This is a genomic window from Mycobacterium sp., from assembly GCF_965230835.1.
In the GTDB taxonomy this organism is placed as follows: domain Bacteria; phylum Actinomycetota; class Actinomycetes; order Mycobacteriales; family Mycobacteriaceae; genus Mycobacterium.
Genome location: NZ_CBDDLW010000002.1, coordinates 230,687 through 288,357 on the forward strand (window position 1 = coordinate 230,687; position 57,671 = coordinate 288,357).

The 57,671-nt window shown below is 62.5% G+C and carries 49 protein-coding genes, 2 pseudogenes and 1 riboswitch (2 of these 52 running past the window's edge); of the genes and pseudogenes, 13 read left to right on the plus strand and 38 right to left on the minus strand.

All coding sequences use genetic code 11. The features are described from left to right. Positions 1-918: the 5' portion of a type I glyceraldehyde-3-phosphate dehydrogenase gene (gene gap / locus ACO07W_RS01560; RefSeq protein WP_421840231.1), read on the minus strand. It extends 102 nt beyond the left edge of the window; the window shows 918 of its 1,020 coding nt (coding positions 1-918); its start codon is at positions 916-918; its stop codon lies off the left edge, out of view. 408 nt (positions 919-1,326) lie between these two features. Here gap and ACO07W_RS01565 point away from each other — a divergent pair, with 408 nt between their 5' ends. After that, positions 1,327-1,926, plus strand: coding sequence for a hypothetical protein (locus ACO07W_RS01565; RefSeq protein WP_421845753.1), 600 nt, complete (start codon positions 1,327-1,329; stop codon positions 1,924-1,926). 337 nt (positions 1,927-2,263) lie between these two features. Here the strand turns inward: ACO07W_RS01565 and ACO07W_RS01570 are convergent, their stop codons facing one another. The 7 genes and pseudogenes from ACO07W_RS01570 to ACO07W_RS01600 form a co-directional block, all read right to left on the minus strand. After that, positions 2,264-3,073: a L,D-transpeptidase gene (locus tag ACO07W_RS01570; protein WP_421845754.1), complete on the minus strand. Its 810-nt coding sequence runs from the start codon at positions 3,071-3,073 to the stop codon at positions 2,264-2,266. Positions 3,074-3,295: 222 nt separating this feature from the next. Then, positions 3,296-4,717: a phytoene desaturase family protein gene (locus tag ACO07W_RS01575; protein ID WP_421840232.1), complete on the minus strand. Its 1,422-nt coding sequence runs from the start codon at positions 4,715-4,717 to the stop codon at positions 3,296-3,298. Continuing rightward, the gene (locus tag ACO07W_RS01580) at positions 4,714-6,477 is read right to left on the minus strand and encodes a DUF3556 domain-containing protein (RefSeq protein ID WP_421840233.1); all 1,764 of its coding nucleotides are present in this window, start codon (positions 6,475-6,477) and stop codon (positions 4,714-4,716) included. The genes ACO07W_RS01575 and ACO07W_RS01580 overlap by 4 nt, the downstream gene beginning before the upstream one ends. Before the next feature lie 231 nt (positions 6,478-6,708). Then, positions 6,709-6,999, minus strand: a complete 291-nt coding sequence (locus ACO07W_RS01585; protein ID WP_421840234.1) for a WXG100 family type VII secretion target — start codon at positions 6,997-6,999, stop codon at positions 6,709-6,711. Positions 7,000-7,031: 32 nt separating this feature from the next. Further along, a pseudogene (esxG, locus tag ACO07W_RS01590) lies at positions 7,032-7,323 on the minus strand (type VII secretion system protein EsxG). Positions 7,324-7,473: 150 nt separating this feature from the next. After that, on the minus strand, positions 7,474-7,782 hold the full coding sequence (locus ACO07W_RS01595; RefSeq protein WP_421840235.1) for a PE family protein: 309 nt from the start codon (positions 7,780-7,782) through the stop codon (positions 7,474-7,476). Then, positions 7,779-9,563 (minus strand): PPE family protein, encoded by a 1,785-nt coding sequence (locus ACO07W_RS01600; protein WP_421840236.1) that lies wholly within the window; start codon positions 9,561-9,563, stop codon positions 7,779-7,781. The genes ACO07W_RS01595 and ACO07W_RS01600 overlap by 4 nt, the downstream gene beginning before the upstream one ends. Before the next feature lie 222 nt (positions 9,564-9,785). Next, positions 9,786-10,007: riboswitch (cobalamin riboswitch) on the minus strand. 348 nt (positions 10,008-10,355) lie between these two features. On the opposite strand from ACO07W_RS01600, the gene ACO07W_RS01605 reads away from it, so the two are divergent. Further along, positions 10,356-11,828 carry a cobyric acid synthase gene (locus ACO07W_RS01605; protein ID WP_421840237.1) on the plus strand — a complete coding sequence of 491 codons (1,473 nt, stop codon included), beginning with the start codon at positions 10,356-10,358 and terminating at the stop codon, positions 11,826-11,828. A 208-nt stretch (positions 11,829-12,036) separates the two neighbouring features. Here the strand turns inward: ACO07W_RS01605 and ACO07W_RS01610 are convergent, their stop codons facing one another. The 4 genes from ACO07W_RS01610 to ACO07W_RS01625 all read right to left on the minus strand — a co-directional run bounded on the left by ACO07W_RS01610 (position 12,037) and on the right by ACO07W_RS01625 (position 15,486). Continuing rightward, positions 12,037-12,825 carry an ABC transporter ATP-binding protein gene (locus ACO07W_RS01610; protein WP_421840238.1) on the minus strand — a complete coding sequence of 263 codons (789 nt, stop codon included), beginning with the start codon at positions 12,823-12,825 and terminating at the stop codon, positions 12,037-12,039. Continuing rightward, positions 12,822-13,796, minus strand: coding sequence for an ABC transporter substrate-binding protein (locus ACO07W_RS01615; protein WP_421840239.1), 975 nt, complete (start codon positions 13,794-13,796; stop codon positions 12,822-12,824). The genes ACO07W_RS01610 and ACO07W_RS01615 overlap by 4 nt, the downstream gene beginning before the upstream one ends. A gap of 83 nt (positions 13,797-13,879) precedes the next feature. Beyond that, complete coding sequence (locus ACO07W_RS01620) at positions 13,880-14,710, minus strand: ABC transporter permease (RefSeq protein WP_421840240.1); 831 nt, start codon at positions 14,708-14,710, stop codon at positions 13,880-13,882. Continuing rightward, positions 14,707-15,486 carry an SDR family NAD(P)-dependent oxidoreductase gene (locus tag ACO07W_RS01625; RefSeq protein WP_421840241.1) on the minus strand — a complete coding sequence of 260 codons (780 nt, stop codon included), beginning with the start codon at positions 15,484-15,486 and terminating at the stop codon, positions 14,707-14,709. The genes ACO07W_RS01620 and ACO07W_RS01625 overlap by 4 nt, the downstream gene beginning before the upstream one ends. 221 nt (positions 15,487-15,707) lie before the next feature. Here ACO07W_RS01625 and ACO07W_RS01630 point away from each other — a divergent pair, with 221 nt between their 5' ends. Then, positions 15,708-17,036 (plus strand): aspartate aminotransferase family protein, encoded by a 1,329-nt coding sequence (locus tag ACO07W_RS01630; protein ID WP_421840242.1) that lies wholly within the window; start codon positions 15,708-15,710, stop codon positions 17,034-17,036. Between the two features lie 29 nt (positions 17,037-17,065). On the opposite strand, the gene ACO07W_RS01635 is transcribed toward ACO07W_RS01630, so the two are convergent. From ACO07W_RS01635 to ACO07W_RS01645, 3 genes are all read right to left on the minus strand, one after another. Beyond that, positions 17,066-18,565, minus strand: a complete 1,500-nt coding sequence (locus ACO07W_RS01635) for a PLP-dependent aminotransferase family protein (protein WP_421840243.1) — start codon at positions 18,563-18,565, stop codon at positions 17,066-17,068. Positions 18,566-18,755: 190 nt separating this feature from the next. Continuing rightward, positions 18,756-19,610 (minus strand): sulfite exporter TauE/SafE family protein, encoded by an 855-nt coding sequence (locus ACO07W_RS01640; RefSeq protein WP_421840244.1) that lies wholly within the window; start codon positions 19,608-19,610, stop codon positions 18,756-18,758. A gap of 119 nt (positions 19,611-19,729) precedes the next feature. Further along, positions 19,730-20,863, minus strand: coding sequence for a PPE family protein (locus tag ACO07W_RS01645; protein ID WP_421845755.1), 1,134 nt, complete (start codon positions 20,861-20,863; stop codon positions 19,730-19,732). A 554-nt stretch (positions 20,864-21,417) separates the two neighbouring features. Between ACO07W_RS01645 and ACO07W_RS01650 the strand changes: the two genes are divergently transcribed. Next, positions 21,418-21,918 carry a YkgB family protein gene (locus ACO07W_RS01650; protein WP_421845756.1) on the plus strand — a complete coding sequence of 167 codons (501 nt, stop codon included), beginning with the start codon at positions 21,418-21,420 and terminating at the stop codon, positions 21,916-21,918. A 79-nt stretch (positions 21,919-21,997) separates the two neighbouring features. Here the strand turns inward: ACO07W_RS01650 and ACO07W_RS01655 are convergent, their stop codons facing one another. Further along, positions 21,998-23,380, minus strand: coding sequence for an NAD(P)-binding protein (locus tag ACO07W_RS01655; protein WP_421840245.1), 1,383 nt, complete (start codon positions 23,378-23,380; stop codon positions 21,998-22,000). An 843-nt stretch (positions 23,381-24,223) separates the two neighbouring features. Next, positions 24,224-25,489, minus strand: coding sequence for a PucR family transcriptional regulator (locus ACO07W_RS01660; protein WP_421840246.1), 1,266 nt, complete (start codon positions 25,487-25,489; stop codon positions 24,224-24,226). A gap of 267 nt (positions 25,490-25,756) precedes the next feature. Between ACO07W_RS01660 and ACO07W_RS01665 the strand changes: the two genes are divergently transcribed. From ACO07W_RS01665 to ACO07W_RS01675, 3 genes are read left to right on the plus strand one after another with little or no spacing between them, the layout of a single operon-like run. After that, on the plus strand, positions 25,757-26,497 hold the full coding sequence (locus ACO07W_RS01665; RefSeq protein WP_421845757.1) for a lysophospholipid acyltransferase family protein: 741 nt from the start codon (positions 25,757-25,759) through the stop codon (positions 26,495-26,497). A 3-nt stretch (positions 26,498-26,500) separates the two neighbouring features. Then, positions 26,501-28,141 (plus strand): acyl-CoA ligase FadD12, encoded by a 1,641-nt coding sequence (fadD12, locus tag ACO07W_RS01670; RefSeq protein WP_421840247.1) that lies wholly within the window; start codon positions 26,501-26,503, stop codon positions 28,139-28,141. Further along, entirely contained in the window at positions 28,138-29,451 is a 1,314-nt protein-coding gene (locus tag ACO07W_RS01675) for an alpha/beta hydrolase (RefSeq protein ID WP_421840248.1), read from the plus strand. Before fadD12 ends, ACO07W_RS01675 begins: the two co-directional genes overlap by 4 nt. A 6-nt stretch (positions 29,452-29,457) precedes the next feature. Here ACO07W_RS01675 and ACO07W_RS01680 read toward each other — a convergent pair whose 3' ends face one another. The 11 genes from ACO07W_RS01680 to ACO07W_RS01730 all read right to left on the minus strand — a co-directional run bounded on the left by ACO07W_RS01680 (position 29,458) and on the right by ACO07W_RS01730 (position 40,775). After that, on the minus strand, positions 29,458-30,843 hold the full coding sequence (locus tag ACO07W_RS01680; RefSeq protein WP_421840249.1) for a WS/DGAT/MGAT family O-acyltransferase: 1,386 nt from the start codon (positions 30,841-30,843) through the stop codon (positions 29,458-29,460). Positions 30,844-30,990: 147 nt separating this feature from the next. Continuing rightward, positions 30,991-31,968: a DNA-binding protein WhiA gene (gene whiA / locus ACO07W_RS01685; protein WP_421845758.1), complete on the minus strand. Its 978-nt coding sequence runs from the start codon at positions 31,966-31,968 to the stop codon at positions 30,991-30,993. Beyond that, on the minus strand, positions 31,965-33,035 hold the full coding sequence (gene yvcK / locus ACO07W_RS01690) for a uridine diphosphate-N-acetylglucosamine-binding protein YvcK (RefSeq protein ID WP_421840250.1): 1,071 nt from the start codon (positions 33,033-33,035) through the stop codon (positions 31,965-31,967). The genes whiA and yvcK overlap by 4 nt, the downstream gene beginning before the upstream one ends. Beyond that, entirely contained in the window at positions 33,032-33,979 is a 948-nt protein-coding gene (rapZ, locus tag ACO07W_RS01695; protein ID WP_421840251.1) for an RNase adapter RapZ, read from the minus strand. The genes yvcK and rapZ overlap by 4 nt, the downstream gene beginning before the upstream one ends. After that, the gene (gene uvrC, locus ACO07W_RS01700; protein ID WP_421840252.1) at positions 33,976-35,931 is read right to left on the minus strand and encodes an excinuclease ABC subunit UvrC; all 1,956 of its coding nucleotides are present in this window, start codon (positions 35,929-35,931) and stop codon (positions 33,976-33,978) included. Before uvrC ends, rapZ begins: the two co-directional genes overlap by 4 nt. Before the next feature lie 107 nt (positions 35,932-36,038). Further along, positions 36,039-36,692: a TetR/AcrR family transcriptional regulator gene (locus ACO07W_RS01705; RefSeq protein ID WP_421840253.1), complete on the minus strand. Its 654-nt coding sequence runs from the start codon at positions 36,690-36,692 to the stop codon at positions 36,039-36,041. Beyond that, positions 36,689-37,498, minus strand: coding sequence for a Coq4 family protein (locus tag ACO07W_RS01710; RefSeq protein ID WP_421840254.1), 810 nt, complete (start codon positions 37,496-37,498; stop codon positions 36,689-36,691). The genes ACO07W_RS01705 and ACO07W_RS01710 overlap by 4 nt, the downstream gene beginning before the upstream one ends. Positions 37,499-37,538: 40 nt before the next feature. Further along, positions 37,539-38,018: a PH domain-containing protein gene (locus tag ACO07W_RS01715; RefSeq protein ID WP_421840255.1), complete on the minus strand. Its 480-nt coding sequence runs from the start codon at positions 38,016-38,018 to the stop codon at positions 37,539-37,541. Beyond that, the gene (ribH, locus tag ACO07W_RS01720) at positions 38,015-38,497 is read right to left on the minus strand and encodes a 6,7-dimethyl-8-ribityllumazine synthase (protein ID WP_421840256.1); all 483 of its coding nucleotides are present in this window, start codon (positions 38,495-38,497) and stop codon (positions 38,015-38,017) included. Before ribH ends, ACO07W_RS01715 begins: the two co-directional genes overlap by 4 nt. Next, on the minus strand, positions 38,494-39,780 hold the full coding sequence (locus tag ACO07W_RS01725; protein ID WP_421840257.1) for a bifunctional 3,4-dihydroxy-2-butanone-4-phosphate synthase/GTP cyclohydrolase II: 1,287 nt from the start codon (positions 39,778-39,780) through the stop codon (positions 38,494-38,496). Before ACO07W_RS01725 ends, ribH begins: the two co-directional genes overlap by 4 nt. Positions 39,781-40,145: 365 nt before the next feature. Beyond that, positions 40,146-40,775, minus strand: coding sequence for a riboflavin synthase (locus tag ACO07W_RS01730; RefSeq protein ID WP_421840258.1), 630 nt, complete (start codon positions 40,773-40,775; stop codon positions 40,146-40,148). A 75-nt stretch (positions 40,776-40,850) separates the two neighbouring features. On the opposite strand from ACO07W_RS01730, the gene ACO07W_RS01735 reads away from it, so the two are divergent. Next, positions 40,851-41,564: an LppX_LprAFG lipoprotein gene (locus ACO07W_RS01735; RefSeq protein ID WP_421840259.1), complete on the plus strand. Its 714-nt coding sequence runs from the start codon at positions 40,851-40,853 to the stop codon at positions 41,562-41,564. A 2-nt stretch (positions 41,565-41,566) separates the two neighbouring features. Continuing rightward, entirely contained in the window at positions 41,567-43,111 is a 1,545-nt protein-coding gene (locus ACO07W_RS01740) for an MFS transporter (RefSeq protein ID WP_421845759.1), read from the plus strand. A 4-nt stretch (positions 43,112-43,115) separates the two neighbouring features. Here the strand turns inward: ACO07W_RS01740 and ribD are convergent, their stop codons facing one another. Genes ribD through fmt form a run of 4 tightly spaced genes read right to left on the minus strand, consistent with a single transcriptional unit; the run spans position 43,116 to position 47,229 of the window. Beyond that, positions 43,116-44,135 carry a bifunctional diaminohydroxyphosphoribosylaminopyrimidine deaminase/5-amino-6-(5-phosphoribosylamino)uracil reductase RibD gene (gene ribD / locus ACO07W_RS01745; RefSeq protein WP_421840260.1) on the minus strand — a complete coding sequence of 340 codons (1,020 nt, stop codon included), beginning with the start codon at positions 44,133-44,135 and terminating at the stop codon, positions 43,116-43,118. Further along, positions 44,132-44,830: a ribulose-phosphate 3-epimerase gene (rpe, locus tag ACO07W_RS01750; protein WP_421845760.1), complete on the minus strand. Its 699-nt coding sequence runs from the start codon at positions 44,828-44,830 to the stop codon at positions 44,132-44,134. The genes ribD and rpe overlap by 4 nt, the downstream gene beginning before the upstream one ends. A gap of 36 nt (positions 44,831-44,866) precedes the next feature. Further along, positions 44,867-46,291 carry an RsmB/NOP family class I SAM-dependent RNA methyltransferase gene (locus tag ACO07W_RS01755; RefSeq protein WP_421840261.1) on the minus strand — a complete coding sequence of 475 codons (1,425 nt, stop codon included), beginning with the start codon at positions 46,289-46,291 and terminating at the stop codon, positions 44,867-44,869. Beyond that, positions 46,288-47,229, minus strand: a complete 942-nt coding sequence (gene fmt / locus ACO07W_RS01760) for a methionyl-tRNA formyltransferase (protein WP_421840262.1) — start codon at positions 47,227-47,229, stop codon at positions 46,288-46,290. The genes ACO07W_RS01755 and fmt overlap by 4 nt, the downstream gene beginning before the upstream one ends. 199 nt (positions 47,230-47,428) lie before the next feature. Between fmt and ACO07W_RS01765 the strand changes: the two genes are divergently transcribed. Then, complete coding sequence (locus tag ACO07W_RS01765) at positions 47,429-48,253, plus strand: class I SAM-dependent methyltransferase (RefSeq protein ID WP_421840263.1); 825 nt, start codon at positions 47,429-47,431, stop codon at positions 48,251-48,253. 86 nt (positions 48,254-48,339) lie between these two features. Here the strand turns inward: ACO07W_RS01765 and ACO07W_RS01770 are convergent, their stop codons facing one another. Continuing rightward, positions 48,340-48,819: a MarR family winged helix-turn-helix transcriptional regulator gene (locus ACO07W_RS01770; RefSeq protein WP_421845761.1), complete on the minus strand. Its 480-nt coding sequence runs from the start codon at positions 48,817-48,819 to the stop codon at positions 48,340-48,342. Between the two features lie 243 nt (positions 48,820-49,062). Here ACO07W_RS01770 and ACO07W_RS01775 point away from each other — a divergent pair, with 243 nt between their 5' ends. Further along, complete coding sequence (locus ACO07W_RS01775; RefSeq protein ID WP_421840264.1) at positions 49,063-49,890, plus strand: class I SAM-dependent methyltransferase; 828 nt, start codon at positions 49,063-49,065, stop codon at positions 49,888-49,890. 21 nt (positions 49,891-49,911) lie between these two features. Here ACO07W_RS01775 and ACO07W_RS01780 read toward each other — a convergent pair whose 3' ends face one another. Both ACO07W_RS01780 and ACO07W_RS01785 read right to left on the minus strand, forming a co-directional pair. Further along, positions 49,912-51,882, minus strand: coding sequence for a primosomal protein N' (locus ACO07W_RS01780; RefSeq protein ID WP_421845762.1), 1,971 nt, complete (start codon positions 51,880-51,882; stop codon positions 49,912-49,914). 178 nt (positions 51,883-52,060) lie between these two features. Next, entirely contained in the window at positions 52,061-52,816 is a 756-nt protein-coding gene (locus ACO07W_RS01785) for a lysoplasmalogenase (protein WP_421845763.1), read from the minus strand. On the opposite strand from ACO07W_RS01785, the pseudogene ACO07W_RS01790 reads away from it, so the two are divergent. Then, a pseudogene (locus tag ACO07W_RS01790) lies at positions 52,815-53,011 on the plus strand (alpha/beta hydrolase); the annotation flags it as partial. The gene ACO07W_RS01785 and the pseudogene ACO07W_RS01790 overlap by 2 nt on opposite strands. Positions 53,012-53,066: 55 nt before the next feature. Here the strand turns inward: ACO07W_RS01790 and ACO07W_RS01795 are convergent. Further along, positions 53,067-54,104 carry an AraC family transcriptional regulator ligand-binding domain-containing protein gene (locus tag ACO07W_RS01795; RefSeq protein WP_421840265.1) on the minus strand — a complete coding sequence of 346 codons (1,038 nt, stop codon included), beginning with the start codon at positions 54,102-54,104 and terminating at the stop codon, positions 53,067-53,069. A 485-nt stretch (positions 54,105-54,589) separates the two neighbouring features. Between ACO07W_RS01795 and ACO07W_RS01800 the strand changes: the two genes are divergently transcribed. Continuing rightward, positions 54,590-56,098, plus strand: coding sequence for a flavin-containing monooxygenase (locus tag ACO07W_RS01800; protein ID WP_421840266.1), 1,509 nt, complete (start codon positions 54,590-54,592; stop codon positions 56,096-56,098). An 84-nt stretch (positions 56,099-56,182) separates the two neighbouring features. On the opposite strand, the gene metK is transcribed toward ACO07W_RS01800, so the two are convergent. Then, complete coding sequence (gene metK, locus ACO07W_RS01805) at positions 56,183-57,394, minus strand: methionine adenosyltransferase (protein WP_421840267.1); 1,212 nt, start codon at positions 57,392-57,394, stop codon at positions 56,183-56,185. Positions 57,395-57,528: 134 nt separating this feature from the next. Then, positions 57,529-57,671: the 3' end of a bifunctional phosphopantothenoylcysteine decarboxylase/phosphopantothenate--cysteine ligase CoaBC gene (coaBC, locus tag ACO07W_RS01810; RefSeq protein WP_421845764.1), read on the minus strand. Its footprint extends 1,108 nt past the window's final position; 143 of the gene's 1,251 nt are visible here — the last part of the coding sequence; its start codon lies off the right edge, out of view; its stop codon occupies positions 57,529-57,531.

Here is a 57,671-nt window from a genome sequence, read left to right on the forward strand (position 1 = left end):
TTTGGTCAAGCCGGAGTCGAAGAGTGAACTGTGCGGATCGGTGACGATGTCGCTCGAAACGATCGGCGCGTCGTAGTACTTCAGAATTCCTTTGAGCCTGCCTTCGGCAGCGGCCTTGAAAGCCGCATTGATCTCATCGGCGCTGGCAGTTCGGGACAAGTCCACCGTCAAGTCGGTGACCGAGCCGGTGGGGATGGGCACGCGCAGCGCGTAGCCGTCCAGCTTCCCCTTCAGTTCGGGCATGACCAGACCAATGGCCTTGGCTGCGCCGGTCGACGTTGGCACGATGTTGAGTGCGGCAGCGCGGGCGCGACGCAGGTCCTGGTGTGGTCCGTCCTGCAGGTTTTGATCCTGCGTGTAGGCATGCACGGTGGTCATCAAGCCCTTGACGATTCCGAAATCGTCGTGGAGCACTTTGGCCAGCGGCGCAAGGCAGTTCGTCGTGCATGACGCGTTCGAGATGATGTTCTGGCTGCCGTCGTACTTGTCGTCGTTGACCCCTAGAACAATGGTGAGGTCGGGATCGGTGGCAGGCGCCGAGATGATCACCTTTTTGGCACCGGCGTCCAGATGGCCTTTGGCCTTGGCAGCGTTGGTGAAGATTCCGGTGGATTCGACGACGACATCGACCCCGAGGTCACCCCACGGCAATGCTGCCGGGCCTTCTCGGACAGCGAGCGCCTTGATCTTGGCGTTGCCGACGACAATCGTGTCCTCACCTTCGAGATTGACGTCATGCGCCAACCTGCCCAGGATCGAGTCGAATTTCAGCAAGTGCGCGAGCGCGCTGTTGTCGGTGATGTCGTTGACGGCGACCACTTCCAGGTTGGGAGCGCCCACCGCCTGCTGAGCCAACAAGGCCCGGTAGAAGTTGCGTCCGATTCGACCGAAGCCGTTGATGCCTACCCGAACCGTCACGTGCCTCTCCCTGCCTTTCCACGTTCGCTCATAAGCGCTTTTCCGTAGCCTAGATCAGGAGCATGCAGGACCTAACCGCCGGTAAGACTGCTAAACGTCCGGCCCTGCGATATTTCGCCGCTTCCGCGCAGCAACACCACTCCACCGAAACGCATCCGTGCAGGTCAGCGCCGCTCCACCGATGTCGCGGTGATCTGCGGCACTCCGGTACCCGAACCCGTTTTGTGGGATCAGCGCCGGCTGAACGTCACCATTTGGAAACGGCACGGTGCGGCGCGGCTGTTGTTGCAGGTCGGCTGTTAACAATTGTGTCGGTCGGCTAGACGCCACGTGCGGTATGGCTGTGCGTTTCTGCTGCACCATTTGATTGCGGAAGTACTGAGCACCAACAAAGAGGAGTCGACGTTGATGACAGTCTTTGGTCGGTTCACCATCAAAGTAGTTGCCAGCGCTGGATTATGCGGGGCCGCGATAGCGTTGAGCCCGGGTGCCGAGGCCTCCCCGCTGAAAACCGGCGGGGCCGCATGCCTCCAGGGCATGTCGGACGAGGTCGCCGCCCCAGCGGCTGCCGCACCAGCAGCAGCTGGGGGTGTATGCGCGGCGGGCGCTCCGGTCACTGACATGGCCGGTGTTCCCTTGGTTGCACCTGGCGCACTTCCGGTGGTGCCAGCCGGAGCTCCGCTGATTGCGTTTGGGCCACCAGTCCCACCGATTCCGGTCGCCCCACCAGTCGTCCCGCCGATCCCGGTCACCCCGCCAGTACCACCGATTCCGGTCGCCCCACCAATACCACCACCGGTGCCCATCCCGCCCGGTGCGCCGTTAATCGCGCTTGGACCGGTCGCGGCTGGTGCGCCAGTGGCCGCGCCGGCACCGGTAGGGGCACCAATCGTTGGCTTAGCTGGGACCTTTGGCGGTAAGGGCGACCCAATTAGCCCGCCTCCAGAGGGCGGCCCCACGCCCGCGCAGCCGACTATGCCTGGTCCTTCGGCAACCGACGGGGGCTGAATCCGATCCCGTTTCCGAGTTGTTTGCGCGGCCCCGCTGGGTTACTACCGGCGGGGCCGCTCTTCTGCTCGGCGACCACCTGTCGCGGGCCCTTCACCTAACATATTTTTGCTGAGCAACGGCTTGATCACCGTCGACCCATCCCTCCGGAATGCCCATGCCGGTAGTTGATAGGGATAGCGAAAAGGTGTCACATCGCGCCGCTAGCCCGGCACTAAACAAGCACAACTGCGGCAAGCCCACAGCCACAGCCACAGCCACAACCACGCAAAAGCGCACTTCGAGCGCGGAGCACGCGCAATGAGACCAACCAAAAACAGCGGGTTAATCGCCGTGACTATTCCTGGACAATCACCGGGTCGCCAACGTTGACCGCGTTGTAATACCACTCGGCGTCTTCTTTACTCAGGCCGATACAGCCATGGCTCGTGTTCTCCAACCCCATCACGTTGACGGCCCACGGAGCCGAATGCACGAAGAGGCCCCGCCTGGTGATACGCACGGCGTAATCCACCGGAAGCCGGTACCCGTCGGGCCCGTCGATCGGAACACCGACACTGCTGGAATCCATTATCACCGAGCGTTCCTTGGCGAGAACGGAATACGTACCCGGAGGCGTCGGATACTCCGGCCGCCCCATCGAAGCGGGCATTACGCCATCCTCGCCCCAGTGCGGCCGGTGGTGCGGCGCCGGCAGTGGCGTTGGCGGCGGTCCTGCCTCAACCCCGTCGATACTCACCGTAAAGGTGTGATCCGAGATATCGGCGACACCGATGACGGCAGCACCGGTCTTGAAGTCCGTGGACAAACCATCCACCGAAAGCGCGACCGTGCTGTGCGCGGGCCAGAAGCGGTCGGGAGCCCACTGCAGGACATCGTCGTCAAGCCACTCGAAGCGACCGGTCATCGCGGGCTCCGATTTGATGTCGACAGCACGTTCAGCTGCCTGTCGATCAACGACTGGCGCGCTAAAGGTCACCAGCACGGGGTGCGCCACACCCACCACCTCGCCACGCGTTGGCAGAACTGAGGCGATAACCAGCCCAGACGACTGGTTCACTGCTGCCTGGCTTGTGCCGGCCGACCCTGCAACCACGCTCGCAGCGATCACGATAACGGTAAGAACACACCGAACAGCCGCCCGCATAACTCCGATTCCCTTTTGATTGCCCTTGATTGACACGATTGCAATAGTGATGGTAGATGCGCGGCGAAAAGTGGAAGCGTAAGCGCGCGTGCGCAATTCGATCAAGTATCTGTCACGCTTTGGCCACAACAAATCAATCCGGCAACGTCCTAGCGCGCCGGGTTGAAACACCCATAGTCAGGTACCCGTCGACGATCACCCTCACCACGAGCTGCGGTGATGTCAGGGCCGATTACGCAACCCACGAAGCGCAGATTCAGCGGCATGGTAGCCGCATAGTCCATGGATTCCGGCTCCTGGCGGCGCCGACTGCGAACAGATGTAGACCCCTGGCACTCCAATCGCATATGGGTCGACGGCCAACCGCGGTCTGAGAATGACCTGTAGCCGGTCGTTTGCCCCGCCAAGGATGTCGCCACCGATGAAGTTAGGGTTGTAGGCCTGCAGTTCGGCAGTGGTCTTGCTGACAGTTGCGGTGATGCGGTCGCGGAATCCCGGGGCGAATCGCTCTATCTGGTCAACCACCGCTCCGGTGGCGTCCCCGGTATAGCCGAAAGGCACGTGCGCGTAGGCCCAGATCGGGTTGATATTCCCCGCGCAACGCGATGGGTCGGCCTGATATTGCTGCCCGACCAGCACGAATGGTCTTTGCACCATCTTGCCTTGTGCGCGTTGGCGTTCAGTATCGGCGACTTCGGCGAATGTTCCGCCCAAATGCACGGTCCCAGCGCGTCCGCAATCGGGGTTGGTCCATGGAATATCGCCCTCAACAGCGAAATCCACCTTGAACGCCGACGCCCCTTGGCGATAGCGCTGATAGGAACGCTTGATCCGGCCGGGCATGACATCGCCATACAGCGCCAAAATAGCGGCCGGGCTGAGGTCAAGCATGACGATGTCCGCATCAGGTATGTCGCGGCGACTCTTGACCATCACACCGGTACTGACGCTGCCGCCGTGCGATTCCAACGCGGCTCCCAGCGCCTTGGTGATCGCCCCAGACCCGCCTTGCGCAACCGGCCAACCGTAGCGATGGCCGCTGGCTAAAATCATCAGCCCCAGCGACGCTGTCAACGGCCGGTCCAGCCGAGCGAAGATGTGCGCGGCCGCGCCACCGAAGAGTGCGCGGGCCTGCTCAGTGCGAAACCAACGCGCGACAGCCGTTGCAGACAGCGCCGCACGTGGACCGAACAAAGCGAGCCGAATCGGATGACGCGGAACGTTGAGCACTGGGCGAAGCAGATCGTGAGCCAGCTCATCGAATCCGTCTGCCAGGTCACCAACAGCGAGGCGCCACCGCTTTCCGTCCGAGCCCAACCGGGCCGCGGTCTCGTCGATCGACTGGTACAGCAGCCCTGCGGTGCCGTCGTCGAGCGGGTGGGCGCAGTCGATCTCCGGCCACTTCCACCGAAGTCCATAGCTCTGAAGGTCGATCTCCTTCCAGAACGGCGAACCGACGCCCAGCGGATGGAACGCCGAGCAGTGATCGTGCACGACCCCGGGCACCGTCAGCTCACTCGACCGCGCTCCCCCGCCGATCGTGTCACGCGCCTCTAGCACCTGGACGTCGATGCCACGCCGGGCCAGTTGAACCGCCGCACCCAAGCCGTTGGGTCCGGCGCCGACGACGACCGCGCTGGTCATGGCGTGCCGGCAGACGTCTGGACCGTCACGTGGACGGGGAACTCGTCACCTGGTTGCGGCCAAGGCTGGCGGGTCAGCATGTCTTCGACCATGACATACCCGGCCTCCAACAGGCCCGACTTCGCATCGACGATCCGATACCACTGCCGCTGAGTGTAGATCGGTTGCCCTTCCAAGACGATCACACGCAGGTCACCTTCTTCAAAGTTGCAGCGGCGCTGCACCGCCGCGACAAGCTGCTCATTGTGCAAGTGGCCTTCGCCGAAGTTCCATCCAACGAGCGGTCCGGCAACAATTTCGCCCTCGCGTACACGGTAATCGGCCTCGTTGGCCTCGCTCCCCAACACGTGAGCCAGCAGTCCATTGAGCGCCCTACCGTGGGTGTGCATAGCCCGGAACGCTGCTGTCTTGTCTGCCATGATTTCGGCCGTTGCCGTGTCATAGAGCTTGGCCAGCTGGTTGACGACGAGCGCGGAACTCTTGATGATGTTGGCTTCAATCGCCTCTTCCGCGCCGGCACGGAAGCACCAGATGCTGGTAGCCCAGTTGCCTGCGTAGTAGCGCATCGCCGGCAAGAACGAAATCTTTTCGGGGAAAAGGTTTCCCACGATCACAATCGCGAATGCGACGATCAGAACAGCCAGCAGAGCCGGCGACCGAAGATCGACGGCCTGAATTGAGCCGTAATGCCCGAATAGATAGAACAAGGAGAACACGAAAAATACGTTCCATTCCAGCGGGACGCCCATCGGGAGGTTGGAGAGGATGTTGAGGTGGAACAGCACCATGAAACCGATGAGCAGCCAGCGCCAGGATTGACCCCCTGCGACGAACACCAGAATTCCAGGAACCAGGAATTCCGCTGTAGTTCCGCCGACGTGCGCCATGACTTTCGGTAGCCACGAGGGGCGCAAGTCACTCACCGGATCCAGGTAGAGCATGCGCTTCAGCCGCCCGAAGAGACTGCTCCGCAACAGCGCGTTGTTGCTGGTCATCACCGATACGACATAAGGGAAGTGGTGGTTCAGCTTGGAGGTTGCTGCGCCCCACCACAATCCGAGCATGATGATCTTGAAGGCCGCAATCTGATCGATGAAGGGGAAGAAAAACACGAAGAGCTTCAGCCAATAGTGTTCACCGCGGGCGGCCAAGAAGATGGTCTTGTCACGCAGACCCAGCAGCGCCAGGCCGACGATCGTCGGCACTATCCGGATTGGCTCGATCAAACCGACGTCGTCCGCTGCGGTGACCGGGCCACCATGGCCGGGCGCCGCGAGTGCCCACACACCGCCTGCCAAGACGACAGCATAAAGACCAACGTCGACGATCGTCCGGCTATCTCCCCGGGTCAACGGTACCTTTTCCGGCCAGGCCGGCAGTCGAATTGTCTTGGGGCGCAACCAGTAGAGGAATCCCCCGACCGGTGGCCAGAACCGTCCGGTGAGCGGTCCTGATCCGCAACCAAATCCCAAGACCTCAAACAACAGGGTAAATATTATGAACTTCTGGTACACGATGGGCTGGGTCCACCAGTCGCCGATGCGGCTCAACCCTGCCAGGCCCGGTGTAAGCGAGATGATCGCGGCGGGGACGGCAACATAGACCACGATCTTGATCAGGTACAGCAGATAGACCGCATACGGTGTTCCAAACCCATGTTCCACCCAGTGCCGGGTGACTACCTGTAATCGCGTCGCCCGCGGCAGGTCTTGCCAAGTTTCGCGCTCGACGTCCGGAAGGTCCGGCGACATAAATCCCATAGCGGCCCCATTCCCGATCGGTGCGAAACCAGGTTGGAGACTCCAATCTATCGGCAACACTTCGCCAACGCGCAGCTCTTGCGGACCGGGGCGCGAGCAATGGCTAACGCCAATAACAAACTTCCCGCGCCGCTGTATTGCGCGATGGTTTCGGATTACCGACCTTCAGGTCGACCGTGTTGGTTCCCTAACCAATTTATTGGGGGCCAGCTAGGGCGCGGTCCGGCGAGGCTAGCCGCCCCACTTAGCAGCTTCGGCCTGGTCACGGGCCATCATGGACATGGTGTTGGCTTCGTGAGTACCGGCCATCGACTGGTATGCCCGGACCAGATCCTCCATCGCCTGGTTCCATTGCGCCTGCCAAGCCTGGTAGGTCAACCCGGTGTCGCCCTGCCACGCGTTCTGCAGGGCCGCCTGCTCCGCTGAGATGTCAGCGCCCAAAGCGCGCATCGTGCCGGCATAGCTTGACATCTCTCCAGCGTGCGAAAGCATAGCCGGGTAGTTGTACATGATCTGTGACATCACACATCCCTTTCGTTTCAGTTGTGATCAGGTCAGAACCCGGTGTAGGTGGATGCGGCGGCCGCGTCGGCTGCCACATAGGTGCCAGCAGCGTCGCCTAGGTTTGCCTGAGCGATGTCTAGCAAGGTGTTGACCCTGGCCGCTACCTCGACAAAACGAGCGTGAGCAGCCTGGAACGCAGCTGAAGACTCACCCTGATGGAAGGCCTGCGCAGACATCGCCGCCTGCTCAGCCTGACCAATGGTGTGCCGCATCAGCCCCGCCTTGGCCGAACGCCGCCTGCGAAGCAACCAACTGCGGAATATGGGCATCCAGCAGACTCATGACTTTTCTCCTTCCGGCCCTGTTGGGCCCACTCGATACAGCATTTGCGCACTGACCGTCCTGGGTAAACCATCTGGCAACACTTCGAGCCCACCTTCCTTGGGTTCTATGCCACGTCCGACGTCGCTACCGAGACTTTGTTGCTCGCTATCAGCCAGCGAAGGCCCCATAGGTGGAGGCAGCCGCCGCATCTCCGGCCAGATAGTTGGCGCCGGACAAGCCAACGCCGACACCTGCGCGCCCAAGCTCGGCAACACCTTGGGCCGCGACAACGGCGTGTTCCTCCCCCTGCGCGCTGAATCCCGCGGCGGTTCCCACCGACACCGGGTCCGCCGCCGGCGGCACCACAGCGGCAATCAGTGGCGCAGCCTCGGCCTGCGCGGCTGCCAACCGTGCCGCCAAAGCCTCCACGGCAGCGCTAGCGCCAGCTAACCCCTCAGGGACCACTCGTAACGTCATGACACACTCCTTTGCTGCGTTCGCCAATCGTTACCGGAATCAGTTTCTTCTTGTGCCCGATCGCTCGGCTTGTCCGAAAGATCGCCGGATACCGCGGGACCGACTCCCCAGGTGCTCGGAATCATCGGCGTACGTGGTCCGACGTCGAATACATCGCCGGCAAGTGCGGTCAGCCCGGCAGCTGACCCGGCACCGACCTTGTGGTTCATACCAACAAACCCAAGCTGTCCTGCACTCTCGTCGGAGGCGATCATTGAGGCACGACGTTGGTTGCCGGCAACCGGGTTCGGCACCGCATCCGACCGCGGATCCGCGTATTCGTAGCCGCGACCGAGCCGGTGTGCTTTCGCCCGCTTGCGGGAGTGGTATCGGGGTTGCGGCGGCGCTAGCCCAGCCTTGGGCGTCTTGGCGCCGTCGGGTTGCGGCGCCTTTTTGCGGGCGCCATTGTCTGCCACCCGCTTGGCCGTGGAGCTCAGATCACCCACCAGGTATCCGAAAGCATCCATGTGCGTGCCAACGCTCGCACAAGTCACAGACGGCGGCGCACTAGTCGGCGGCGGGGATGGCGTAGCCGTAGGTGTCGTGACGGTGGTCTGGACGGGCGTCGGCGCCGGTGCCGGCGCCGACGTTGGAACGCTCGGGGCAAGCGTTGCCAGCGGAGGTGTCGCAGGCGTTCCGGGCGGTGGTGGTGGCGGCACGCTAGCCACCGCGGCCAAGCCCGTGACGCCGATCGGAGCCAACACGGCACCGGACGCCACCAACGGAGAGGTCAATAAGGGCGCCAGAAGTGGCAGCAACGCCAGGGTCTGCTCGAGCAATGTCTTCAGCAAAGCGATGGTGTCGGTGATGATCGTGCCGATGGCTTCCACGCTGGTGAACAAAATGGTGAAACCGATAGTGACAGGGTTTCCCGTGGCGAAAGCCGCCGCGAGGTCGGAAGCGATAAACGCAAAGGTCTGGGACAACAGCGTGACGTATGTACCGATATCCATCGGCATACCCAGCATGAATGCGATATTCGCCGGACTGAGATAAGTAAGCGGATTACCCAGGATGAGGAGATAGGGGTCAATACCGGAAAGAATCGCATGTAAAAAAGGAATGTTAGCCACCCAATCGACAAATGGTTGTAGAAAATTGTTGTAGAAGTCGGTGTAGATTCGCAGCAGCCATTGCTCAAACGGATTTAGGTGTTCAGGAGGTGGAGTTGCTGCTTGAGCGGCAGCGACCTGCGACCCGTTGGCTTTCAGGATCGTCGGGGCCGGCGGAGTCTGCGGGGAAGAAACCAAAGCCGCCGTAGAAACCACGTGATAGGTGTCCATAACGGTGGCGGCCTGAATCCACATCCGCACATAATCGGCTTCGTTGAGTGCGATCGGAATGGTGTTGATGCCGAAGAAATTCGTAGCCGTCAGCACTCCGTGAGCGGCGTGGTTGCTGGCCAGCTCCGCCAACGTCGGCATCGCGGCCAGGGCAGTTGTGTAGGCAGCGGCCGCGGCTTCCTTCTGGGCGGCGTTCGCGGCGCTGTCGGCGCTGGCCTGCATCAGCCACGACAGATACGGCACGTGGGCGACCACATAGGCGACCGAACTCGCCCCACCCCAGGCACCGGCCGCTACTTGCGTTAGCAGGCCGGACAACTCCGCGGCCGCTGCCGCGTAGCTGCCACTGAGCAAATTCCACTCACCGGCCGATGCCAGCAATGGACCCGGCCCCGGACCGCTGTTCAAAAGGGCCGAATGCAGCTCGGGCGGCGACGCCAACCAAATGGGTGCCGTCATCGGAGACCACCTGGACGAAGACACCGGCCGGCGCCGCGCTTGTCACGAATACTCGCGACACAGGCTCCAACTACCATCACACGTCCTTCGATACGACGGGATGCCCGCCGCCCAATAGGACGTATAGCCGCGAGAGCCGACCAGTGGCGCGCCCGAACAGCGCCGCCCTGTTTCTAGCTTTGGCCATCCGCCCAGTCCACGAGGCGACGCGCGCCGGACACAGTGCGCCCGGCGCAGCTGGCAGGTTTTCGGACTCACAGGCACACACCGAAAATGGTGTTCCTACTGACCGTCGCTTCCCAGCCCAGGGCAATGGGCCAGTGCTGATGACGGCGTTCGTTCCTGCATACCGCTGCGGGTCAGTCCCGGATTCACACCGGGTTCCCTTCCACGACGAACCGACATAAGTGATCGACGCGAGATACCGACGACACTCCAGTACGTGACGTCAGCAAACCAGCTGCGCGATCAGATTACGTGACACAACGCGTGTTCACCCAACCAGCACAGGTGATTCACAGCAACCGCTCAGAGGAGCCATTCCGGATTTCGGCATTGCGTTCGGTCAACCAAATCCACGGTGCTGGATTCGCCGTGGCATGACCTTCAGCGAAATACCGCACGCGCCAGCTCGATTTGGCGCGACCACGATCAAACGCGATGCGGGCTGTGGGATCATAGCCAGCGATTACCACAACCGAGCTGTCAGTGAGGGCCCGTGCCGCGAATACTGGGGCTTGTGCCCACCGGAGGCGATCACTTGCTCACCGACCGGCTATCGAAGCACCACTGATGCCGGGTCTGCTGGTAGCCGGTACCACCAGTGACGCCGGTAAGAGCACCGTGACCGCCGGGTTGTGCCGCGCACTAGCCCGACGTGGGGTGCGGGTGGCGCCCTTCAAAGCGCAGAACATGTCCAACAACTCGATGGTCTGCCAAAGCGTGGAAGGCGCTGGCGTGGAGATCGGCCGGGCACAATGGATCCAAGCACTCGCGGCGGGTGCGAGCCCGGAAGCTTCGATGAATCCCGTCTTACTCAAACCTGACGGCGATCAACGCAGCCATGTGGTGTTGATGGGTAGGCCCTGGGGCAAACTGGTGTCTGCGAACTGGCTTGAGGCACGCCAGGCTCTGGCCGAGGCGGCGCACCGCGCTTTCGATGATCTCGCCACCCGTTATGACGTCGTTGTCGCCGAGGGCGCGGGCAGCCCGACCGAAATCAATCTGCGCACCGGCGACTACGTCAACATGGGCCTTGCCCGGCATGCTGGACTGCCGACCGTCGTCGTCGGTGACATCGACCGCGGCGGGGTATTCGCGGCGTTCCTGGGCACCGTCGCGCTGCTGTCGGCCGAGGACCAAGCGCTGGTCGCGGGGTTCGTGGTCAACAAGTTCCGCGGCAACCTCGACTTGCTGACGCCCGGTTTGCGTGATCTGCAAAGAGTGACTGGGCGCGAGGTTTATGGCACTCTGCCGTGGCACCCTGATCTGTGGCTGGATTCAGAGGACGCCCTTGACTTGGATGGCCGACGCACGGCAGGTGCTGGGGTCCGCCGAGTTGCCGTCGTGCGGCTACCACGAATCAGCAACTTCACCGATGTCGATGCGCTGGGTCTCGAGCCCGATGTGGATCTCGTGTTCGCATCCGACCCCCGTGCGCTAGGCGATGCCGATCTGATTGTGCTACCCGGCACTCGTGCAACGATCGCTGACCTGGCCTGGCTGAGAGCTAGAGGCATAGACCGTGCGGTACTGGCGCATGTGGCAGCGGGTAAGCCATTGCTCGGTATTTGCGGAGGTTTCCAGATGCTGGGCCGGGTGATCCGCGATCCGGAGGGGGTTGAAGGACCCCTGGCCGAAGTCGATGGCTTGGGTTTGCTTGACGCAGAAACCACATTCGGCCCTGAGAAAGTGTTGCGACTTACCGCAGGCCGGGGCTTCGGAGCCGCGGCCTCGGGGTATGAGATCCACCACGGCCGCATCACCTGTGGCGCCGCCGAGGAGTTTCTTGGCGGCCTGCACAGTGGAAAGGTATTCGGAACGATGTGGCACGGCTCGTTGGAAGGTGACGAGTTCCGCGAGGCATTCCTGTACGAAACACTCGGCCTCGCGCCGGCAGGCGTGCGCTTCCGGGCCGCACGCGAGCGGCGCCTCGACCTGCTCGGCGACCTGGTCGAACGACACCTTGATGTCGACACACTGCTCGACCTGGCGCAGCACGGTTGCCCAGCAGAGCTGCCGTTCCTCGCGCCGGGAGCGCCGTGATACCAGCGCTGTGACAACTACCGGCGCGCGCCCAAGCGAACGCGCAGCACACCTTTGCCGGCTCGGCGACCCACATAAGTCAGTCATCGTTGGCGGATTGCGCTGTTGACCAGGCGATTTCGCCCGCGGCCGCAGCCCGCTCGGCCTTTCCTGCGGGCGCCTCGATACGGACCTGCCCGTCGTCGCTGAACCGGATCGAACCTATCGATTAGTCGTGCGCCGCATAGATCGCCTCGGCAAGTTCTATTTTGAGCTGCTGGAACTCCTGGGTTGCCATGACGGAGGGAGTTCGTACCGAATCGCCGCAGTCCCCCGGCAACTCGATTCGGCGATCCACGATCACGCGCCCGGGCCGCGCACTCATCACCAGCACCCGCGTCGACAGGAACACAGCTTCTTCCACCGAGTGAGTCACGAAAACCACGGTCTTGTGCTCCCGACGCCACAAGGACAGCAGCTCCACCTGCAGCCGTTCTCGGGTCAAAGGATCCAACGCGCCAAACGGCTCGTCCATCAGAATGATGCGCGGATCATTGACGAGAACACGAGCGATCTGCGCGCGCTGCTGCATTCCACCGGAGAGCTCATAGGGCCGACGATCACCGCACCCGGAGAGGCCGACCAAATCTAGCGTCGCATCAGCCCGCGCCCGACGCTTCGCCTTGCTGATCCCCCGCATTCGTAAGCCAAATTCAACGTTGCCTCGCACCGTCAGCCACGGGTAGAGCATCGGTGACTGGAAAACTACGCCTCGGTCTGGTGAAGGGCGGCTGACATGCCTTCGACCAAGCATGATGGTGCCTGAGGTCGGCTCCAGAAACCCCGCGATCATCTGCAGAAGTGTCGTTTTTCCGCAGCCGGACGGTCCAACCAGCGAAATGAACTCACCCGGATCGATCGACAGGCTGGTCGGTTGTACCGCGACCACCTGGTCGCCACCGGATCCGTAGGTTTGGCCAACCTCGGTCAAAGTCAATCGTGAACTGAAATCGGTCATTTCCCCGCCACTTCTCGGACCGCATCCGGATACAGCGCGTCGATGTAGGCGGCAGGCGGGTTGACACCGTGGACCCCGTTGCGAGTTTTGAGGAACAGCGCGGTATTGCGGATGTCGATAGCCAAACCGCCACCGAGGTACTTTTGCCCAGCCTGAGTGGCGGCACCGAGGTATCTGTAGCCGTCCAGTTGAGTGCGCACCTGCTCGGGATGCACCCCCAACTGGCCGGCAAGTCGGGCGATCGCAGCCGCACGGTTCTCACGGATCAATGTGACGGCCCAGTCCTGTGCCACCGTCCACATTTTCATCACCGCGGGATTGTCGGCGACAAATTGTCCACGGGCACCCTCTACGTCGAAGGCGGGGTAGCCGGCTTTGGCCGCGTCTTCGGACGTCATCACGATATGACCATCCTTGGCGAGCTCGGAGAGCGTCGGATCCCAGATCCACGCCGCATCGATCTGGCCGCCCGCCCATGCACCGAGAATCGCGCTGGGCTCAAGGTTGATCACCGTGACGCTTTCGGACATCCCGGCTCTATCCAATGCCGATGACAAACTCAGATGTGACGTCGAGCCGAACGGGACCCCAATCTTCTTACCGCGTAGACCCGCGATGTCCTTGACCGCTGGATCGCGAACAACCAACGACTCCGAACCACCGATGACGTCCTGCACCCAAACAACACGAATGCCGAGATCCAATGGTGGCGAAAGAGATTTGGCGACAACCGCCGAACCCATTATGCCCAGATCCAACGACTTGGACCCAAACGCCCGCAAAACGTCTGCGCCCGATGAGAACGGGGTCCAACTGATCTTGGCGTTGGGCATACACGCAGCCAGCAGATTGGCGTCTTTGACAATCAGGTCTCCGTTGGGAATGTGCTGGTAGCCAATCCGAATCTCTGCGCCAACTGAGCTATCGGGTTCAACCGGGCACCCGACCGCAGCGATCATCGACCGACTCATCTCGCCGCGACCGGACTTCACTATGCATCCCGGTAAAGCCATGCAAACGATGAGCAGCACACCCGCTAGTGCCATCTGGGTTCTCAGAATTGCCCCTCCCAGGGAGCGGCTAGCCGGCCGATCAGTCTTATCATCGAGTCCAGCAACAACGCTGTGATGCCGATGACAATGATGCAGGCGATGACCAGTGGAGTGCGCAGCTGGGTGCCCGCAACATAGGCCAGCCCTCCGATGCCGGGTATGCCGTTATTGAGTTCGGCGGCGACGACAGTGGTCCAGGCGAAGCCGACAGCGAGTCTGATGCCGTTGACAATGTCAGGCACCGAAGCTGGCAATATCACTCGACTAATGACCTGGGAGCGACTCGCACCCAACGATCGTGCGGCGTTGACGTAGCCGCGTTTGACACCGGCAACGCCCGCCAGAGTCGCAACCGTGACCGCTGGAAAAGCAGCCAGGAACAGCAGCCAGACCTTCGAGGTATCGCCGATACCGAACCATACGATCAGCAGGCTGAAATATCCCAGTGGAGGGAGTGCGCGAAGGAAGTTCAGATAGGGGTCGACGATAGTGGCTCCCCACTTCGAGGATCCCATCGCGAAGCCGAGCAGGACACCGACGACAATCGCGGCGGTGACGCCAACAAAGATGCGTTGCAAGCTGGCAACGAGATGTTCCCACAAGAAATAGTTCTGTTCACCTAGCACCTCGCGCGGGACGCCAGGTGCCACCTGGTGCCAGGTATTGGCACGAACGAACGCATGCCACACGGCACCGGGGCCGGGCAGGTACAGAGGTTTGACCAGACCGACGCTGGTATTTACCCACCAGGTGAGCAGGAACGCGGATAGGGCGCCGCCCCGGATTGCCCAATGCCGAATAGTCGATGCGGACACCGATACGCGCAATGTCATACGCCTCTCCGATACACCCGTTGGGCGCTGGTCTGGTCACGTGCGAGCAACAACATCGAGTCGACGTTGACTCGCGCCGGACGCGACACCACCCAGGAGACTGCTTCGGCGACGTCGTCGGCAGTAAGCGGATCAACACCGGCGTAGACCGCTGCGGCCCGTTCTGCATCGCCGCCGAACCGGTTGATGGAGAACTCAGTCTCGACCATGCCGGGGTCTATCTCACACACTCGGACCGGCTCGCCCAGCAACTCGAGGCGCAGAACCCGCGTCAGTGCGCGAACTGCGTGCTTAGCGGCGTTGTAGCCGCCACCACCTTGATAGGGTTCGACAGCGGCGACGGACCCAATAGTCACGATCGTCGCCGACGCCGAGGCTCGCAACTTGGGAAGTAATCCCCGCGTTACCCTGAGCACTCCCATAACGTTGACGTCGAACATCGACTGCCAGTCGGCGTCAACAGAACTGGCGATCGAATCCACGCCAAGCGCGCCGCCGGCGTTGTTCACCAAGACGTCAACGTGATCGAGATCACTACAGAAGGCGGCCACGCCGTCGGAATCGGTGACATCGAGCACATCTACCCTTACCGCGCATTCGGGGCGCTCAGCGGTGATCTTTGCGGCCACTTCATTGAGCCGGTCGATGCGTCGCGCGGCCAGCACCAGGTCATGGCTCACGGACAAGTGCTTTGCGGTCGCGGCTCCGATACCGCTACTGGCGCCGGTGATCACAGCGACCGGTCTACGGGTGTCGCGAAGAACTGCTCCTGGCATGACCCCAGCCTTTTACACATCTGGCCCGCGTAACAGGTCCACAATCGCAGAGTATGGCGAAGCCAGATGTTACAGAGCCAGACGATCGTTGACACCGTGGGGCCAACTTCGGCAGACGCGGGCAACTGGCCTCATCAGACAAGCGCGATCTGCCCCTTCATTGGCGACCATTGTGCTGACAACGTTTAACTCACAACGACGACAAAGACAGGAGAGCGGCCATGCCGGCGCCCGCACACCCCGACGCCCAACGGGTCTACGATCTCGACCGCACCCGGGTATTTCACTCTTGGTCGGCTCAGGGCACCCTCGACCCGCTGGTGATCACCGGCGCGGACGGCAGCTACATCATCGACGGAGACGGGAATCGACTGCTGGACTTCTCGTCGCAGCTGGTATTCACCAACGTCGGCCATCAGCACCCCAAGGTCGTTGCCGCCATCACCCGGCAGGCCGCGCAACTGTGCACCATAGCGCCGCAACACGCCAACGAGGCCCGCGCCCGAGCAGCCGAACTCATCACCGACATTGCGCCAGCTGGGTTCAATCGGGTCTTCTTCACAAACGGGGGCGCCGAAGCTGTCGAACACGCCGTCCGAATGGCCCGCCTTGCCACTGGACGCTACAAGACGCTCTCCGCCTATCGCGGCTACCATGGCGCCACTCAACAGGCCATCAATCTGACCGGCGACCCGCGCCGCTGGCCCAGCGACTATGGCTCCGCCGGCGCCGTCCACTTCTTTGGCCCGTTCTTGTATCGCAGCCAGTTCGGTGCGCAGTCGGAGGACGAGGAGAGCGAGAAGGCCTTGGCTCACCTTCGTTCGATAATTCAGTTCGAGGGCCCAGAGTCGTTCGCCGCGCTGATTCTTGAGTCGATACCCGGCACCGCGGGCATCATGGTGCCCCCACCCGGTTACCTAGCCGGAGTGCGTGAGTTGTGCACCCAGTTCGGCATCGTCTTGATCCTCGACGAGGTAATGGCCGGATTCGGCCGCACCGGAAAGTGGTTGGCGTTAGAACACTTCGGCGTCGTTCCCGATCTCATCACGTTTGCCAAAGGTGTCAATTCGGGATACGTGCCGCTCGGCGGCGTGATCGTCAGCGACCCCATCACGCAGCGGTTCGCTGAAAAACCCTACCCCGGAGGGCTAACCTACTCCGGCCACCCGCTCGCGTGCGCTGCCGCGGTGGCCGCGATTGAAACGATGCGAGACGAGGCCATGGTCGAGAACGCCGCAACAATCGGCACCGAAGTGCTAGGTCCCGGACTGCTCGACCTCGCCGGGCGACATCAAGTTATCGGTGACGTGCGCGGGCTAGGTGTCTTCTGGGCTATCGAACTCGTCGCCGACCGCACGACCAAAGAACCGCTGGCGCCCTATGGCGGAACGTCACCGGAGATGGCGGCGATCGCTGACCGGGCCCAGGCCAACGGCTTGCTGATGTTCCGCAACCACAACCGTTTTCACTTGGTGCCGCCGTGCAATGTCAGTCCGGAAGACACCAAGCAAGCGCTGGCGATGCTCGATGACGCGCTGTGCGCCGTCTGAGAGCACGGTAATTGATAGCCGCAATACCCTCACACCCGCAGTGCCGCGGCCAAAGCTCGGATCCCTGGCTCGATCAGTTCAGTAGAAATCGAGCCGAAACCGATCCGCAGATGATTGTTGCGCCACGTGCCAGGAAAAAAGTAGCGGGATCCATCGGCTACCAGCACACCCTGTTCTCGGGCCCGCAACGCCCAGCGTTTGCAGTCGATTTCACTGGGCGCGGTATACCACAGACTGACACCGCCGGGCGGAAATGCATCCGCTCCCGCGGCGACAGGCAAGTGGTGCCGCACTGCCGCTGTGAGCGTTTCCCAACTGGCCCGTAATCGACGCCGCTGGGTTCGCAAGGCGCGATGGTATTCGCCAGAAGAGATGAAGATCGCTAGCGCCCGCTGCACGTGGCCAGGAAGGTGCTTGCACCGGTGGTACCGCTCAGCGCGCAGTTCGGCGATAACGTCACGATGCGCGACAACAAACCCCAAACGTAGCCCAGCCGACAAGAACTTAGAGAACGAGCCGAGGTACAGCACCCGGCCAGAGGTGTCCATGGACTTCAGCGAGGGCGTCGGCTGCCCACGGAAACGGAACTCACTGTCGTAGTCGTCTTCGATCGCGAATGCGTCGCGCTGCTTCAGCAGATCCATGAGCAGTCGCCGCCGCGGCAGACTCAACGTCACGTTCGTGGGATGGTGATGGCTCGGTGTCAGATAGATCGCATCGAATCGCGGAGCGTCATCAACCTCGGCGCCCCAGTGGTCGGTGGGCACCGGAACCACCGATGCACCGACCCGCGAACAAATGCGCCACATGTCGACATACCCGGGATTCTCTACGGCAACAACCGATTTTGACGACAGAAGGACATCACTGATCAGGGACAGTCCCTGTTGCGCTCCGGAAGTCACCAGCACTTCGTCAGGTTGGGCGCTCACACCACGAGGCGGCAGAATCTCATTGCACAGGGTCTCGACGAGCAACGGATCATCGAAGTCGCCGGCATCGCGCACACTGTAGGGCAGGTGCAGCGTCTGCAGCGCCTCGACAGAGGCTCGCTGCCAACCGCGCACGGGGAAGCTCCGCAGCTCGGGCTGGGCGCTGATGAACGGATATCGATAGTCGCGCCAGTTTGGAAATGTTGGCGCGCGCGTTACCGGTAGGTGCTTGTGAAGCTCACGCTGTGCGGCGAGCCGTGCGCTCCAATCGACATCGCAGCCCGTCACCGGCCTGGCAACGCTGCGCGGTGTCCGGTCCCCAGGGGACATTGTCACCGGATAAAGCCCAGAACGCGGCCTACTCTCCACCAGACCTGAACTCGTCAATTCTTGATACGCCAACGCAACGGTGTTTCGCGATACCCCCAGCGCCTGTGACAAGTAGCGGGTGGACGGCAGCGGCCGATTGGCCGTGAAGATCCCGCGAGCGAGTTGGTCCTCCAGCAGCGCGCGTACTTGGCGGTACAGCGGGAGGCTGGACTCAGGGTCAACGACGAACTGCTTCGGGTCTGCGCCCTCAAGGCCCCGCGGTGTCACCCACCGAGTTTAACTGGCCCCGTCACCTGCCGCAGATCGAGAAATTCTCGCAGGACAGTAGCGTGCGCGATTGCTGCAAGCGCTAGAGATCAAAACCTCTCCCAGAACAGCTCCACAAGCGAGCATTTGGCCGCACGTAACGTCGCCCTGCAGGCGCTAATCCGACCTGCGCCGCGTCGATGCTATTTCGTCACGCGAGCACGGCGGTGAGCGCTCCGACGAGGATGACCAGACCGAGAACGGCAGTCCGAAAGGTGTGGGCTGGAAGACGCTGCGCGATGCGATGCCCGAGACCATTGCCGATAACGGCAATGGTCACCAACACCGGAAGAGTCGGCCACAAGACGTCGGTTGGCACTTCGCCCCAGCCGGCCAAGATCACCAGGGATAGCGCGTTCGTGACCGTGAAATAGACCGCCAGATCGGCGATAAACGACAACGGGCGCGCGGCCGCGCGTGTCAACAACAGAGCGACCGGCGGACCATTCAACGACGTCGTCGTACTCAAAAATCCGCTGAGTGCACCAGCGAAAACTTGGGTGGGGACAGAGGGTATGTACGGTCGGCTCAGACGAGCCGACGCCATGCCGATGCCACATAGGACAACACCGACCCCGACTGCCCGTTTGAGTTGTTGCTCAGGTAGCAACGGCAGCATTAGCGCACCGGCGAACGCCCCTGGGACGCTGCCCAGCACCAGCAACATCACCCGACGCCAGTCAATCTTGTCTCGCAGACGAAACGCAGCGGTAAATCGGCTGACGCCGGTGGTCACCAGACAGATGACAACCACTTGTGGAACGTTGTAGCCAGCGAGCAACATGAACGGTGCCGCGATCAGGGAGGCACCGAAGCCCGTGGCGCCCCCCACAACAGCGGACCCGCCGATACAAACAGCTCCCCAGACGAGCAACATCTTTCTCCTTAGCGGGACAAGCTTCTTGTGATCCAGCGTCAGCGCGAGACCAAACCTCAACGGTGACCAGGGCGCCGTGGTCACCGCGTTCACCAACGAGTCGATCATCAAATGAACACGCGGACGCATCAGCCTCGACGGTCGACGTCGACGAATCACCGGTGACGGGGCAACGACGTCCCGGCGAGTATTCGCAGGATAGTCCGGGGCACCACGAGGGTGGCGCGGGTTGAGGTGTTGGTGGGGTGTTACCCGGCCGCCGGTGGGCGCGACATGACGGTGAGTCGGGTTCCGTATCGGGGCACGACGCCGTTGGCGCCTCGGGTGGCCACCGCGGGCATGCCGGGTATTCCTGGTGTGCCTGCCTCGATCGGATCACCACCGGAAAGCGTGGTTAAGCCACTGCCCGACAACGCATTAACCGGACCGCTAGCCGGCGCCGCCCAACTCGGCGGCACCGATAATTGACCGATCGAATTCGCCTGTTGCCACCCAGCCAACACCACCCCACCCACACTCGGCGTCTCAATCGTTGTCGCTAGCGCCGGAGCGAGCCCCGCAGCGATCCCCGACCCCACCGCATCAACGGCGGCCGCCGGAGCAGAACCCTGAATGGTGCCCACCAACGCGGTAGCAGCCGAGATCGGCGTACCCAAAACCGTACTGCTCGAATCGAGTGCGGCGATGATGTCGAGAAGGTCCTGGGGAAGGTGCCCGTCCTGAAAGGAGAAATTCGGCAACTGGAAATCCGACAGCGCTTCGGGAACTTTGGCAAGCAGCTGCGCCGTCGCCGACTGTGCGGCCTGCGCGCTTGCCCCCGACTCAACCGCGGCGGCCTGGCCAGCCTCGGCACCAGCATTGGCCGTCTCAGGAGGCTCGGCAAACGGCGTCAACGCCGCGGCCACCGCCGAGGCGCCGGCATAGTCATACATCGCAGCCGCATCTTGGGCCCACATCTCGGTATAGGCGGTCTCGGTGGCCGCGATCGCCGGGGTGTTCTGGCCAAAAAAATTCGACGCGATCAACGCTTTCAACGTCGCACGATTGCCCACGACCAACGCCGGAGGCACCGTCATCGTGTACGCGCGCTCAAAGGCCGCCGCCGCAGCTCTGGCCTTGCCCGCGGTCTGCTTAGTCTGCGCGGCAGTCGCATACAACCAATCCACAAAAGGCAACGACTTCGCCAGCATCGCCGCCGCCGCCGGACCACGCCACGAAATACTGGCCAACGTCGAAATCGACGAACTATAGCTATCGGCCACCGAAGCCAACTCCGCAGCCAACGAATCCCAGTTTCCCGCAGCAGTCAGAAAAGAACCCGGCCCCGGACCGCTGTACATTCGCGCAGAGTTGATCTCCGGAGGCAAGAACGCATAGTCCATATACTCCACTACCCTCTGCATTTACCGTGCTAACAACACGTGGATGCGCGAAGAGTCGACGTTGGCTCTCGTGGTAACGACAAAAGCTTCCATGACCGGCGCCATTTCACATACCGGGCAACCAAACCACCAGCGTCATGGGACGTTCACATATATCGATATCACGACCCCAGCCTGTCGGACAACTGGACCATACGGAAGGTCCACTATCAAAGCACCCAACGTGTCCAGATGTAACACTGCGTCCACAATTGTGAGCGCCCAGGGAACATAGATTTTGCAAACCACGCACAATGACCGGCATCTAGGGAATCCAAGCGTTACAAATGCGAAGCGAAGTGTTACCACCGTCACGATGAACAGGGTGGCAACGTGTTTCAGATCGCGGCTGCAATCGCCGGGTGTTCTGCACGAAAGCGCTCGACGGTATAGACGACTTCAGCGCAACACGATTGGCAACAACGTTAGGCAAACGCCAAGCAAGCGATAATCACCGTTGCCACCAGGCTGGGCCGGTCCGCGGCGAAGCACCTGAGGTGCGATAATTGACCGCTATGACCGCATCTGAGCGCGTCGAGACTTCGACGCATAGCGCCATCCGACTAGTCGAAACAACGGCTGCACTCTGCTCCCGGTACGGCTTGGTCGTTGTGATCAGCTGGATAGGTGCGATGAAGTTTGCCGACTATGAGGCACAGGCAATCCAGCCGCTGATCGCCAACAGTCCCCTAATGAGTTGGCTCTACGATATCTTTTCCGTTTCTACACTGTCGGCGATGCTGGGCGTGTTTGAGATTTTCACCGCACTACTGCTAGCGGTTAAGCCGTTGGCTCCGAAAATTTCTGCCGTGGGAAGCGTGTTCGCGGTCGGACTTTTCCTAGCAACCATTAGTTTTCTGTTCACCACGCCGGGCGTAAGCGAAGCCGCGGCCGGAGGTTTCCCGCTTCTGTCATCAACTGGGACGTTCCTCCTGAAAGACGTGGCGCTGTTAGGTATTTCACTGTGGACGTTGGCCGATGCGCTGCGGTCGGCCAGTCGGCTGAAAGCGGGCTGATAGCCTCAGCCAACCCGGCGTAACGCGTCGGCTGCGCCAGCGAGGATAGTGGCTCATCCGTGCAATCGGACGCGGGCTACTAAGCTACACCGCTTAACTCGGCCAACCGACCAATGCCCGCGTCTACATGTGCCTGAAACTGATTAACGATGTTGAGTAAGCGGGTTTCCGTAGCCCGCTCGGGCGGTATCCGAGCCGGGTTGAGTATGGTTTGGTCGGCCCACTCTTTGATGTCGGGCCGAGCCGACAGTGCCACAGATGCCGCGTTTGCAAGAACCTGTGTTCTCGCCCAATCCGTCGGCGTGTTCGGATAGGGACACGGTGGACACAGTCGGTTTTTCTCTTCATCGCTGTCACAGACCGCCTCGACGTAGCCGGTGAGTGCGGCGCCGAAACACGTAAAAGTATTCTGCACCGACTGAAGCCGGATCGCGTCGCGACCCCACACCGGAACTAGCGGTGGATACTGCAAACCTGATGCAGCGCAATGCACCACAACCGCGTCTTTCGCGATCGCCACCTCACCGGTGGCGAGGCTGACACTCCCGGGCGCAACCGACTGGATATGTCCAAGGCGCACCACATTCTCAATTGAGCGCAGTTCGTCGAGCTCCCACTGGGCAAGAGTGGGCGTCTTGGCCATTGTCGGGTTCACCCGGGGGTCGATCCGCAACATGATTCCGGCTTCTTCCAGACGGAAAAACAGATCATCGGCCGTGGACGCGGCGGCGGCCAATTCCATTGCTTCCGCGAGCATCCCGATGAAGACGACTGGGTCAGGCTGCACTTTGGCGCGATTGAGCATCCACGGGTCGCGCGGACGTACCCAACAGATCTTGTCGGGATCGACTCCGTTGGCCAACAGCCATACGCAGGCGTCAGTCGCCGTTTTTCCGGAACCGGCAATCACGAACTGGCTAGGGGCTTCATGTAGCCGAACAAGTTCGTTGACTGAGATAACCCGCGCACCGTCGGATATCCCAAACGGCGCGGGCGTGTGTAGGGGTATGTCGGGAGAAAGATAGCTGGCATCGACTATGCGGGCGCCGTTGGACATCTCATATAGCTCACCGGACACCAACGAAGCAAATCGCCCGTCGCCAAGGTACTCGCAGTTCGGATAGAAACGCACTTGGCCCGAGTCATTCAGACGCGCCAAAGCTCGGACGTAGTAAGCGCAGACTTCCGAACTGAAAGCCCTTTCGTACCAACCCGCTTCAGGCCCACTTTTCTGGATTCGCCCGTCTCCGAGCAACATCGATGCAACACCGTAAAACGGCGAAGCTTGGTGTAGCTGCACAAACGGGTAGGCATCGAGCCAGTGACCGCCCGCGCCGTGACGGCGGTCGATGATTGCCACGTTGACGTCAGCGTTATCGATCAGGGCGTCCGCGAAAGCCATACCCGCGGCCCCCGCGCCGACTACAAGGTAGTCCACGTTCAGCCGTTTACACTCTGGCACAGCTCGCGATTATAGAAGTCGACTAGGAACGGTTCCGGAAAGGGGCCCGCACCGCCCACATCGATGCCCCCTATAGCGGCGGCCGACTCCCGACTCACGGATGTGGTTCATGGTTTTGATGTGCGGCAGTATTCATCTTGTTCGGTGCTGATGAGCGTAGCGATCCCGCTGGCCTGCACAGTCATTCGCAGCGGCTGCGGTCAGTATTTTTGAATGATCTACCCGGTACCGACACCGAAGCGAGCCTATCTCTGGCTATGTTGCGCGACGATTGAATTTGCGCGCTATACCGACAACCGTTGACCGTACAGCTAGGAGGCACATGACATTGCGGGCCGGCCACACGCCCAGGAATGTCGATGTTGAACGACAGGCAATCAAGCGCGAATTCGCGCGGCAACCACAGCCTGAGCGGTGCTCGATAGCTGCAAGCGTTGTACCGAACACCGCCGGCCGGGTCCGCCCCCCTCTAACGGACCCGGCGACGCTGTTGCTCGGTCGGGCGCGGTTCGTCATCCTGCGATTTGGCTACCAAAAGCTCCGTCCGCCCGACCCCTCGTCGCGCACGGACCGACCCGCGGTGCTGCCTCAGGAGATTCTTACGGCCTTACTCGACCACAAGCCGCGCCCTCCGAGAGCTCATGAAAACCGCGCCAAAGACACCAGAAGGGATAGCCGCCGTGGGTGATCGATCGCGGCAAGCCGATTCATTTCCATCTCCCTGAGCTCGGCGTGATTTTGATGCAGCAAACACTAACGCGCCGATTCCGGCTAACACCATATGCGGTCACACTGAAGTCCAGGATCACTGTTGTGCACGCAGCACAACCAGGAGCGCCGCAACTACCTGCGTCGATGCCGTTTGGCGTGGAGCACTCCCGGCGCCATCCATCGGCAGACCTCCAGCGCCGTCTGCACCTTGAACACGAAATCGGGGTCATCGAAGCTCTGGCCGCAAAGCTCCATGGCCTGAGCCACCCGGTACTGAATAGTGTTGCGATGAAGGATCATCGCTTCGGCTGCCGCCACGTAACTACGGTTGCGGGCCAGAAACTCCCGCAGGGTCTCGCGTAGCCACTCATTGCGCTCGTCGTCAATAGCGAGTTCGTTCAGTACCTCAGCGACGAAGTGGCGCAGCTCATCCACATCCGTGGCCATCAGCACCACTGGCGCGACATCCTCGTAGCCGACGACGCGGACACCAGGGCCGCCGTTGCCGGCAAGAGCCACCTCCTTTACCAGTTCGGCCTGCTGGAGCGAACTGCGGAAGCCGCTCAGCCCGTCCCCTGTCCGTCCGTACGCGAGATGGGCTCGGATTCCCGCCGAGTCGAACTCCGCGCGAACTCTGGACAAATCGGGCGTCCGCGCGGACTCAACTGAAAACCACAACCGGGCCTCGCGCTCATCGGTCGGGACCATCAACGAGTGCTCCCCTGCACCCAGCTCCGTTGCTAACAGCGAGCGCACCTGATCGAAGATTGCCACCGCATCGCGGGTAGCTAGTGCGGTATCCACCCACAGCACCACCGCGAGATGGGTGCCGTCCAACGCATAACTCAGCACCTTCTCAGCCCGCCGAACATCAACCGGGCCACCGGCAAGCACATCGCCGACCCAATGCTGTAGCAGGCCGCTGCGTCGGCTTAGCCAACGGTCGTGTTCCCGTTCGTAGGCCACAATTACCTGATCACCAACCAAGTCCATAAAGACCGACAAGCGATTTACCAATTCGGTGATCGTCGGCACGCGCGCGGCCGGCTCCACTGCCGACACCTGCTGCATCGCTACTTCCATGAAGCGGGCATGGCCGAGTCGTTGCGACCGAACCAGCGGCGCCAGCGGAACATCTCGCCGCGCCGCTGCCCGCACGTAGGCCAGCGCAGCTGCCGGAGCTTCAAGAACATCAGCCGGTGTATCTCGATCCAGGTAGTGAATGGCCGACACCACACCCTCGGTCATGCTCGCCTTCCACAGGTCCATCATTCGAGCGTCGTAGTTCAGGCCCTGAATCTCGGTCCGCATCTCGTTGAACAACTCGACGATGAAGTCATCGCGAATCAACCGCATCTGCCGGGTAATCACCGAAATAGCTTCGCCGACCTCGGCCACTTCTACTTCCCTTCTGAGCTGCGGCCCCCGCCCGGACTGACATCCGTCGGCTCTCACTGTGCCCGCCCCGAGGCGACAATGTGCAGCTTTCGGCTGCGTTGCCAGTCTGGAATAAACGCGGGCGTAGCGATCCCAACCACAGTCGCTACGATGAGGGGGCGCGACGACAAACGAGCCTCGAGGCAGCCTCAAAGGAGCGACGTGAGCGACACCGACAAGGCCGACCCCGAGATCGACAAGTGGGATCCTGGCCTAACGCAGCGCGTGATGGGCGCCATACGCCCAGTCCTGAAGACATACTTCCGCTCCGAGGTGCATGGCCTCGATAACTTCCCGCCCGGCGGAGTTCTCGTGGTCGGAAACCACTCAGGCGGCATGTTCCCAATGGACGTCCCGATCTTCAGCGTCGACTTCTACGACAAGTTCGGGTATGACCGACCGGTCCTTACGCTAAGCCACGACATTCTCTTTATGGGCGTGACCGGGTCGTTTTTCCGACGTACCGGCTATATAAGGGCTACCCGTGACAACGCGGCCAAGGCCCTGCGATCGGGCGGCGTGGTCGTCGTCTTCCCTGGCGGCGACTACGACGCGTATCGACCCACCTTCTCCGAGAACGTCATCGACTTCAACGGCCGAAAAGGATACGTGAGCACAGCGATCGAAGCTGGCGTACCAATCGTGCCCGCGGTATCCATCGGTGGCCAGGAAACCCAGCTCTACCTGTCTCGCGGCACCTGGCTAGCCGAGCGCCTTGGGCTGAAGCGCCTGCTACGCAGTGACATCCTGCCGCTCTCTTTCGGATTTCCTTTCGGTCTGAGCGCCGCGATCCCGCCGAACCTACCGCTGCCCGCCAAGATTGTGACGCGCGTGCTCGAACCGATCGACGTCACCGCGCAATTCGGCGAGAATCCTGACGTCGACGAGGTCGACAAGCACATTCGGTCAGTGATGCAGCAGGCCCTCGATGACCTCGCCGCCAAACGCCGGTTCCCGATTCTGGGTTGAGCGGTGGCAACTCGTATCAACCAAACCCTCGGGCTGATCGGCACGATGAAACGTGCCGGAGTCATCGCGCCAATGCGTCCGGACCGCTACCTTAAAATCGCCGCCGCCATGCGCCGTGAAGGCATGGGCATCACCTCCGGCTTCGCCAGCGCGGCGCAGCGCTGCCCCGATCGGCCAGGCCTGGTTGACGAGTTAGGCACGCTGACTTGGCAGCAGCTCGACCAACGCTGCAACGCGTTGGCAGCCGCGCTGCAAGCTCTCGACGCCGGGCAGCCGGCCGGGGCCGCGCGGGTCATCGGGATCATGTGCCGCAACCATCGCGGTTTCGTTGAGTCACTGGTAGCGGCCAACAGGATCGGCGCCGATATCTTGTTGCTCAACACCTCTTTCGCTGGTCCCGCGCTCGCCGATGTGGCAGCCCGCGAACGCGTCGACACCGTCATCTACGACGAGGAGTTCAGCGCGACCGTAGACCGCGCGCTGGCGAACAAACCCGACGCTACCCGCATCGTGGCGTGGGCCGCCGAACAGCACGACCTGACCGTCGAGCAACTCATCGCCACCCACGCCGGGCAGCAGCCCGAGCGAACTGGCCGCAAGGGCCGACTGATCCTACTGACATCCGGAACTACCGGAACTCCTAAAGGCGCCAAACATTCTGGTGGCGGGATCGGTGAGCTCAAGGCCATTCTGGACCGCACACCGTGGCGGGCCGAGGAGGCGATCGTGATAGCCGCGCCAATGTTCCACGCCTGGGGCTTTGCGCAACTTGTCCTGGCAGCGTCTCTGGCCTGCACGGTGGTCACCCGGCGCAAGTTCGACCCGGAGGCCACTCTCGACCTCATCGACCGCCACCAGGCAACTGGTCTGGCATTGGTGCCGGTGATGTTCGATCGCATCATGGATCTGCCAGCCAACATCCGTAACCGCTACAGCGGCCGGTCCTTGCGGTTCGCTGCCGCATCCGGTTCCCGGATGCGGCCTGACGTCGTCATCGCGTTTATGGACCAATTCGGCGATGTGATCTACAACAACTACAACGCCACCGAGGCTGGCATGATTGCCACCGCCACCCCGCAGGATCTTCGCGCCGCGCCCGATACAGCAGGCAGACCCGCAGAAGGAACCCACATCCGGATCCTGGACCAGGATTTCCACGAGGTGCCTACCGGAGAAATCGGCAGCATCTACGTCCACAACAACACCCAGTTCGACGGCTACACGTCGGGCACCACAAAAGACTTCCACGCTGGGTACATGTCGTCGGGCGACCTAGGCTACCTCGACGACGCCGGACGGCTGTTCGTGGTGGGTCGCGACGACGAGATGATCGTCTCCGGGGGTGAGAACGTCTACCCAATCGAAGTCGAGAAAACACTGGCAGCACACCCCGACGTGGCAGAGGCTGCCGTGATCGGTGTAGACGACGAGCAATACGGACAGCGGCTGGCGGCCTTTGTGGTGCTGGAAGCCGACGCTCGTCTCGACGAGCACACCGCGCCTGACACCCTCAAGCAACACGTCCGTGACAACCTGGCCAACTACAAGGTGCCCCGCGAGATGACGGTTCTCCAAGAGCTTCCCCGCGGCAGCACCGGCAAGATCGCGCGCGCCGAGCTGCAAGCACAGGTCAGCGGCGGATGAGGGCAGCGCGAACACGACAGACGCTGGGTCGGGTGCGGCGACGGAAGTTCAAATCCCGACCGCTGATCCGGGCGGCACTTGAATTCATCAACGCTGCCAACGGATTACGCCCTCTGACCCGCAAGGGCTACAACGCGGTGTGGGTGTTCTGGTTCGGCTGGCCTACCTCAGAGGTGCCGGGCGTCTATTTGACTGCCTCGGTGCTCGACGCGGTGCGCCGCGGTCGACGCGGCGACTTCTCCAGCCCCAGAGGAAAGGTAGCGCTGACCCTGACTGCAGCCACCTGGGTGATCCTGGCGGTCATCCGCCGGCGCGTCGTCACCACGGCGGGCCCGGTGCTGGAAGCAGGGCTATGCGACCAACTCGGACCCGACTTCGACAAAGACCTGATCGACTCGACGGCGACACCGATCCGCGCCACCGCCACCGCCACCGCAAGCCGCAATCTACCGCTACGCACGACCGTAGCGCGCCGCCGCTACGTCGAAAAAACTCACGTCATCGTTTACGGCCCGCACCGACGCGCAAATCTGGCCGACATCTGGCGACGCCCCGACCTGCCGCGAGACGGCAAGGCTCCAGTGCTGGTGCAAGTGCCGGGTGGCGCCTGGACACTCGGATGGCGCCGTCCACAGGCCTATCCCCTGATGAGTCACCTGGCTTCTCGCGGCTGGATATGTGTGTCCCTGAACTACCGTGTCTCACCGATGCATTCGTGGCCCGCACACATCGTCGACGTCAAGCGAGCATTGGCGTGGGTCAAAGAAAACATTTCGGCCTACGGCGGAGACCCGAACTTCGTCGCGATCACCGGCGGGTCTGCCGGCGGCCACCTATCTGCCCTGGCAGGGCTAACGCCAAACGAACCCGAATTTCAACCGGGCTTCGAAGAGGCCGACACCTCGGTGGCCGCAGTGGTCCCGATATACGGACGCTACGACTTGTTCTCCACCGACCGGGAGGGGCGTCGCGAATTCGTCGAGTTACTGGAAAGATTCGTGATCAAGCAGAAGTTCAGCACACACCGGGACGTCTACCTTGACGCATCGCCAATTCGCCATACTCACGCCGACGCGCCCCCGTTCTTTGTCATACACGGCCAAGACGACTCCCTGATCCCGGTCGCCGAAGCCCAGGAGTTCGTCGACGAATTGCGGGCGGTGTCGAAGGCCCCAGTCGCCTACGCCAGCCTGCCACATGCCCAACACGCGTTCGATGTATTCGGGTCACCTAGGGCACATCAAACGGCCGATGCCGTGGCCCGCTTTCTGTCCTGGGTGTACGTGCAGAACCCACCCGCCGAAAGCTAGCTGCACCTAACGCAAATCCGCGGCACGCTCCAGCTCAATCAGCGCCGGCTCGATCGCATCAGCCATCTCGTCGATATCGTTGGCAACTTCAGGCGTGGTCACAAAGCCGAAATCCAAGAAATCCCGGTAGGAGAAGCAGGTAACGTTCAGCGCCACGTCCATGACCGGCGGCCCGAGCGGCACCAGCGAATCCAGCCGCGCGCCCGCCATGTACAAGGGAAAGGGCGGTCCTGGGACGTTCGACACGACCAGGTTGATGGGGGCCAAGTTGTGCGATAACCCGGTAGCCGTGTAAGCGCGGGCAGCCAGGTGAAGCAGCCCCGGTGGTGTGGTCTCGGTGAGCCCCATGATCTGGTGCGCTGAGAGAGCCTTGGCCATTTCTTTGGCGCTCTGCGTGCTCTCGTGAATCGCTCTGAGTCGTTCGACTGGATCCTCCACGTCGGTTGCCAAAGACCCCGTCATCGAGCTGATCTGATTGCCCACCTCGTCCGCCGTCTCATCGGTGCGGGTAGAAACCGGAATCTGGGCGACCAATGACTTGGCCGGCAACTCGTCTCGTTTCTGCAAATATTCGCGGGCCGCACCGGCCACCAGCGCAAGCACAACGTCGTTGAGCTTGACAGCGAACGCGTCCTTGACCGCCTTCACACGAGCCAATTCGACGCGGCATCCGGTAACCCTCCGGTGCGGAGAGACAGTCGCATTGAATCGGGTCTTGGGAGCTTCGAAGTAGCGAGCCCGCTTGCCAGCAACGCCCAAAGCAGCGATCTGCTGGCGCACGGTCTGCTCTACCAACCGAGCGATCCGGAATGGTGTCATGACTCCGACGTTGATGAGGGCACCGATCGCACGACGTTCCAGTCGAGGGATCTGGAATCCCACAAATCCAACCGTTTCTTTCTGCGGCGGCCGGGGCTCGGGCTCGACGTCCAAAAGGATTTCACCGAGCCCAGCACCAGAAACCCCGTCGACAATGGCGTGGTGCATCTTCGTCAGCGTCGCGATACGGCCACCTTCGACACCCTCGATGACCCACAGTTCCCATAGCGGTCGGGAACGATCGAGCTTGTAGGACATCAGTCGGCCGACCAGCTCTTCCAGCTCGCGCCGTCCGCCCGGAGCGGGCACACCAATACGCCGGACGTGGAAGTCGACATCGAGATCCTCGTCCTCAACAAACCAAGGCCGGTCCAGCCCAAGCGGAGCACCCGTCACCCGCCAGCGCAACTGCGGGATCTCCGGCAGTCGCTCGATCAGCAGATCGCGCAGTCGCTGAAAGCTGTAGTCTGGCGCGTCACTGGGATCGCAGACCGCCAGCGCGCCGACATGCATATGCCAACCCGCTGTTTCCGCAGACCAAAACGCCGCATCGACACTTGAAAGCCGCTTCATCCCGCGACCTTAGCCCTCGCTGACCCGCCGGGGCCAGTAATCACGCAAATCTCACAGGCCACTCTTGCTCCAGGCCAGGTGACACTGCCCAACGCATAATCGGATGGAAATGACCGCGAGTACCCGGCCCACTTTCGGATCAGCGGACTAGGCATCCTCAAGCAAGTCAGGTGTCACCGCCGATTCCGTGTCCGGAATTCCTTCCACTTTCGCCTTGCGGTCGGCCATCGAGAGCAATCGCCTAATGCGTCCAGCCACAGCGTCTTTCGTCATCGGAGGATCGGCAAGTCGGCCCAGCTCCTCCAAGGACGCCTGTCGGTGGGCCACACGCAGCGTCCCGGCCGAGGCCAAATGGTCTGGTACCGTGTCGCCGAGTATCTCCAGTGCACGCTCTACCCGGGCGGCGGCCGCAACCGCGGCCCGCGCCGAGCGGCGCAGATTCGCGTCGTCGAAGTTAGCAAGCCGGTTGGCAGTCGCGCGCACCTCGCGACGCATCCTGCGCTCCTCCCAAACCACCCGCGTTTCCTTCGCACCCATTCGGGTGAGCAATACACCGATGGCCTCACCGTCTCGCACGACCACGCGATCGGCCCCCCGCACCTCGCGGGCCTTCGCGCTTACACCCAGCCGGCGGGCGCCGCCCACCAACGCCAGCGCAGCCTCAGGCCCGGGGCAATTGATCTCCAACGCCGATGAGCGGCCCGGTTCGGTCAACGACCCGTGTGCCAGGAAGGCTCCTCGCCATGCGGCTTCGGCGTCGCCGATGTTGCCGCCCACAACTTGGGCCGGCAAACCACGCACCGGACGCCCACGCATGTCCAGTAGCCCAGTCTGCCTGGCCAGGGCTTCGCCGTCGTTGGTGACACGCAGCACATAACGGGTGTTCTTTCGAATTCCACTGGCCGATAAGACATGTACTACCGCGGTGTAGCCGTACAGATCAAAAATGTCCTTGCGCAGCCGCCGAGCGATACTGCCCAAGTCCACCTCGGCTTCGACGAGCACGCGCCCCCCGACGATGTGCAACCCGCCGGCGAACCTCAGCAGGGAGGTGACCTCAGCTCGGCGCGCACTGACCGATTTGACCACCAGACGGCTTAGCTCGTCTTTGACTTCGGTTGTCATCGCCACGCGTCGTCACCCCTTGGTTTGTTGCCACCCAGTCCACCGATCCGCTGCTGTCCACCATCGATGGGTATCTCATCGGTGGCCGTCACCGGAGGCCCACCCGGGTCGTCGTTACGCACCCGCACCGCCTCCAGGACGGCTGCCAATTTGCCCGGGTCATGTAAAGGTGTACCAGGTCGAGCTACGTCGGCGAAGTGGACCTCCGCCTGCAGCAGCGTGGCGGTGCGCCGTAGTTGCTCGCGCTCGCGGTCGCTGGGCACTCGCTCGGCGTCGATAATGATGTCATCGACGCCGAACTCGGGCGCGTGCTGAGCCAGCACGTGCAGATGACGCTCCACTGAGAAGCCAGCCGTCTCTCCCGGCTCGGCCACCAAGTTGAGCACCAGTGCCCGCCGAGCCGTGGTGGCCTGCAAAGCGGCAGCTAACCCCGGCACCAGCACATGCGGAATCACGCTAGTGAACCACGAGCCAGGCCCGAGGACGACCAAGTCCGCGGCCATGATGGCGTCGACAGCCTGCCGGGTGGCCGGTGGGTTGGCAGGCAACAACCTCACCCGCCGCACCTTGCCCGGGGTGGTTGCAATCGCGACCTGACCGCGGATCGAGCGGAACATGCGCGGATCCGACTCGAGGCCCGACACATCGGCCTCAATCTGCAATGCGAGCGGGCACATCGGCAAAACCCGGCCCTTAACGCCGAGAATCCGTCCAAGCTCGTCTAGGGCCGCGACCGGATCAGCCAGCACTTCGTTAAGCCCGGCAAGGAGCAAATTGCCGATCGGATGTCCCGTCAAGGCACCACTGCCGCCGAATCGGTGCTGCAGGATAGTAGCCCATAGCCGTCCGTGCGGGCTATCGGATGCCAACGCGGCCAAAGCCATCCGCAAATCACCGGGTGGTACGACGTCTAGTTCGCTGCGCAGCCGGCCCGATGAGCCGCCGTCATCGGCGACGGTTACCACGGCAGTGACATAGGGCGTGAGCCGACGGGCGGCCGAAAGAGTCGCATAGAGCCCGTGTCCACCGCCCAGGGCTACGATACTTTCGCTGTTCGGCCAGCTCATTCGCGGCCCAGATCCCGGTGCAGCACCCGTACCGACAGCTGCAAATCAGATCGCAAAATTCCCATGAGTGCTTCGGCGATCGCCACGCTGCGATGTTTACCACCGGTGCAGCCGACGGCGATCGTCATGTAGCGCTTCCCTTCTCGCCGATAGCCGTCCACAACCAGGGACAGCAACCGATGGTAGGTCTCGAGGAACTCGGCCGCCCCTGCCTGAGCCAGCACGTAGTCACGCACCGCCGGATGCTGACCGGTATGTGGACGCAGCTCATCCACCCAATGCGGATTCGGCAGGAAGCGGACGTCGACGACCATGTCGGCGTCCAACGGCAGGCCGTACTTGAAACCGAAGGATTCGACGGTGACACTCGTGGTCGCGCCGTCATCGCCGCCGAACGCACTCTCGATGCTCTCCCGCAAAGCACGCACCGACAGGGTCGATGTGTCGATGACCAGGTCAGCGGTAGCACGAACCGGAGCTAACATAATGCGCTCAGCAGCAATGCCCTCGGCCAGGGTCTGCTCGCCCTGCAGCGGATGGCTACGTCGATTCTGTTCGTAGCGCCGCACCAACATGTCATCGGAGGCCTCCATGAAGACCACGCGTGGGGTGATGTCGCGAGTGGCCAGCTCATTGCGCACCGAGTCGAGGTCGCCGGTGAACCCTCGTGATCGCACGTCCATCACTACCGCTAGCTGGGTGATCCGTGATCCAGCTGCCAGCCCGAGATCCACCATCCGGGTAATCAGCTGGGGAGGCAGGTTGTCGGCCACGTACCAACCCAGGTCCTCCAGCACCTTGGCGGCTGTGCCGCGTCCGGCCCCGGACAACCCGGTCACCAGCACGACATCAATACCGACTCGGGATTCGTGCGGAACGCCCAAGCGGCTATTCGCCTGCGCGACTCCGGGCCGTTCCTCATTCTCCTCAGCGCGCTTTGTCATCCGGAACCCCTGGACGGGTCAGGCCGCAATGCCTCGACTACAGCCGTGGCAGTGGCCATGCCGATACCCGGAACAGTGGTGATCTGGTCGACTGTGGCCTCCTTGAGGCGGGCTACCGATCCGAAATGGGCTACCAGCGCCTTGCGGCGATGCTCTCCCAGGCCCGGCACCGAGTCCAGGGCCGACGCCGTCATCCGCTTGGATCGCTTGCTGCGGTGATACGTTACGGCAAATCGGTGCGCCTCGTCGCGCACTCGCTGCAGCAGATAAAGCCCCTCACTGTTGCGCGGCATGATGATCGGATCTGGCTCACTGGGCACCCACACTTCTTCGAGCCGCTTCGCCAGGCCGATCACCGCCACATCGCTAATACCCAATTCGTCGAGCACCGCGCTGGCCGCATTGACCTGTGGCGCGCCGCCATCTACTACATAGAGATTCGGTGGGTAGGCGAACCTCCGCAACTTTTCCAGCGATTTTTCTTCCGAAGAAGCCGATTTCTGATCATTCTGCTCGGTCAGGTGTCGCAGAAACCGCCGCCGGGTGACCTCTGCGATGGAAGCCACGTCGTCGGAACGCCCCTCCCCGGCGGCTTCCCGGATCCCGAAGTGGCGGTAGTCGGATTTGCGTGGCAGACCATCCTCAAAGACCACCAGAGATCCCACGACATCGGTGCCCTGCACATGGCTGATGTCGACGCACTCGATCCGCAATGGCGCATCAGCCAAACCAAGGGCATCCTGAATATTTTGCAGCGCAGCGGATCTGGCGTTGAAGTCGCCAGCCCGTTTGAGCTTGTGTTGGGCAAGGGCCTCTTTTGCGTTGCGCTGCACAGTGTCGGCTAGCGCCCGCTTGTCACCGCGGCGCGGCACCCGCACAGCGACGCGCGCGCCGCGCAGGCCGGAAAGCCAGCTGGCCAACTCGTCGGTGTTAGCCGGCAGACACGGAACCAACACCTCCCTCGGAACCGGGTTGGCTGTTTCATCCGCGGCTAGACCGAGCTCCGCCTGGTCGCCGTAGAACTGTGTCAGGAACTGCTCAACCAGCTGCTCCGCTCCCGAATCGCCGGGCTCGCCGGGTTTGTCTACCACCCAACCGCGCTGGCCACGAACCCGGCCGCCGCGAACGTGGAATACTTGCACAGCTGCTTCAAGTTCGTCGTCAGCAAACGCGACCACGTCGGCGTCGGTGCCGTCACCAAGCACCACGGCCTGCTTTTCCATCGCCCGCCTGAGCGCAGACAAATCGTCGCGAAGCCGGGCAGCCCGCTCGAAATTGAGGTGCTCGGACGCTTGGTGCATCTGTTTTTCCAAGTCGCGGGCAAACCGGTCAGTCTTGCCGGATAGGAAGTCGCAGAAGTCTCCCACGATTTGGCGATGTTGCCCGGCGCTGACCCGGCCAACGCACGGCGCCGAACATTTGTCGATGTAACCAAGCAGACATGGCCGGTCGATCTGCTTGTGCCGCTTGAACACTCCAGTTGAGCAGGTCCTCGCCGGAAACACCCGCGTGAGCAGGTCCAGCGTCTCCCGAATCGCCCACGCGTGCGAGTAAGGACCGAAATAGCGCACACCCTTGCGCCGTGGGCCACGGTAGACCATCAACCGGGGAAACTCTTCGTTGAGCGTAACGGCCAGCACTGGATACGACTTGTCGTCGCGGTAGCGGACGTTGAAACGCGGATCGAACTCCTTAATCCAGTTGTATTCGAGCTGCAGTGCTTCTACTTCGGTGTTGACCACAGTCCACTTGACCTTGGCCGCGCTGTTGACCATCTGGCGCGTCCGCGGGTGCAGACTCGCGACATCGGCAAAGTACGACGTCAAGCGGCTGCGCAGGCTCTTGGCCTTGCCCACGTAGATGACGCGCCCGTGGGGGTCCAGGAACTGGTATACCCCCGGCTCTACCGGGATCGACCCGGGAGCGGGACGGTATGTCGCTGGATCAGGCACGTAGCTCAGGCTAGTCCCGGCTACCCGAAACCAACGAGCGCGCCGCGGGATGAAGTTCGGACGCCCCCGATCGCGCAGCGGCAGGCGGGCGAGCCCGACAAGGGCATCTAGTGTCGGTCGCCGGCCGGCTCATCGCCTACGGACGGCATAACCAGGGGCGGTACGACGAATTCAGCTAGGTAGTCACGAAGTGCATCGACGTCATCGCTCCTGTTCCCGAAGCCCTGGATGAGGCCAAGGCCCACCAGCACCAGGTGGTCGACCGCACCGTCGATGTCGATGCCCGGTCGTAGCTGGTAAGAGCGGTCCGGCCCGGCCTGCTCCAGAATGCGCCGCGCAAAGGTGCGCGCCCTGGCCTTGATCCCCTCCGAGGTGCCGACGAGCCGACCGACGGCGCCCCTGCCGCTGTCGTTGAACATCGCGGCCAGAGCGGGATCGCCGCGTACCAGGGTGACCACACTGACCATCGCCTCTACGATGAACGACTGCACTGTTGAATGCTGCTCGGCCTGCGTAGCCAGCAAGGCTAGATAACGGTCGGTAGAGCGGCCAATCACCTCGAGCAATATCGCATCGCGGGAGACGAAGTGCCGGTAGAAAGTAGACCTAGAGACGTTGGCCTCGGCAACGATATCGTCGATTGTGGTGCGGTCGAACCCGAGCCGAAGAAACGTTCGCTCTGCGGCACTGACCAGGCGCTCGGCATTTTGCTCGGGACGCAGGCCGCCACCTTTAGGACGTCCTAGGCGGGCCGGCGTCACCGCGCCGCCCTAGCAACCTTTTCTTGGAAGTCGTTCGTTCCGCATTTTGGGCGCGGCCCCGGAATCCCGTACACATAGTCTGAATAAGGGATACCGTCCGGATGTGCCTCAGCGGGCGAGCCAACTCCCGTCTCTCGGCGCACCTCCGCCAGGGGGCGGGCGAGCAACTCCTCGTAAGGCAGCGCCATCAGGTTGTCAGCGCTGCGGCCCCGACGGACCGCCTCAGCCAAGAATGCTCGCCATCGGTCGCGTGGCGTGCCGCCGCTGAAGCTCCGTAACATCCGATAACCCATACCCACCGCCAACGACGGGAGCTGCCCATAGGTGAACGCAATGTTCCCCCCCTCCCCCGCATAATCCGGCCCGTAGCCGCCGAGCACGTGCCACAGGTCGTGCAACTGCAACCCACGCTTGACAAGGTAGGTGACCTCATCGTCCCACCCGAGCCTCTTGCCCATCGCCTCGGTGTCATGCAGTGCTTCGAAGACCCGAGCGTCAAAGCGGTACTGAGCGGTGAAATCCAGATAGGCGCGCCCGAAGCTGCCTTCCGGTGTATCGGCCAGAGCGTGGCGGTCGCTCAGCGTGGCTAACAGGTCGGGCCGCTCGACCAAGAGACGCTGGCCACGCGGGTCCTTGAGCATCCCGTCCAGGTGAACCTGCAGCGATGGGCCACCGACGGCGAGAAAGAACTCCATGAGTTGGGCGGGGCGCCGATACGGGGAGATCGTGGCTGGCAGGCACATCATCGCCCGACGCCAGCTACGGCGCAGGCGCGGAGCGGATTGGGGACCGGGTCGGGTCCGCATGGGACCATCCTAGAAATGAAATATTGATACGTCAATCAATTCATATTTCATTTCTGGTCTCGCCCGTCACCTGATAGCGGGCCAGCAGCGAGCGCACAGCGTCCATTGCGGCAACAGCGCGGTCCTTGTCAACGGCCTGGATCGCCATGAGCGGGATGTACTCGTCTCCAGGCAGATCGATCCGCGCCCAGCGGCTCCCGCCGGGAAAGGACACACCGACCACATCGGACCACGGGATCAGCCTGTCCCCCAGCAGATTACGCACTGAAAGCCCGGCGGAACTCACCCGCAGCCGCGGCCGCGCAAACAACAGCACAACGCCGGCAACGATTAGCCCGAGGGCGCCCATCGCCACCTGGTCGGCAGTCTGAAAGACCACCCCACTGGAACGGACCTTAAGCAGCAGACCTACCACGATGTGGGCTGCTGCAATCAAAAAAGCTGCAGCGTAAACAAATAACGGTGTCAGATGCGGACGCACTACGACGTCCCAATCGTCCGGCCCAGGTTTCGCGGTCACGGCCGAGCACGCAATTCACGCAACGTCAACGCTGTGGTCAGCGCTGCTGCAGTCGCCTGGGCTCCCTTGTCCTCGGCGGACGTCGGCAGTCCAGCGCGATCCAGCGCCTGCTCCAGGGTGTTGGTTGTCAGCACGCCGTTGCCGACTGGCGTCGAGGCGTCCAGTGAGACGCGAGTCAGTCCCTGGGTTACGGCGTCACAGACATAGTCGAAATGTGGTGTCGCACCACGGATAACCACACCCAGCGCGACGACAGCATCGTGGTTGCGCGCTAGCTCCTGAGCCACCACCGGGATCTCGATCGCACCAAGAACCCGCACCACTGTCGGGTTGTCGATACCCGAATCGGCGGCGATCTTCTCGGCGCCCACTAGCAGCGCGTCACAGATCTCGTTGTGCCAAGTGCTGGCAACGATAGCCAACCGCAGACCAGCCGCGTCAAGCTGCGGCATGTCCGGAACCGCGGCACCACCACTCATAGTGCACCACCGAATTCACCTGGCAAGTGCATAGATTCCGATAAATCGTTGAAATCATCCAGCCCGGTCAGGTCGTGCCCCATCTTGTCGCGTTTAGTCATTAGGTAGCGGATATTCTCCGCGTTGGCTCGAACCGGCAGCGCAACCCGCTCGATGATGTGCAAACCGTACCCATCCAGTCCCACGCGCTTGGCCGGGTTGTTGGTTAGCAGACGCATCGACCGGACCCCGAGGTCGACGAGGATCTGCGCACCGATCCCATAGTCCCTTGCGTCGGCCGGCAATCCGAGCTTGAGGTTGGCATCGACGGTGTCAGCACCGGAGTCCTGAAGTTGATATGCCTGCAGTTTGTGCATGAGACCGATGCCACGACCCTCATGGCCGCGCATATAAAGCACGACACCACGCCCTTCCCGAGCGACCATCGCCATCGCGGCGTCGAGCTGCGGCCCGCAATCGCAGCGGCGCGAGCCGAACACGTCACCGGTCAAGCACTCGGAGTGCACCCGAACCAGCACATCGTCACCGCAGCCGTTCGGCCCGGCGATCTCGCCGCGGACCAGCGCTACATGCTCGACGTCCTCATAGATGCTGGAGTAGCCGATGGCGCGAAAATTCCCATGCCGAGTGGGGATCCGGGCCTCGGCAATAAGCTCGATGTGCTTTTCGTGCTTGCGCCGCCATTCAATCAAGTCGGCGATGGTGATCATCGCAAGACCATGTTCATCTGCGAAGATCCGCAGTTCGTCGGTCTGGGCCATCGAGCCTTCGTCTTTCTGGCTGACGATCTCGCAAATCGCGCCCGCGGGCTGCAGGCCCGCCATCCGGGCAAGGTCGACCGCGGCCTCGGTGTGCCCTGGCCGGCGCAACACCCCACCATCTTTGGCTCGCAACGGAACAACGTGACCGGGACGGGTGAAATCGTCGGTTTTGCTGACTGGATCAGCCAGCAACCGCATCGTCGTCGCTCGGTCTGAAGCCGAAATGCCAGTACCAACACCATTTTTTGCATCGACGGTAACGGTGTACGCGGTGCCGTGTTTGTCTTGGTTCACCGCGTACATCGGCAACAGGCCCAACCGATCACATATGGCGCCGTCCAATGGCACGCAGAGGTATCCCGAGGTGTAGCGAACCATGAAAGCCACCATCTCCGGTGTCGCCTTCTCGGCCGCGAAGATCAGATCGCCCTCGTTCTCGCGATCCTCATCATCGATAACGACCACAGCCTTGCCCGAAGCGATGTCGGCAACCGCCCGCTCAACCGAGTCCAACCTCGTCATCCTGGCTACCTTGCTGTCCGACCGGCCCACATGAGAAGCCCCACGTGTTTCCTTCAGTATGAACCACCCTGCCACCACTCTTGCCAGGCCATCGCACTTGGACCAGGTGCACCACACGGCGGGCATCGCCAAGCGATGAATGCACCATCGACCGGACAGCCTTTTGCCGGCGTTCGGCAAATCGCTGAGCGCAGGGTGCGAGGTTCACCGAGAGGCCAAACTGCACCCCCAACCACACCGTCACGCCTTAGGAATACGCGCTATTCGCAAACGCGGTTTCGCGGTCAACCTCATTCCCAGACGCTGCCCGCCACTCGACGGCGGCACCCCCGGCCACCCGCGGAACACACCCAGCACTCGGCCTGCTACTCGGTCAACCCGCTGGTAGAAGAGCCATCCCGGGCAAGCAACCGCTCAACATACTTGGCGATAACGTCGACTTCGAGGTTCACCTTTGTGCCCACCGGAACACGACCCAAGGTGGTCAGTTCCAGTGTCGTGGGAATCAGCGAGACCTCGAACCAGTCGCGCGGTTCAGCGCCCAGCCCAGAAACGGTAAGGGAAATCCCGTCGACGGTGATTGATCCCTTCTCCACAATGTAGCGAGCGACCGTCGCGGGCACCTCGATCCGCACTACGTCCCAATGCTCCGACGGTGTTCGGGAGATTATTTCCCCAGTCCCATCGACGTGGCCCTGAACGATGTGTCCTCCGAGTCGGCTGTTGATTGCCGCGGCGCGCTCTAGGTTCACCCGGCTGCCCGGCTGTAGTTGGCCGAGGTTGGAACGGTTCAGCGTCTCAGCCATCACGTCGGCACTGAATCGTCCATCGGATAGCACTTCAACCACCGTCAGACACACGCCATTCACCGCAATCGAATCACCATGGCCAGCGTCGCCGGTGACGGTGCGACCACGAATGATCAGGCGGGCTGCATCGGCGAGGGGATCCCTGGCGGTTACTTCGCCGAGTTCTTCGACAATTCCGGTGAACATGGCACCAGGTTAGTGAGCATTCCTGGCGACCCGCACCCGACATGTTCACCTGCCTCATCACCGACACCCTCTACGATGCACAGTATGCAGACCCGCCGCCGGCTATTCGGCCTCTTCACCGCACTGAGCACCGCTACGGCCCTGGTGGCCGGCTGCTCGTCGGACTCGAAGCAGAGTAACGAACCCCTACCCGATGCAACGAATTTGATAAAACAAGCCACCGACAACACCAAGAAACTTACGAGTGCGCACATGGTGTTGACGGTGAACGGCGAGATTCCGGGGCTCTCTCTGGAAACTCTGACCGGGGACCTCACCACCACCCCCGAGACCGCCGCGACCGGAAACGTCAAGCTCAGCCTCGGCGGGGCTCAGGTCGATGCCGACTTCGTGGTCTTCGAAGGCTCGCTGTATGCCACCCTCACCCCGAATAAGTGGAGCAATTTCGGCCCTGCAAACGCTATCTATGACCCGTCACAGGTTCTCAACCCGGACACCGGCCTAGCCAATGTTCTGGCCAACTTCTCCGACGACAAAGCCGAAGGGCGTGAAACTATTGACGGGCAGAGCACCATCCGCATCAGCGGAAAGGTATCGGCCGCGGCGGTAAATGCGATTGCGTCACCGTTCAACGCGACCGAGCCGGTACCGTCCACCGTCTGGATCCAAGAGACCGGCGATCACCAGCTAGCGCAAGCCAAGCTAGATCGTGGTTCGGGTAATTCCATCCAAATGACCTTGTCTAAATGGGGCGAGCAGGTGCAAGTCACGAAGCCCCCGGTGAGCTGATGATGCGGGCCGGACGCCGAGTCGCGATCAGCGCGGGCAGCCTCGCGGTACTGCTGGGCGCCCTCGACACCTACGTCGTGGTCACCATCATGCGCGACATCATGAATGACGTCGGCATCCCGATAAACCAGCTGCATCGGATCACCTGGATCGTGACGATGTACCTGCTGGGCTACATCGCGGCGATGCCGCTGCTGGGTCGGGCTTCCGACCGGTTCGGCCGCAAGCTGCTGCTTCAGGTCAGCCTGGCCACGTTCATTGTCGGCTCAGTGGTCACCGCCCTAGCCGGCGACTTTGGCGATTTTCATATGCTGATCGCTGGCCGCACTATTCAAGGTGTGGCCAGCGGTGCGCTATTGCCGGTCACGTTGGCGCTGGGCGCTGATTTGTGGGCGCAACGAAATCGCGCCGGCGTGCTCGGCGGTATCGGCGCCGCCCAGGAACTCGGCAGTGTGCTCGGTCCCCTGTATGGGATCTTCATCGTCTGGCTGTTCCACCAGTGGCAGTACGTGTTTTGGATCAACGTCCCGCTCACCCTGATCGCGATGGCGATGATCCAGTTCAGCCTGCCATCGCACGACCGCAAGGCCGATCCCGAGAAGATCGACCTGGTAGGCGGCACACTGCTAGCGATCGCTTTGGGCTTCGCCGTGATCGGTCTCTACAACCCCAACCCGGATGGCAAACAGGTGCTGCCCAGCTACGGGTTACCGATGCTGTTCGGGGCGGTAATCGCGGCGGTGGCATTTGTGGCTTGGGAGCGCTTTTCGAGAACTCGATTGATCGAACCCACCGGGGTGCACTTCCGGCCGTTCCTCGCAGCACTAGGGGCTTCGGTAGCCGCGGGCGCGGCGTTGATGGTGACGCTGGTGAATGTGGAGCTGTTCGGCCAGGGCGTGCTGCAGATGGACCAAACCCAAGCCGCGGGTATGCTGCTTTGGTTCCTGATCGCATTGCCGGTCGGTGCCCTGTCGGGCGGATGGATTGCCACCCGAGCGGGCGACCGCGCGGTGACCGTGTTCGGACTGCTCATCGCTGGCAGCGGTTATTGGTTGATTTCGCACTGGCCGGTCGACCTATTAAACGATCGGCACAACATTCTCGGATTGTTCACCGTTCCAGCTATGCACGCTGACCTGCTGGTCGCCGGTCTGGGCCTTGGCCTGGTGATCGGGCCGTTGTCGTCGGCTACCCTTCGGGTTGTCCCGTCTGCCCAACACGGCATCGCCTCAGCGGCCGTGGTGGTGGCCCGAATGACGGGAATGTTGATCGGCGTGGCCGCATTGAGCGCTTGGGGCCTGTACCGGTTCAACCAGATTCTGGCCGGGCTATCAGCGTCAGTATCGCCAAATGCCACCCTGCTTGAACGCGCCGCCGCGATTGGTGCCCAGTACCAGAAGGCATTCGCACTGATGTACGGCGAGATCTTCACCATCACCGCGATTGTCTGTGTGGTCGGCGCTGCGCTGGGTTTTCTGATCAGTGGTCGCAAGGAGCATGCCGAAGAACCGGAAGTTTCCGAACCAGCCGTCGCGCATCAGTCCTAAGCTGCTAGCGCGCTACAAGGCTTAGCAACAGATCCTGGCCGACGCGCTCCACGGCCTCAAACTGAAAGCGCATCGCGCGCGTGATGTTTGATACCCCCACGTCATCGACCGCGGTGATAGGACCGCCCAGCAGGATCGGCGCGACATAGGCCAAAATCCGGTTGATCGCCCCGGCCCGCAGGAATGCACCGGCCACCGTCGGGCCTCCCTCAAGCAGGACATCGGTGCGGTCCGACAACGCCTGTAGTACCTCCGCGGGTTCGTGCGTCCGAATCGCCATAGTGCGCGCGTCGTCGTTGAGAACCTTTGCCTCCGGTGGGATGTCCCGCATTCCTACCACCACGCGCAGCGGCTGCCGCTCGGCCAGGGAACCATCGGCCAACCGGGCGGTCAATGCCGGATCGTCGGCGAGCACCGTTCCGGTTCCGACCACAATTGCGTCGCAGATGCTGCGGCGCCGATGCAAGTCGGCGCGAGCCGCCTCACTCGAGATCCATTGGCTGGAGCCGTCGGCAGCTGCACTGCGGCCATCGATACTGGTGGCATATTTCCACGTCACATGCGGCAGGCCAGTGCGTTGCTTGTGCAACCACTCCCGCATCAGCCCGGCCTCCACCTGATCGGCCAATACGCCTGACCTCACCTGCACTCCAGCTGCTGATAACCGGCCCGCGCCGCCGCCGGCGATAGCGTTCGGATCGGTTACGGCGTAGACCACTGTCGCTACCCTCGCCTCGATCAACGCATTTACGCACGGCGGGGTCTTGCCGTAGTGGTTGCACGGCTCGAGAGTGACCACCGCGATTCCGCCGGCCGCCAACCCGCCAGCTCGGCGCAGCGCCACCACCTCGGCATGCTCACTGCCAGCCGGCCCAGTGGCACCCACGCCGACGACCCGCCCCTCCGGATCCACTATCACCGCACCGACCGGCGGGTTCGGATAGGTACTGCCCTTAACCTGAAACGCGTGTTCGGCTGCGAGTCGCATCGCATCGTCGATGCTATTGACTGTTTGAATGTTCATCGGCACCGATTCGCTAACACAGCACGGGCTTGTCGCCTTAGTGCCTCCACCGCGGCGCCCGGGTCGTCCGCGCCATAAACCGCTGATCCCGCGACAAAACAGTCGACGCCCGCCTCGGCGGCCTGCTCGATAGTGTCCGCGCCAATACCACCGTCGATTTCAACCAAGATCGTCAGCTCGCCGGCGTCCACCATCTTGCGCACTGTACGCACTTTGCTGAGCACCTGGGGAATGAAACTCTGGCCGCCGAAACCCGGCTCGACTGACATAACCAGCAGCGTGTCGAAGTGCCCCAGGATGTCCAGGTATGGGTCTAGCGGAGTGCCGGGCTTGATGCTGAGCCCGGCTTTGGCCCCCGCAGCGCGGATATCGCGGCCCACTCCGACCGGATTATCGGTGGCCTCAGCGTGGAAGGTGACATTGTAAGCACCGGCTTCGGCATATGGCGGCGCCCATCGGTCCGGATTTTCGATCATCAAATGGCAATCCATCGGGATCCGACTTACCGCCAGCAGGCTCTCTACTACGGGCAGCCCGATTGTCAGATTTGGCACGAAGTGGCCGTCCATGACGTCGACGTGCAACCAATCTGCACCTTCGACCGCTGCTGCTTCATCAGCAAGCCTCGCGAAATCAGCGGCCAAAATAGACGGCGCGATCAGCGGTTCACCTGTGCTGCACGGCATGAGCGACAGACTACTCAAGACGGGGCGCCCAACTCGGAACCCGGCTCACGCCTGTCGCCGCAACGCCGCCGCGAACATCCCGTCGGTGCCGTGCCGGTGCGGCCACAGCTGAACGTACGGCCCGGCTCCTAGCCCCTCGGCGATGGGTTCGAACAGTGGGCGGGCATCCAGAGCGACCACCGGGTGACGACGAAGCGCGTCGGCGATCACCCCCACCGTTTCGGCCAGGTGTGGCGAACAGGTCGCATAGAGCACCACTCCGCCCGGCCGGGTCAGCGCGATCGCGGCGGCCACCAGCTCACGTTGCAGTTTGGTCAGCGCTGGAAGGTCGGCGGGCTGACGCCGCCAGCGTGCCTCGGGCCGGCGGCGCAGCGCGCCCAGGCCGGTGCACGGGGCGTCGACCAGGACCCGGTCAAAGGTCGGGTCGAAGTCGACGTTCCGCCCATCGATCCGCACGACCTCAACCGGCAGCCCGCGGGTGTTGGCGGCAACCAGATCTGCCCGGTGAGCCGAGGGCTCCACCGCCGTCACCCGAGCACCCGAGCCAATGCCGAGGGCGGCAAGCAGAGCCGTCTTGCCACCTGGCCCCGCACACAGATCCAGCCAATGTCCGGTGTCGCCCTCGACCGGCGCCAGCGTCAACGCTCGCGCCACCAGCTGGCTGCCCTCGTCTTGGACCAAGGCATGGCCAGCGCGTATCGGCGCCAGTTGTCCCGGGTCACCGCCGGGCAGATACACCGCATACGGCGAATACCGGCCGACGGTGCCACCGACTGCATCAGCCAATTCGCTGGCGGTCAGTACGCCTGGTCGGGCCGCGAGGTGCACGTGCGGTCGTTCGTCATCACTGGCCAGCAAGGAGTCGAGTTCCCCGGCTCCGGAGCCGAGCGCATCAGCGAAAGCCTGGGCAATCCATCGTGGGTGAGCGTGGGCGAAGGCAGCGTGCCCGATCGGATCGCGCACCTGGTCTGGCGCGAGCTCGTCTACCCAAGATGATTCGTCACGGCTGGCGATTGTCCGAAGCACGCCGTTGACGAAACCTGCTCGTGCCCCGTCGAATTCACTCCTTGCCTGCTCCACAGTGGTCGATACCGCGGCATATGCGTCAACCCGGGTGCGCAGCAGCTGGTAGGCACCAAGCCGTAGCAGGTCAAGCAAGACCGGGTCGATCGCCTCAGTCGAACGTCGCGCAGCCGCAGCGATCACAGCGTCGAGCAGGCCCCGGGTACGGCAGCTGCCGTAGGCCAGCTCGGTGGCGAACGCCGCGTCCCGCCCGGTAACACCCCGCTCGCTGAGCAGCGCCGGCAGCACCAAGTTCGCGTAGGCGTCTCGTTGGCTGACCGCTCTGAGCACATCGAATGCAACGCGACGTGCTGGGTCGAACTTCTGTCGGCGTGACCCGCGCGTTGCAGTGCGCTGCGGTACGCGGTCCGCACGGTTTCGGTGTGCTTTGTCGTGGGCTGGGGTCATCGTGCCTGCGCGGTCGGATCGAGCCGTGCGCCGCGCGCCCAGTCGACGGCGTTCATGAATTTCTTTCCTGGCGGCTGAATCTGACCCAGCCGCAAAGGATCCGAGCCGGTACCGATCCATACATCTTTACGGTCGACGTGAATGCTACCGGGCCGCAATTGATCTGGCAGATTAGGGCGACCGCCACCAAGCTGCACCGGTCCAAGTTTAACCCGCAGATCGCCGATGAGCGTCCATGCACCCGGGTTTGGCGTGACAGCGCGGATACGTCGCTCGACGACCGACGCCGGCAGGTCCCATCGCACTCTGGCCTGTTCTACCGCGATTTTCGGCGCCAGGCTGACACCGTCGGCCGGTTGCGGCCTCGGCGTCAGCGTCCCGGCAGCGATGCCGTCCAGCGTACTCACCAGCAATTCTGCACCCGAAACCGCAAGCTGCTCAAGCAGATCGCCCGCAGTGTGAGTCGGCCGGATCGTCTCGGTGACAACGCCGTAAACCGGTCCGGAATCCAGGCTCGGCTCGATCTGGAACGTGGTGGCTCCCGTGATGGAGTCCCCCGCGCTGATCGCAGCCTGGACCGGTGCAGCTCCGCGCCAGGCGGGCAGCAAGGAGAAATGCAGATTGACCCAGCCGCGCGGCGGCACAGCTAGGAGCGGGCCGCCCAGCAATGCCCCATAGGCCACCACAGCGCAGCATTCTGGCGCCAAATCCGATAGTTCGGCAACGAATTCCGCCGAGTTCGGCTGCGGTGGCCGCAACACCGGAATGCCCCGTTCGAGCGCCTCGCGTGCCACCGGCGAAGGCTCCGGCTTGCCTCGCCGGCCAGTGACAGCATCCGGCCGAGTTAGCACTGCGATCACCTCGTGGCGGGCAGCGTTTACCAGGCCACGCAATGCAGGCAACGCGGTTTCGGGGGTACCAGCGAAGACAAGACGCACTCGCACAGTCTAGGAAGCACCCCGAGTGTTGCGTGAATCACAATACCTACAGCAAGTGACCGTAGAACACAGTTATTATTGCTGGTGCATATAGTGTCTGTTGTATATGATCAAAGCGGCAGCACTGAATGCTGCCCGCGCGCCGACGACGACGATGTCGAGAACGCTGCTCCCTTCCCTTTACTTTCGAGGAGATCTCATGACTCTCGACACCCAAGTCCGCGAAGACGAAACACTGGCAGCCAAGCACCGGGAGATGTGGGCCCTGGGCGACTACGCGCTGATGGCCGAAGAGGTGATGGCCCCCCTCGGCCCGATCCTGGTCGCCGCCGCCGGCATTGGGCCGAGCACTCGAGTGCTCGATGTGGCCGCCGGCTCCGGCAACATCTCACTTCCCGCCGCCAAGACGGGCGCCACCGTTATATCCACCGACCTCACGCCCGAGCTGCTGGAACGGTCCAAGGCCAGGGCTAGCGAGCTGGGGCTGACCCTCAACTACCAAGAGGCGAACGCACAAGCTCTGCCGTTCACCGACGGCGAGTTCGACACCGTAATCTCGGCGATCGGCGTGCAGTTCGCGCCAGACCACCAGACCGCGGCTGACGAACTGGTCCGCGCCTGCCGGTCAGGCGGCAAGATCGGCGTGATCAGCTGGACCCAGGAAGGATTCTTCGGGCGGATGCTGGCCACGATCAGGCCATACCGGCCGAGCGTCACCGCATACCTGCCGCCGGCAGCACTATGGGGCAGCGAACCCTACATCAGCGGCATGTTGGGAGATCGAGTCACAGGCATCAACACCAGCCGCGGACTGCTTGAGGTCAAGCGGTTCCACAGCGCCCAAGCCGTCCACGACTACTTCAAGACTCACTATGGGCCGACGATCGAAGCCTACGCGAACATCGGCGACAACAAGGTGCTGGCGGCCGAGCTCGACCGGCAACTCGTCGAACTCGCGGCTCGCTACCTAGAAGACGGCGCAATGAAGTGGGAGTACTTGCTCATCACCGCGGAAAAGCGATGAGCGCAGCCTGAATTAGGCATCAGGAAGCCCGTGTCGGGCCGCCGTCCGGTTTCAGCCGACGGCTCGGCGCGGGCTTTCTTGTTCGTTCACAGCTCTTCAGGATCGGCGTATGCGTCGGGTTCGCCGCCGGCCATGGTGAACGCGGTCAGGGCACGCACCAGCCCGTGACGCTCCGGCGGTGGCATCTTTTCCACGATGCTCGCAATTTCGGTGCGGCGATGCGCGGTGACCTGCCGGACAACGTCTCGTCCACGCGGCGTCAGTGCCGCAAGCAGCTCGCGCCGAGACGTCGGATGCGGAAGGCGGTCGATCAACCCAGCACTGACGAGCCGGTCTACCATCCGACCGGTTGCCGACGGTTGCACACCGAGCAGATTGGCCAGCGTGGCCAGGTTGACCGGTCCGCCATTGGACAAGATGACCAGGGTACGGAACTGCGGTGTGGTGATGTTCTCGTCCACCAGCGCAATCGAATACGCCGAGATGGCTACCAGCAACCGCGAGGCTGTCAGTAGGGCGTCAGTGATCTCATCGAGCGATTCATCAAGTGATTCGTCAGTCGCCATCGCACTTTCCGTTGGCATCGTGGCCCTCTTTCCCGGCGGTTATCCCGGGCTGTCAACTTTGTTCTCGCACACTACGGGCTAGAGCAGCAAAAGCTTAGCAGCCCTCCATTGTGGTAGACATCGATTATTGCCTATGTATACTATGGCCATCGGGTACCTTCGAGGTGCGGTCGTTTCACATTCCGGCCCGCCGACGACAAGGTCATAACTACACATCGCCGTTGACTTCCTGCGAGGGATCCAATGCCGATCAATCCCCCCATCGGCGAGAACCTAGCCCCGGCAAACACGCATCGCGATATGTGGGCGCTGGGCGACTACGCCGCGATTGCCGACGATGTACTTGCTCCACTCGGGCGAATCCTTGTTTCCGCCAGTGGCATTCGTCCCGGCGATCGCGTGCTCGATGTCGCTGCTGGCTCGGGCAACGTGGCCATCCCCGCCGCTGAGACCGGCGCCCATGTCACCGCCAGCGACCTAACACCGCAGCTGCTTCGGCACGCGCAGCGGCGAGCGGCAACCGCCGGTTTGGAACTCGGCTGGCGGGAAGCCAATGCGGAGGCTCTTCCGTTCGAGGTCGGGCAGTTCGACGCGGTGCTCTCAGCGGTCGGGGTCATGTTCGCCCCGCGCCACCAGCGCGCGGCCGACGAGCTGGCCCGAGTGTGCAGGCGCACAGGGAAAATCTGCGTCCTGAGTTGGACACCAGACGGATTCCTTGGCCAGCTGCTCTCCGCAATCCGGCCACATCGACCAACCCTGCCGACCGGTGTGCCCCACGAAGTGTGGTGGGGATCGGAAAACTACGTCGGCGACCTGTTTCGCGATCACGTCTGCGACATTCGCACCCAGCGAGGTTCACTGAAAGTGGAACGGTTCCACCGCGCTGAAGAGTGCTGCAGCTACCTCAAGACGTTTTACGGCCCGGTCATCAACGCCTACCGCAACATCGCCGAAGATCCCGAGCGGGTTGCCGCCCTCGATGCCGAGCTCACCCAACTCAGCAGCGACCATCTCCGCAACAACATGATGGAGTGGGAATACCTCATCTTCACCGCCCGCAAGGGCACATAGTGGCGCTCCCCGCTGTGTCCGCTATCCAATATGCAGCGGGTCGATCTGCAACCGCAACGGCTCACGGGATTGCCGAGCACTGAGTACACCAACACCACGCCGCAGACTGGCAGCCAACTCCAGGCCTTGCTCCCGGCGCACCCGCACCAACATCCTGGTAACCGACGCATCGTTGGAGGTGCCGGCCGGGCGTCGAACTCCCGAGGGCAGGTCCACGGGACCGAGCAGATCAGCGTCGTCGGGCACCTGCGCCTGGTCAAGCAGCGCCGTCACCGCACTCGCGGGCCCATCCAAGGCCGCGATGTGCACACTCGGCGGCAACCCGACTTCGGCGCGAGCCACCAACTCGGCCTCGGCATGACCTACCGGATCCCACCGGATCAGCGATTGCACCGTTGGAATGGATGATTCGGCTACCACGATCACCACGCCGCCAGCACTGCGGCAACGTACCAGAGCGGCCGCGGCCATCCAGCGCCAAAGCGCGTCCTCGGACGCCCGCAAATCTTGTCGCCCCAATAGCGCCCAGGTATCCAACAGCAGCGCCGCGCCGTACCCACCGGCAGCCCTGGGCTCAGCTCCGGGGGTGGCAACAACAACGGCTGGATGAGCATCCACCTCCGGCACGATCGCATCGCCCGCCGAGGTGATCACTGTCATACCGGGGAAAGCCCTCCCCAGCTCCTCGGCAGTACGCCGCGCCCCCACGACCACCGCGCGTATCGCATGTGACCCGCAGCGCGTACACCGCAGCGCCGAGTCGACGCGTCCACACCAGCGACAGACCGCGGCCAGGCCATCCGACGTATGCTCACCGCGCTCGATCAGCGACTGTGGACCGGTGCAGTGCCGACACCGAGCGATCGCACGGCACCGTCCGCAAGCCAACGACGGCACGTACCCGCGACGCGGAACCTGCACCAGCACCGGCGCTCCGGTCTGCAACGCCGACCGGGCGGCGCGCAACGCAATAGACGGCAGTCGGGCGGTACGGGCAGCAGGGTCGCGCTCATCGGCATGACCGCTGTCGTCGAGTGCGACCACTCGCGGACTACGCGCACGCACCACCGGCCGTGCCGCGACGACATCGTGCGCCCAACCATTGCGCACCAGAGCGTGCGCTTCGGCCGTACGAGCGAAGGACCCGATCAGCGCCGCGCAACGCGCCTGATGCGCCCGCAACATCGCTACCTCTCGCGCATGCGGATAGGGAGCGCGCGGCTCTGCGAGAGTATCGTCGGCGTCCGACCAGACCATGACCAGCCCCAGGTCGTGCAGGGGTGCAAATACCGCACTGCGAGTACCCATCACGAGCCACGCGTTGCCCCGCAACGCCGCCAACCACCTGCGGTAGCGAGCCGCCGGCCCAAGACCTGCCGAGAGAGCCACGACGGCATGCTCATCGACGCGTGTCACCGCCGCTTGCCACAGCGTGTCCAGATCGCGCTGATCCGGCACGATCGCTAGCACCGTGCGCCCGCTCCGCACGGTTTGAGCCGCGGCCTCGGCGAATCGGTCCGCCCATGACTCCCCCGGCAGCGCCTGCCACACAGCACGAGCGGCCCGCGACTCTGCTAGGGCGGCCAGGAACCTTCCACCGCGGCCATAGACCTCCCATCCCGCCGGGTCGACCGGATCGACGACCGGCCTTATCTGGGCGATGCGCTGCAACGCGGGTTCCCGCTCCACCTTGGCATGCCGGGGCGGCACTGCCAGCCGCAGCACATCTGGCCGAGTCCCGGCGTAACGTGCCGCAACGGCGTCCACAAGTCGGCGAATCTCTGCAGTGAGTACCGGTTCGGGTGACACGACACGATCGAGCCAGCCCAGCCTTCCGATGTGATCAGTGTCGCTTCGGCGTTCCAGCACAAACGCGTCGACCAGCCGACCGTGAAACCGCACCCGTACCCGCACCCCGGGCTGCACATCGTCGGACTGCTCGGCAGACACCAGGTAGTCGAAGTCGCGATCTAGATGCGGTACCGACAGCATCGGCAAAACCCGTGCGATCGGCTCAACCTCGACAGGCGTGCGCGAGGCGCTGCCCCTGGTCACGAGAGATCAACCGGTGCTATCGGAGCCCAGAATAAGCTGCTAATCAACACATTTCTCGCTTGTCCGCGCTCGCTCCTGCGTTCCGGCTATCCGCTATAGCCACGGACACCGAAGACTAGCTCTCGACAGAGACACGACGGCGATCGCGAGAGCTGGCGCCACCACGACCAAAGAAGAACCCGGCCGTTATCAGGATCGCGGCCGCGGCATACGAAACCCAGATCGGCACCTCCAGTGCCTGGTCACCCAGGATAAACCGGTCGATCGCAATCATCGCATCCGAGGCCGCAAAACATACCGCGCCCACGGCGGTCCAGATCGTGGGCAACCGCGCCACCAACGCCGCACACACCATCGCACACAGGACGAAGATATAGACCGTCACTGGAATCGTTAGGTTGTCCTGGCCGAGATGGGGCCAGAACCATGCCAACATCCCTCCCGACGCCAGCCATATGGCGGCCACCGCAACGACCCGGATAGCCGGCAGTCGCGCACCAGCCCGAGGAACACACAAGGGCAACAACGCCCCGATAAAACATAGATGCGCAAACAGAAACGCACCGAGTCCCAAGACAAACGATTGCGCCCACCATGGAATCGCCAACAGCCAGTCGCCGGTTGCCGACAACAACAGCGCCGCAACGAGCCACCGTCGTTCGCGAACTATGGGGTGCGCAACCGCAGCCATCGCCAGCAGCACTGCCATCGACGCCTTGAACGCCGGCTGCAGAACCCAGTGTCCGGTCAACTCCGCCCTAGGCGGCGAGTGCACGGCGATCACCGTTAAGTACAGCCCGTAAGCAAGTCCCGCGCAGCCCGCCACCACCCAGCCACCAGCCACCAAACGAGGCGCATATGGTGCGTCAATTCGCAGTCTGGCCCATACCGCCGACGAGAAACCCGCGATCGACCCCATCCTGCTGAAGGTACTGGATGCTGTTCCGTTTCGGTTATCTTTGCTGACTACGGGATCCATGCGGTGCGCAGCGGCTGCGCACAACGCCGCGTGCCGCGCCGGACGGTGCGGGCTTACGATTTCTCGATCGACGGGCCGCTGGACCCGAATAGGGTCGATATCCGTTGACTCCCCGTTGATCCCGCCTCGGAACCCCGTGAAGTCAGCGCAAATACTCGCTGGGAGCGACACCATACCAGCGTTTGAATGCGTGCGAAAACGTTGATACCTCGGTATAGCCCAGCCGCTTGGAAACCTGCTCAACAGTCAGCCCGACGTTGCGCAGCAAGTCGACAGCAACCGTGGAGCGCGCTTCGTTCAGCAAAGCCCGGTACGACGTGCCTTCGGCCCCCAGTCGCCGACGCAGCGTTCGAGGGTGAATGTCGAGATCCTCGGCAACTTCGAGAAGTGTCGGGAACGATCCCGAATCGCGGAACAACTTTGTGCGCACCACTGCTGTTATTCCCCGACGTTGCTCGCTGCGCTGCATCAACACGTCACACTGGGCGATACACATTTCCAATGTGTGATGGTCAGCTTGTGGCAGTGGCTCGTCGAACATGGCCCGCGGAAAATGCAGCCGGTTGTGCGCTCGCCCGAATTCGACGTCGTGGACCGGCGCCAGGGCGAGCAACGGACGCAGCAGTTCCTCGCCGATTGCCACCTCAGCCGATACCTCGTCGGCATACTTCTCTGCCACCGACCGGGTGAAGCTCGTCGTGGTCGCGATGATTCCGGCGATATCGCGCTCAATGAAGAAACTCCGCACGTCCGGAGGCAGATGGCCGGCACTGAGGTCAACCAGGCAGTCGTCGGCGGTTTCGAAAACCGTGATGTCGATGTGCAACATCGTCAATGCGAAATAGCGCATCGCAATGGTGAACAGTTCGCGAAGGGTCCCGCACGCCATCACCGCAAAGCCGAATAGCCCGAAATGCGTGAGGGTGAACCTGCTGCCCACATCGATCCCGACGCCGGTCCCGTCGCACAGCCGAGCCAATAGCCGTCGCACCGCGACGATCTCGTCGAGCGCAGCCACCATGGCGTCGGGATCATCAAGGTCGGCTGGCTCGATCGCGGTACCGGCCAGCACGTCGCGCGGCAGCACCCCGCGCTCGTTCGCCACCTCGCACAGCACCCGGGTCGCGTAAATCGGATGCCTGAGCACGGCTCGTTCAGCCGACCGATTCCCATCGCCCATAAGCTGTCCTAAATTCCCAACTCTATGTCCCTTAGTCTCATTACCCGCGAACCACGTCATCCATACAGTGGATTCATGGCTACTCTCGCCACCGAGCGGCCGCCGACGGGACCTGCCAGGCCGCCGAGCACTCCGACGACTACACAGGAAGCTCCCACCATCGGGTTCGACACCGGTGCAGCTTTCGTGAGCCGGCCACGTGGCAGCGAGATCACCGACACCCACCACAGCACAATCCTCGTAATCCAGATTCACCATATTCACCGCTACCCTCGCTGGTGGCCCGATCCCGAAAGATTTATTTCCGGCCGATTCCTGCAGAACGCGACAGAACCTCCATGCTCGGCACATGCGCGTTTCGGCGGGGCAGACGCATCTGCATCGGACAGAGCTTTGTTTTCGTCGAGATCCCATGCGCCGACATTCGAGGTGCCCCTTACCCTGCGGCCCAAGCACGGGTTGCGCCGCATCGGAAGCAGGCGTAAATGACCAGGCAAACGCCCCGGCACACATGTGCCGCGCCTGACTACCACACGCTGATCGTCGGTGCGGGATTCTCCGGCATCGGAGCGGCTATCCAACTCGACCGAGCGGGATTCGGCGATTACCTCTTGGTCGACGCTGCCGATGGCGTCGGCGGCACCTGGCACTGGAACACCTATCCCGGTATCGCAGTGGATATCCCGTCGTTTTCCTATCAGTTCTCCTTCGAACAGAGCTCACACTGGTCGCGAACCTACGCACCCGGCGGTGAGTTAAAGGCCTACGCCGAGCATTGTGTAGACAAGTACAGAATCCGGTCCCGAATCCTGTTGCGCACCAATGTGCTTACCGCTGAGTTCGACGACGAACAGAGCCTGTGGCGCGTTCACGCGGAACCGGGCGGCGAGATCACCGCTAGGTTTCTGATCAACGCCAGCGGCGTGCTGACGGTACCCAACCTGCCCGACATCGACGGTGTGGAATCCTTCCACGGCATCACGATGCACACGGCTCGTTGGGACCACAGCAAGGACTTGGCCGGAAAGCGCGTGGCAGTCATCGGTACCGGCGCTTCGGCGGTGCAAGTAATCCCCGAAATCGCGCCAATCGTCGAACATCTCACCGTATTTCAACGCACGCCGATATGGTGCTTTCCGAAACTCGACCTCGCGATGCCCGCAGCTGCTCGATGGGCGATGCGGATTCCCGGCGGCAAGACCGTGCAACGGATGCTCAGCCAGGCTTTCGTGGAGGCGACCTTCCCCATTTCTGCGCATTACTTCACGGTGTTTCCGCTGGCACGGCGAATGGCTTCGGCAGGACGCCAATACCTGCGCAAACAGGTCAAAGACCCGGTGTTGCGCGAGCAACTCACACCACACTACGCGGTGGGATGCAAACGACCGGGCTTCCACAACGATTACCTGGCCACGTTCAACCGCGACAACGTATGCCTGGTCACTGAACCAATCGACAAGATCAGACCTAGATCAGTGGATACCATTGATGGCAATTGCCATGAGATCGATGCGTTGGTGCTTGCAACAGGTTTCAAAGTCATGGACACCGACAACGTGCCGACCTTCACCGTCCGCGGAAGCGGCGGACGCTTGTTGGGCCGGTTCTGGGACGAGCATCGACTGCAAGCTTACGAGGGTGTCAGCGTTCCCGGTTTCCCAAACTTCTTTACCGTGTTCGGCCCCTACGGCTACGTCGGTTCGTCGTATTTCGCACTGATCGAAACCCAGACCCACCATATTGTGCGATGTTTAAAACGGGCCCGGCGCGACGGCGCAACCCACGTCGAGGTCACCGAAGAAGCCAATGCTCGCTACTTCGCTGAAGTGATGCGTCGCCGACACCGGCAGGTCTTTTGGCAAGACAGTTGCCGGGTAGCCAACAGCTACTACTTCGACAAGAACGGCGACGTGCCGCTGCGACCCACCACTACCGTCGAGGCCTACTGGCGCAGCCGACGCCTCAAGCTCGATAACTACCGATTCACTGGCTAGGCGCGCCCGCCGGAGACCGATCCCGACTGCCACCGCCAGCGATCGCTGCGGAGCCGGCCCCCGGCTTGCGCCACATTTGGTCGCCTAGATGGCGCGCTTGAGATCTTCCACCTTGTCCAGCTTTTCCCAAGGAAGTTCGATATCCGTGCGACCGAAGTGCCCGTAGGCAGCCGTATCCGTGTAGATCGGCCGCAGCAGGTTCAGGTCGCGGATGATGGCGCCAGGCCGCAGGTCGAACACTTCGCCGACGGCCTTTTCAATCTTGATCGGGTCGACCGACTCCGAGCCGAATGTCTCGACGAAGAGGCCAACGGGGGCAGCTTTACCGATCGCGTAGGCCACCTGCACCTCAACCCGCTCCGCCAGCCCGGCAGCGACGATGTTTTTGGCCACCCAGCGCATTGCGTACGCCGCCGAGCGGTCCACCTTGGACGGATCCTTGCCTGAGAAGGCGCCGCCGCCGTGGCGCGCCCAGCCACCGTAGGTGTCGACGATGATCTTTCGGCCGGTAAGTCCGGCGTCGCCCATCGGTCCGCCGAGGACGAATTTGCCGGTCGGGTTGACCAGCACCCGGACCGACGATGCGTCCAGCGTCTCGTGAGCCAGGTCATCAAGCACGGTCTTGAGGACCTTCTCCTGAATGTCGGGGTCTAAGGTCTTTTCCAAGTCGATGTCAGCCGCGTGCTGAGTGGAAATGACGACCGTATCCAGCCGGACCGGAACATTACCCTCGTAGCCAATCGTGACCTGGGTCTTGCCGTCAGGACGCAGGTAGGGCAGCACGCCGTTCTTGCGGACTTCGGTCAATCGCCGCGACAACCGGTGCGCCAGCGCGATGGGCAGCGGCATCAGCTCAGGAGTGTCATTGATCGCGTATCCGAACATCAGGCCCTGATCGCCAGCCCCCTGCGAGTCCAGCGGATCAGCCGCACCCTCGACGCGCGCCTCGTGGGCGGTGTCGACACCCTGGGCGATATCCGGCGACTGCGCGCCAATACCGATGTTCACACCGCACGACGCTCCATCGAAACCCTTGTCCGACGAGTCGTAGCCGATTTCGAGGACGCGTTCGCGGACCGTGTTGGTGATGTCTGCGAAGGCCTCTTTCGCGGTTGTGGTCACTTCACCCACCACGTGGACCTGCCCGGTGGTCACAAGCGTCTCGACCGCGACACGTGAGCGGGGGTCCGCCGCCAACAGCGCGTCCAGGACCGAGTCGCTGATCGCATCGCAGATCTTGTCGGGATGTCCCTCTGTCACCGACTCACTGGTAAACAGCCGACTCTTTTCGCTCACTATGGTCTCCGTCCTTCCGCTAATTAGTTAGCCGAATTATATCCTCCGGCAATCATATCCTCCGGCATCAATCTCAGCGCGCCCACCCAGGAAGCGCCCAGCTCCTGCCCAGCACTCACGCAGAGCAGGGCCAGTTATCCGCCACTGCTGTCCAGGAACGTAACGATGGCATCAACGATACGGCTCGCCATCAGGGTCTTGGAGCCGTACTGCAGCGCCGACTCAGTGCCATCGGAGGCGAGCAACCAGCCGTCGTTGCTATCTACCTCGAAAGCCC

Bases quoted from the DNA above. Each gene is read 5' to 3' on its own strand.
- ACO07W_RS01620 (WP_421840240.1), bottom strand. From the start codon at position 14,710: ATGACATTGCGCGTATCGGTGTCCGCATCGACTATTCGGCATTGGGCA.
- ACO07W_RS01675 (WP_421840248.1), top strand. From the start codon at position 28,138: ATGAGGGCAGCGCGAACACGACAGACGCTGGGTCGGGTGCGGCGACGG.
- ACO07W_RS01775 (WP_421840264.1), top strand. From the start codon at position 49,063: ATGCCGATCAATCCCCCCATCGGCGAGAACCTAGCCCCGGCAAACACG.
- whiA (WP_421845758.1), bottom strand. From the start codon at position 31,968: ATGACAACCGAAGTCAAAGACGAGCTAAGCCGTCTGGTGGTCAAATCG.
- ACO07W_RS01650 (WP_421845756.1), top strand. From the start codon at position 21,418: ATGACCGCATCTGAGCGCGTCGAGACTTCGACGCATAGCGCCATCCGA.
- ACO07W_RS01795 (WP_421840265.1), bottom strand. From the start codon at position 54,104: ATGGGCGATGGGAATCGGTCGGCTGAACGAGCCGTGCTCAGGCATCCG.
- ACO07W_RS01645 (WP_421845755.1), bottom strand. From the start codon at position 20,863: ATGGACTATGCGTTCTTGCCTCCGGAGATCAACTCTGCGCGAATGTAC.
- ACO07W_RS01800 (WP_421840266.1), top strand. From the start codon at position 54,590: ATGACCAGGCAAACGCCCCGGCACACATGTGCCGCGCCTGACTACCAC.
- ACO07W_RS01730 (WP_421840258.1), bottom strand. From the start codon at position 40,775: ATGTTCACCGGAATTGTCGAAGAACTCGGCGAAGTAACCGCCAGGGAT.
- ACO07W_RS01710 (WP_421840254.1), bottom strand. From the start codon at position 37,498: ATGCGGACCCGACCCGGTCCCCAATCCGCTCCGCGCCTGCGCCGTAGC.
- ACO07W_RS01600 (WP_421840236.1), bottom strand. From the start codon at position 9,563: ATGACGGCACCCATTTGGTTGGCGTCGCCGCCCGAGCTGCATTCGGCC.
- ACO07W_RS01765 (WP_421840263.1), top strand. From the start codon at position 47,429: ATGACTCTCGACACCCAAGTCCGCGAAGACGAAACACTGGCAGCCAAG.
- ACO07W_RS01780 (WP_421845762.1), bottom strand. From the start codon at position 51,882: ATGCTGTCGGTACCGCATCTAGATCGCGACTTCGACTACCTGGTGTCT.
- yvcK (WP_421840250.1), bottom strand. From the start codon at position 33,035: ATGAGCTGGCCGAACAGCGAAAGTATCGTAGCCCTGGGCGGTGGACAC.
- ACO07W_RS01565 (WP_421845753.1), top strand. From the start codon at position 1,327: ATGACAGTCTTTGGTCGGTTCACCATCAAAGTAGTTGCCAGCGCTGGA.
- ACO07W_RS01580 (WP_421840233.1), bottom strand. From the start codon at position 6,477: ATGGGATTTATGTCGCCGGACCTTCCGGACGTCGAGCGCGAAACTTGG.
- ACO07W_RS01610 (WP_421840238.1), bottom strand. From the start codon at position 12,825: ATGACCGATTTCAGTTCACGATTGACTTTGACCGAGGTTGGCCAAACC.
- ACO07W_RS01740 (WP_421845759.1), top strand. From the start codon at position 41,567: ATGCGGGCCGGACGCCGAGTCGCGATCAGCGCGGGCAGCCTCGCGGTA.
- ACO07W_RS01735 (WP_421840259.1), top strand. From the start codon at position 40,851: ATGCACAGTATGCAGACCCGCCGCCGGCTATTCGGCCTCTTCACCGCA.
- ACO07W_RS01755 (WP_421840261.1), bottom strand. From the start codon at position 46,291: ATGACCCCAGCCCACGACAAAGCACACCGAAACCGTGCGGACCGCGTA.
- ribD (WP_421840260.1), bottom strand. From the start codon at position 44,135: ATGAACATTCAAACAGTCAATAGCATCGACGATGCGATGCGACTCGCA.
- ACO07W_RS01630 (WP_421840242.1), top strand. From the start codon at position 15,708: ATGCCGGCGCCCGCACACCCCGACGCCCAACGGGTCTACGATCTCGAC.
- ACO07W_RS01625 (WP_421840241.1), bottom strand. From the start codon at position 15,486: ATGCCAGGAGCAGTTCTTCGCGACACCCGTAGACCGGTCGCTGTGATC.
- ACO07W_RS01640 (WP_421840244.1), bottom strand. From the start codon at position 19,610: ATGCGTCCGCGTGTTCATTTGATGATCGACTCGTTGGTGAACGCGGTG.
- ACO07W_RS01680 (WP_421840249.1), bottom strand. From the start codon at position 30,843: ATGAAGCGGCTTTCAAGTGTCGATGCGGCGTTTTGGTCTGCGGAAACA.
- ACO07W_RS01665 (WP_421845757.1), top strand. From the start codon at position 25,757: ATGGGCGCCATACGCCCAGTCCTGAAGACATACTTCCGCTCCGAGGTG.
- ACO07W_RS01605 (WP_421840237.1), top strand. From the start codon at position 10,356: ATGCCGGGTCTGCTGGTAGCCGGTACCACCAGTGACGCCGGTAAGAGC.
- ACO07W_RS01615 (WP_421840239.1), bottom strand. From the start codon at position 13,796: ATGAGTCGGTCGATGATCGCTGCGGTCGGGTGCCCGGTTGAACCCGAT.
- ribH (WP_421840256.1), bottom strand. From the start codon at position 38,497: ATGAGTGGTGGTGCCGCGGTTCCGGACATGCCGCAGCTTGACGCGGCT.
- ACO07W_RS01585 (WP_421840234.1), bottom strand. From the start codon at position 6,999: ATGTCACAGATCATGTACAACTACCCGGCTATGCTTTCGCACGCTGGA.
- ACO07W_RS01770 (WP_421845761.1), bottom strand. From the start codon at position 48,819: ATGGCGACTGACGAATCACTTGATGAATCGCTCGATGAGATCACTGAC.
- ACO07W_RS01595 (WP_421840235.1), bottom strand. From the start codon at position 7,782: ATGACGTTACGAGTGGTCCCTGAGGGGTTAGCTGGCGCTAGCGCTGCC.
- ACO07W_RS01570 (WP_421845754.1), bottom strand. From the start codon at position 3,073: ATGCGGGCGGCTGTTCGGTGTGTTCTTACCGTTATCGTGATCGCTGCG.
- ACO07W_RS01575 (WP_421840232.1), bottom strand. From the start codon at position 4,717: ATGACCAGCGCGGTCGTCGTCGGCGCCGGACCCAACGGCTTGGGTGCG.
- ACO07W_RS01725 (WP_421840257.1), bottom strand. From the start codon at position 39,780: ATGACGAGGTTGGACTCGGTTGAGCGGGCGGTTGCCGACATCGCTTCG.
- rapZ (WP_421840251.1), bottom strand. From the start codon at position 33,979: ATGACAAAGCGCGCTGAGGAGAATGAGGAACGGCCCGGAGTCGCGCAG.